Here is a 57004-nt window from a genome sequence, read left to right on the forward strand (position 1 = left end):
GGCAGCAAAGCCACCCGGCTGTATACCGACCTCACCAGCTTGACGCTTAGCAAATTCTGTTTGGCCTGCAAAGAGTTCTATCGAGCGAGTCGCACTCTCTTGTAACTGTTTAAACATGGCGGGGTTATTGGCAAAACTCTGCTGACGATTGACCTGCTCAGAAAAACGACGGACTGCTCTCTGACGTGCGCCTGCATCTTGTAAAAGAGTGCGCAACATGAGCCACTCTTTAAGACTAATGTCTTGATCAGCAGGAATTCTGAGGTACTTAAACTCTTCGGCCGGAGTGTTTCTCACACCCAACATAAACATGAGACTGCCATCTAGCAATAGAGGCTGCATGTAATTGCTGTACTCACGCGCTTGTCCAGCCGCATCTCTAAGTTTGTACTGCACGGATGGACCGACGTTTCGTAGATCTGTGACTTTACTGGTCTTGGCAGCAGAGCCCAAACGATCGCTAAATACTTTTCCAAGGCCTTTATCTGCTGGGGTAGTAGCCACACCCCTAGTGTCATTTTGACCACTCGCATTTGCAATATTTTCGACATTGGTCGGCCTAAAACCACTGAACTCTAGGGTATAAGCTTTGCCATCGGATGAACGTAAACGAGTGCTTTGTCCGACTTCACCATCAACAATAAAGCTTCCTTTTATAGAATGGCCCGCGCCATGCATAGGGTATGCGCGTAACTTTAATTTAGAGCCGCCATCTTCAAAACTAGATTGATAAATGGCAACACCACGATGATAAAAAGGCTCATTCACTTTAATCTGAGCTTCTTTTTGTTCACCAGTATCCGTATCTTGAATGACCACATCACTCACAAAGAGTTTAGGCATACCTGTGCTGTAGTACTCGATGTGGAACTTCTTCAAAAAGATGGTAAAAGGTAGCTCTTGAATGATTGTGCCTGTCGTGGCACTTAAAAGAGCAGTTTGGCTCTTGCCACCCTCAGGCACAAATATATTAGCGCGGTAACTGGGGTTGCTCGCTGCTAATTTATGTTCTTGTGGAATATCGGCAATTAACATACCTTGGGTGCTCTCCGGCAGGACGCTCTTTCCACCGAACCACATTTGTGTACGCACAAATAAATCACCGTCCAATAAACCACCCAAACAAATCAGAACGATAGCGCTATGGGCCAAAATGTAACCCCACTTATTAGCAGCTCCTTTTTTCGCCAGGACTTTTGCGTGATCATGGGCCACCATCGTCTTTACTGCGTAACCATCTTTAGCAAGACGCTCAGCAACTTGTTTTGCAAAAGTAGAGTGATCACTTTGCTTGGCCTCAAAGTCAAAATGATGATGTAAAGCTCTCAGTCCACCCTCATGCACATGATCTTTCCAGGCACGAATATCTTTCAACATCTTTGGCGCATTGCGAGTGACACAAAATGAAACCGATAAAACTAAGAATGCGAGAATCAGCAAAAACCACCAAGCGGTATAGACCGAGAATAAACTCAAACCATTAAAAATTTCAGCCCACATCGGCCCAAATTGATTGACATAATTGGTATAGGGCTCATTTTGTTTAATGACTGTACCAATGATGCTCGCAATTGAGATCACCGTTAAGAGTGCAATTGCAAAACGCATCGAGGCCAAAAGCTCGAAACTATGACGGCCTATTTTCTTGAGAGTTGGTGCTTCGATGACTGACGAGTTCATATCTTTAAAAAAATGAAGCCCACAAACCTAGGTTCGTGGGCTCTTCTTACCGAGAGCTACTAATTAATTAGAATTAACGCAAACCAGCAATGTAGTCTGACACTGCTTTGATTTCTGCGTCAGACATGCGAGAAGCAACCCCAGTCATTTGTACACTATTCTTGCGCTCACCAGAGCGATAAGCAACCAATTGCGCCTCTGTATATTCTGCCCACTGACCTGCTAAACGCGGGTATTGTGCTGGAATACCCACACCATTCGGTGCATGACAGCCTGCACAGGCAGCGACGTTCTTACTAGGAATACCACCACGATAAATTTTTTGACCGAGTTCAATTGAAGCTTTGTTCTTGGCCGTGCCATTACCAGGCGCTTGCTTTTCTAAATACGCTGCCACATTCAACATATCTTCATCGGTGAGCATGCTAGCAAAAGCAGACATCACTGCATTAGGGCGATCCTTGCCTGCTTTATAGTCTTTCAACTGTTTCACAGTGTAGGCAGCATGTTGGCCTGCTAACTTAGGATACGCACCACCACCGCTCACGCCATTGGCGCCGTGACAGCCCATACAAGCAGCGATACCACGCTTTAGGTCACCACTGTTATACAGAGCCTCGCCCTTGGCTAGATCCGGTTTAACAACGTTAGCTGGTTCAGCGGCAAATACGCCTGCTGATAAAAACAAACCAGCGACCAAAGTCATGATTTTTGATTTTGCAGATACTTTTTGATGCATTGTGCTCTCACCCTATGTTTCGCAAAAGTCTTAGGCAATGATGGCAAAGCCGAAAAACCTTTATTTTTGAAAATCTTATATGCAAATAAATGCCTAAATTCCAGCAAAGAATTTTACAATAGGTCCAACCTGAAAACACCTATGTCGACTCTTCATCAAGCCCAATTTCTAGTGACCGTTAACCATTTAGCGGATTTACCTGCCGACCCCCTTCCTGAGGTCGCTTTTGCTGGACGCTCTAACGCGGGTAAATCAACCGCAATTAACGTCCTTTGTCAGCAAAATCGACTTGCTTTTGCCAGTAAAACCCCAGGAAGAACGCAACATATCAACTTTTTTGCAATTTTAACGAAAGATAAGACCAATTTAGCGAATTTAGTCGATTTACCAGGCTATGGCTATGCCCAGGTCGATGAAAAAACCCGGGCTCATTGGCAAGGTTTACTCTCACAATACCTGCAAACCCGTCCCCAATTAAGTGGTTTGATCCTGATTATGGATGCCCGACGAGGAATGACGGCTTTAGACCAGCAAATGGTTGAGTGGTTTTCTGGCACAGGTAAACCAATTCATGTACTACTAACCAAGGCCGATAAGCTCAACCAGTCTGAAGGTCGCATGGCTTTAGAAAAACTTAAAAAAGAGTTGGGCGCGGTCTGCCCACCTGAGCAATGGACGGCGCAGCTTTTTTCCAGCACCAAACGTCTCGGCCTAGCGCAGGCTGATCAAGTCATCAGCACATGGCTTGGCATAGAATCTAGTACGCAACATATTGCTAATGAAAAAGGCAGTTATAAAAAACAAGGTTAAATATGCATTTGACTCATCGCCCCCGCAGAATGCGCCGTGATTCTTGGTCACGCCAACTCGTTCAAGAAAATCATCTACGCGCTAGCGATCTGATTTATCCCGTTTTTCTTTTGGAAGGTGAAAAACGTGAAGAAGCTGTGAAATCCATGCCCGGAGTGTCACGCTACTCTTTGGATTTAATGTACGGCGTTGCCGAGCAATGTGTGAGTTTAGGCATTCCAGTCATGGCTTTATTCCCCGTCATTGATGGCGGTCTCAAAACTCCAAAGGGTGATGAAGCATTTAATCCTAAAGGCTTAATTCCACACGCAGTGAGTGAATTAAAAAAACGTTTCCCACAATTGGGCATCATGACCGACATTGCTTTAGATCCCTATACCAGTCACGGCCAAGATGGTGTGATTGACGAAAAAGGCTATGTGATCAATGATGAAACTATTGAGATTCTAGTAAAACAAGCTCTTGCACATGCAGCTGCCGGTGTTGATATAGTGGCGCCCTCTGACATGATGGATGGCCGCATTGGCGCCATTCGTGAAGCGCTAGAAAACAATGGTCATATTCATACTAAGATCATGGCCTACTCTGCCAAATTTGCGTCTGCTTTTTATGGACCGTTTCGTGATGCAGTCGGTTCAGCAAGCAACTTAGGTAAAGCAGATAAAAAAACCTATCAGATGGATCCTGCTAATTCTGATGAGGCTTTGCGTGAGGTGCATCTTGATATTGAAGAGGGTGCTGATATGGTGATGGTCAAACCCGGCATGCCTTATTTGGACATCGTACGTCGCGTTAAAGATGAATTCGGATACCCCACATTTGCTTATCAAGTCAGCGGTGAATATGCCATGCAAAAAGCAGCGGCAGCCAATGGCTGGATTGATGGTAATGCCGTCATGATGGAGTCGCTTTTGGCATTCAAACGTGCTGGGGCCGATGGCATCTTGACCTATTTTGCGCTAGAAGCAGCTCAACTTCTCAAAGAACAAGCTTAATTTTTTAAGCTATTGAGTCTTTCTCTAAAGCGCTCTGCTTTCATAAAGCCAATGATACGTGCTTGCGTCATCTCGGCGCCCTGTTCATTAAAGAACAAAATGGCAGGTGGCCCAAACAATTGATAACGCTTCAGTATCTTTTGGTGTTCAGCACTATTTTTTGTCACGTCGACTTGGATGAGCTGATAAGTCTTTAACGCAGCGATGACTTTCTCATCGCTAAAGGTTAAAGCTTCCATCTCTTTGCAAGAGATACACCAATCAGCATAAAAATCGAGCAAGACTTTTTGTCCATTGGATTTGGCCTGTGCTAATTGCTGATCCAACTCCATCTGACTCTGTACACGTTTAAATTCTAGGCCAGAGCTTAAGCGATGGATTTCTTGTTGTGTCGGGGCGCTAGTAAAGACTGGCAACACAACCCATACCGCGAGGGCAAGCATGATGACGCCAAAGACCCTTTGCACACCAACCATCCATGCGCCGGCTTTGGGTAATAGACTCTTAGCACCAATCGCTAGCAAGACCAAGGGCAGACCCATACCAAGCGCCATCACGAATAACATCACCCCACCCAAGGGCACTGAACCTGTCTGTGCAACGAAGGTTAAGACACCAGCTAAAGGAGCGGTAACACAGGGACTGGCAATCAAAGTTGAGATTGCGCCCAGAGTCAATGCCCCAACAACGCTACCGCCCTTTTGACGGCCTGCCAAACGATCGACTTGATTGATCCAACTGGCAGGCAAGCGCAGTTCATAAAAACCAAAAAGACTAGCAGCTAAGGCGCATAGCAATAATGCAAAAGCAATGAGAACTACCGGATGCTGGAACCATGCCTGCAAACCAGAACCCAATGCCGCTGTGAGCATACCGGCAATGCTATACATCAATGCCATACCGAGTACATAGGCCATTGCCAGACTAAAGGCCCTGAACTTACTGATTGTTTGACTTTGCGCACCACCAAAAATAACGGCCGACAAAATAGGCAACATGGGTAAGACGCACGGCGTCAGAGACATTGCAATGCCTAAGATGAAAAATGCGATCAGCAAAACCCATGGTGAGATATTGCGCAAGATATCGACTAAAGTCATGACATCGTCACGCGCATCCCAGATATCTTTCCATGAGTGCTGCTTTTCAATTGGCTCTTCATTGATCCGTCCGAGCACTTCTGTACCAGGCGCACTCAAGCGAAACTCGAGCTCCATCGGCGGATAACAAATACCCTTATCTGCACATCCCTGAATCTCTAGAATCAAAATCAATGGGCCTGTACGACCCTCACTCAATTGGCTAGGTAACCATGCTGTTGCAGTAAATGGTCTAGGGTAGGTCTCAAGATGTTTGTCAAAGTTTTCATCAAACTTAACTAGCCCTTTAGGCAATTTGAGGTCAATGACTTGGTCCTGACTCTTTAACTTGAGAGAGTCCCTGTATATGTAATAACCGGGCTCTGGCTGAAACTTGAGCGTTAGCTCTTGCGCATGAGTCCAAGCAGCCTGAACAGGAAATGCTTTTTCTGGATCTAAAAACTGTTGCGCATTCGCTTGGAATACGAAAAAGCTACAAATGATGAGAAAGGCACTTCGTATAGTAGTCAACATATCAGCGCTTCTTTAGTTCTTCATTTAACCAATTGCCGTATTGATTCTCAAGATGATCAATCGCGATGGCGATGATTTGCGGCACATCATAAGGATGATGATTTTTAATGAATTCTTCTAATACCGCCAACTTATCTGCATTCGTTTTTAGATGCACAGGGAATTCTTGATCTTGTTGCACCTTATCATCCCACCAATAAAAAGATTGGCAGGGAGACTGTACTTGAGCACACGCTGCAAAACCACGTTCGACCGCCATCAAAGCTAAATGCTGGGCGCGCTCTTCATCTGGTACGGTGGTGATGACAAGATAAGCGGTTGGCTTCATACAGCTATTATCCGCCAAAATAGCCCTCCTCATTCAAGCGCTTGCTGATGCCTCATTACAAATCAACAGACAATAAAAAAGCCTGGGAAAAACCAGGCTTTTTTGTGCATTTGCTGATTTACTCAGCAGCTGGCGCCTCTTGTGGCTCTGGGCGGTCAACTAACTCAACCAATGCCATTGGAGCGTTATCACCGACTCTGAAGCCAAACTTCAGAATACGCAAATAACCACCTGGACGAGCAGCGTAACGAGGACCTAACTCTGTAAAGAGCTTGGTCACCATTTCGCGATCGCGCAAACGGTCAAATGCCAAACGGCGATTTGCCAAATTATCTTTTTTACCCAAAGTAATGAGTGGCTCAACAACGCGGCGCAACTCTTTTGCTTTTGGCAAAGTGGTTTTAATCACTTCATGCTGCAACAATGAATTAGACATGTTGCGCAACATCGCTAAACGATGTGATGAAGTACGGTTTAATTTACGAAGTCCGTTTCCGTGACGCATGGTGGCGCTTCCTTTCTATTATTTCTCAAGACCTGCGGGTGGCCAGTTGTCTAGCTTCATACCCAAGGTCAAACCGCGAGCGGCCAAAACATCTTTAATTTCATTCAATGACTTGCGACCCAAGTTTGGAGTCTTAAGCAATTCATTTTCAGTACGCTGAATGAGATCGCCGATGTAGTAAATATTTTCTGCTTTCAAGCAGTTTGCTGAACGTACAGTCAACTCTAAATCGTCCACTGGACGCATCAAGACTGGGTCTACTGCAGGTGCACGGCTTGGAGCCAAATCACCAGCAGCTTGTGTACCCTCTAGTTGAGCAAATACGACTAATTGATCAACCAAGATGCTCGCTGATTGACGAATCGCTTCTTCAGGTGTCAATACACCGTTGGTCTCGATAGTCATCACCAAACGGTCCAAGTCTGTACGCTGTTCAACACGAGCAGACTCAACAGCATAGCTCACGCGACGCACAGGGCTGAATGAGGCATCCAATACGATATTACCGATGGCCTTAGAAGACTCATCTTGGTACTTACGCATATTACCTGGCACATAGCCACGGCCTTTTTCAACCTTGATTTGCATATCTAGTTTGCCATTGGCAGACAAGTTAGCAATCACGTGGTCTGGGTTAATGATTTCCACATCGTGTGGCAAATCAATATCTTTCGCAGTGACAACGCCAGCACCTTCTTTACGCAAGCTGAGTGTGACTTCATCACGTTGTTGTAATTTGAAAACAATACCTTTGAGGTTCAACAATAGGTTAACTACGTCTTCTTGTACGCCATCAATCGTAGAGTACTCATGGACCACGCCAGCAATCGTAACTTCTGTTGGCGCACAACCTACCATAGACGACAAAAGCACACGGCGCAATGCGTTACCCAAGGTATGACCATAGCCACGCTCAAATGGCTCCATTACAACTTTCGCTTGGTTATCTGCAAGCGCTTCAACAGAAATAATCTTCGGCTTCAGCAGTGTGTTTTGCATATTTTTTCCTTTAAAAGGTCACGTATTAACGTGAGTAAAGTTCGACGATCAAGCTTTCATTAATGTCACCACCGATATCATCACGGTCTGGGACTTGCTTGAATGTGCCTTCTAACTTACCTGCGTCTACTGACACCCAGCTAGCTGCGCCAGACTGAGCTACGAGACCTAAAGATTCTTGAATACGTGCTTGCTTTTTCGCTTTTTCACGAATCGCAATCACATCACCAGGACGAACTTGCATTGAAGGAATGTTAGCAACATTACCGTTGAGCAAGATAGCCTTGTGAGATACCAATTGACGTGCTTCGGCGCGTGTTGAGCCAAAACCCATGCGGTACACCACGTTATCTAAACGTGATTCCAACAACATCAAGAGGTTTTCACCTGTATTACCTTTACGACGCTCAGCTTCAGCAAAGTAGCGACGGAACTGGCGCTCTAGAACACCATAAATACGCTTTACTTTTTGCTTTTCACGCAACTGATTACCGTAGTCTGATGTACGCGCACCTGAAGTGCGGCCATGTTGACCCGGCTTGCTGTCGAGTTTGCATTTATCGGATAAAGAACGACGAGCGCTCTTTAGAAATAAGTCGGTACCTTCCCGACGAGATAGTTTGGCTTTAGGGCCTAAATAACGTGCCACAGTACTTTCCTTTCTTTGCCGCTAAAACTAGCGGTGAGTCCATCCTCAAACAAGCGATGGACAGTGGTCTTGGTTAAACAATTAAATACGACGACGCTTTGGAGGACGGCAACCGTTGTGTGGAACGGGTGTTACGTCCTGAATTTCCGTGATCTTGATGCCTAAAGCATTCAAGGCACGAACTGCTGATTCACGACCAGGACCTGGGCCCTTGATCTCAACAGCAAGATTCTTAATACCGCATTCTTGAGCTGCACGACCAGCCACCTCAGCCGCTACCTGAGCAGCAAATGGTGTTGACTTACGTGAACCCTTAAAACCCTGACCACCTGAAGTCGCCCAAGACAATGCATTGCCTTGACGATCAGTGATAGTCACGATGGTATTGTTAAATGAAGCATGTACGTGAGCGATACCGTCCGCAATATTCTTTTTAACTTTTTTGCGAGCGCGCGCTGCGTTGTTATTAGCTTGTTGTGGTTTTGCCATGATTAGCTCTTCCTATTATTTCTTGAGTGCAATACCGGCCTTACGTGGGCCCTTACGTGTACGAGCATTCGTACGAGTACGCTGACCACGCATTGGCAAGCCTTTGCGGTGACGCAAGCCACGGTAGCAGCCCAAGTCCATAAGACGCTTAATATTCATCGTGACTTCACGACGTAAGTCACCTTCTACAGCGAACTTACCTACTTCATCACGAAGTTTTTCTAAATCAGCATCTGTCAAATCTTTCACTTTTTTGTCAATAGCAACACCTGCTGCTGCGCAAATCTTGCGAGCGCGTGGTACGCCAATGCCAAAAATAGCGGTTAGACCAATAACTGTGTGTTGATGGTTCGGGATATTTACCCCTGCGATACGTGCCATGTGTAACGTTCCTCTTGTTTGAGACGGCTTCTAATTAACCCTGACGCTGCTTGTGACGAGCGTCTGAAGAACAGATCACTCGCAACACACGCTTGCGCTTAATAATTTTGCAGTTGCGGCAGATAGGCTTTACTGATGCCAACACTTTCATAATTCACCTCTTCTATAAATTGGTACTACTTTGCGCGGAACACAATGCGCGCTTTTGACAAGTCATAGGGAGTTAACTCCACTGTGACCTTGTCCCCAGGCAAAATACGGATGTAGTGCATACGCATCTTGCCCGAGATGTGTCCTAAAACCACATGCCCGTTCTCTAACTTCACTCTGAACATAGCATTTGGCAAGTTTTCAACAATCTCGCCTTGCATTTGAATGACATCATCTTTTGCCATATCGAATGCTTACGAATTACCCATTTTGAAGTTGGCCTTCTTCAATAGTGAATCATATTGCTGCTGCATCACGTAAGACTGGACTTGGGCCATAAAGTCCATTGTCACTACGACAATAATCAGCAAAGAAGTACCGCCAAAATAAAACGGCACGTTCCAACGCAACACCAAAAACTCCGGCAACAAACAAACCAGAACCATGTAGGCCGCACCTGCTAATGTCAGACGCGTCAAAATCTTGTCAATGTAGCGCGCAGTTTGATCACCTGGACGAATACCAGGAACAAAGGCACCACTCTTCTTTAAATTATCTGCAGTCTCACGGCTGTTAAAGACCATCGCTGTGTAGAAAAAGCAGAAGAAAATAATGGCTAAGGCATACATCAAGATATATACCGGCTGACCTGGCGATAAAGTAGCTGCCAAATCTTTAATAAATAAAGTCACAGGATTGCTTGTGTCACCTGCTGTAAACCAACCCGCAATCGTGGCTGGGAACAAAATAATTGAAGAGGCAAAAATCGGCGGAATCACACCAGCCATATTTAATTTCAGTGGCAAGTGTGATGACTGACCGCCATACACCTTGTTACCTACTTGACGCTTCGCGTAGTTCACTAGAACACGGCGCTGACCACGCTCTACGAAAACCACAAAGAATGTCACCAAGGCTACGATCACCACAATGATCATCGCTGACAAGATGCTCATAGAGCCAGTTCTGACTAACTCGAACAAACCACCTAAGGCGCTTGGCAAACCAGCCGCAATACCAGCAAAGATGATGATCGAAATGCCATTACCTAAACCACGCTCTGTAATTTGCTCACCCAACCACATGAGGAACATCGTGCCAGTCACCAAAGTGATCACAGTGTTCATGCGGAAAGCAAAGCTTGGGTCAATCACTAGACCAGGTTGTGCTTCTAGTGCAATCGCGATACCCAAAGCCTGGAAAGTCGCTAGCACTAAAGTGCCATAGCGTGTGTACTGAGTAATCTTTCTTTGACCTGCTTGACCTTCTTTTTTCAGAGTTTCAAGCGTAGGAATCACGATCGTTAACAACTGCATGATGATCGATGCAGAAATATAAGGCATGATTCCTAATGCAAAGACAGTAAAGCGTGACAATGCACCACCCGAGAACAGGTTGAACATACCCAAGATGCCACCGCTTTGGCTATTGAATAGCTGCGCTAACTGATCTGGATCGATACCCGGAACAGGAATATGCGCACCAATGCGATAAACGATCAATGCCAATACCAAAAACACCAAGCGGCGACGTAAGTCACCAAACTTGTTGGTTTTTAGATTTGCAAAGGATCCTGAGTTAGCCACTGCTGCTTACCTTTTTTACCTTAAGCCGCTTCTACAAACTTACCGCCAGCTGCTTCAATAGCAGCTTTAGCAGCAGCAGTTGCGTGTAAACCACGAACTGTCAATGCCATAGCGATATCACCAGTCTTGATGATCTTGACGCTCTTAGTCAAACCAGACACCAATCCGTTTTGCTTCAAAGTCACCAAATCCACTTCAGCTTGGCCGAGCTTTTGCAATGCAGCCAATGTCACTTGGCCATCAAATTGCTTGCTCAATGAAATAAAGCCACGCTTAGGTAAGCGACGATACAAAGGCATCTGACCGCCCTCGAAGCCAACTTTATGGAAACCACCTGAACGTGATTTTTGACCTTTGTGACCACGGCCAGCTGTTTTACCTAAGCCAGAACCAATGCCACGACCGACGCGACGCTTGGCGTGCTTAGCACCCGCTGCTGGTTTAATTTTATTTAGTTGCATAGTAATAATTCCTAAAATTAACTGATCACTTTGACCAGATAGGACACTTTATTAATCATGCCGCGTACGGCTGGCGTATCTTGTAATTCGCTCACGGAGTTCATGCGCTTCAAACCCAAGCCACGTACTGTTGCACGGTGACTCTCACGTGTACCAATTAAGCTACGAACGAGTTGTACTTTTACTGTTGCCATAGTTTTTACTCCTGGGATTAACCGAGGATTTCCTCCACAGTCTTACCACGCTTAGCAGCAATCTCAGAAGGTGTGCTCATCTTGCGCAAACCATCTAAAGTTGCACGAACCATGTTGTAAGGATTGGTAGAACCAATCGACTTCGCAACCACGTTCGTAATACCCATTACATCAAACACTGCACGCATTGGACCGCCTGCAATCACACCAGTACCTTCTTTAGCTGGAGAGATCAACACGCGTGATGCACCATGCTCACCCACAACAGTGTGTTGCAATGTGCCATTGCGTAAAGAAACCTTAAACATCTTGCGACGGGCTTCGTCCATAGCCTTTTGAACAGCTACTGGAACTTCTTTTGACTTACCCTTGCCCATACCGATGCCACCATCACCATCACCAACAACTGTTAGTGCAGCGAAACCGAGAATACGACCACCTTTAACAACTTTGGTGACTCGGTTAACAGCGATCATCTTCTCGCGCAAGCCATCATCACGCTCGTCAGCTTGAACCTTCGTTTGCATTTTTGCCATGTTATTTCCTTGACCCTATGCGATCAGAACTTAAGACCAGCTTCACGCGCTGCATCTGCAAGCGCTTTGACGCGGCCGTGATAACGAAAACCTGAACGATCGAATGCTACTTCTGTAACACCCGCCTTCAACGCACGCTCTGCAATGGCTTTACCCACTTGCGAAGCAGCAGCACTATTGCCACCCTTACCCTCTACAGCTTTTTTAATATCTGCTTCCATGGTTGATGCAGCAGCCAATACTTTGGTACCGCATGGGCTATAGAGTTGCGCAGAAATATGTTGGTTCGAACGATGGACCGACAAGCGATGCGCCAATTGCTCAGCAATCTTGATGCGAGTTTGGCGGGCGCGGCGAACACGTGATTCATTTTTGCTCATATCAATCCCCGATTACTTCTTCTTAGTTTCTTTGAGGCGAACCACTTCATCCACATAACGAACACCCTTGCCCTTATAAGGCTCTGGTGGACGATACGCGCGCACTTCAGCGGCCACTTGACCAACCTGTTGCTTGTTCGCACCTTTGATGATGATCTCTGTTTGAGATGGAGTCTCTGCCTTAATACCTGTAGGCAAGTTGTAAACCACATCATGAGAGAAACCTAATTGCAATTTCAAAGCGTTGCCTTGAACTTGGGCACGGTAACCCACGCCAACCAAGCTCAACTTACGCTCGAAACCGGCTGTAACGCCTTTAACCATGTTGTTTACCAAAGCACGTGTTGTGCCTGATAAAGCATTAGATTCGCTTGATTCGTCTTTACAAACCACTTGCAAAACACCGTCTTGTTGCTGCACACCAACCAATGGGTGCAAAGTATGTGACAAGGTGCCCAAAGGACCTTTAACAGTCAATTGGTTTGCTGCGATTTGCACTTCTGCGCCTTTTGGTAGGGCGATAGGGCTTTTACCGACTCGTGACATCTGTATCCTCCCTATTAAGCGACGTAGCAAATGACTTCGCCACCCACGCCATTAGCGCGAGCTTTACGATCAGTCATCACGCCTTGTGGCGTAGAAATAATGGCAACACCCAAACCGTTCATCACTTGTGGGATGTCATGACGGCCTTTGTAAATACGCAAACCAGGTGTTGATACGCGCTCAATGCGCTCAATCACTGGACGGCCTGCGTAATATTTCAGGCTGATATTTAAAACAGGTTTAGCCGCATCTCCAGCTACTTCAAAACTGTCGATATAACCTTCGTCTTTTAGAACGTTGGCAATAGCAACTTTAAGTTTTGATGATGGCATGGACACTGCTGACTTCTGCACCGCTTGCGCGTTGCGGATTCTAGTCAACATGTCGGCGATTGGATCGCTGATACTCATGAGTTCTCCTAATCTTTCGCCGCTTACCAGCTGGCCTTAGTTACACCAGGGATCTCGCCACGGAAGGCGATTTCACGGATTTTGTTACGGGCCAAGCCGAATTTGCGGAAGGTGCCACGTGGACGACCTGTCAATGCACAGCGGTTACGCTGGCGTGTTGGGCTTGAGTTACGAGGAAGCTCTTGCAACTTCAAACGAGCTTCAAATCTTTCTTCTTCGCTCTTAGAGACGTCTTCGATAATCGCCTTGAGCTCAGCACGCTTGGCAGCATACTTCGCCACGATACGGGCGCGCTTCTTTTCGCGTTCAATCAATGCTAATTTAGCCACGATGACCTCTTAATTGCGGAATGGGAATTTAAAGGCTGCCAACAAAGCTTTTGCTTCGTCGTCAGATTTAGCAGTCGTAGTAATACTGATGTTCAAACCACGCAACGCATCGATCTTGTCATACTCGATCTCTGGGAAAATGATCTGTTCTTTAACACCAATGTTGTAGTTACCACGACCATCAAATGCCTTACCAGAGATACCGCGGAAATCGCGAACACGTGGCAAAGCAACTGTGATGAAACGGTCCAAGAACTCATACATGATCTGACCGCGCAATGTCACCATTGCACCGATCGGATAACCTTGACGAATCTTGAAACCCGCAATCGCTTTACGAGCTTTAGTCACTACAGGTTTTTGACCAGCAATCTTGGTCAAATCACCTACAGCGTGCTCGATAACTTTTTTGTCGTTCACTGCTTCACCCAAACCCATGTTCAAGGTAATTTTGGTGATGCGTGGAACTTCCATAACTGACTTGTAACCGAACTTCTTCATGAGCTCAGCTGCAACTTTTTCTTTGTAGAAGGCTTGTAAACGTGCTGACATATTGATATCTATCCTCTGAATTAGGCGGCCAACTCGGCGCCAGTTGTCTTGAGGTAGCGAACCTTCTTACCGTCAGCAACTTTGATGCCAACACGAGATGGTTTGCCGTTTGCGTCTACCAAAGCCACGTTAGAAACATCGATCGGCATTGTCTTATCAACAACACCGCCTGTAGCACCCGTTGCTGGGTTTGGCTTGGTATGTTTTTTGTAAACGTTTACACCCTCGATTAGCAATTTGCCTTCGAGAACTTGGGTAACCGTACCTTTTTTACCTTTATCACGACCTGTGATTACAACCACTTGGTCACCTTTACGAATCTTGTTCATATCGACCCCTAACCCTTAAATCACTTCTGGCGCGAGTGAAACGATCTTCATGAAACGCTCAGTACGCAACTCACGTGTTACTGGGCCGAAAATACGTGTACCAATCGGCTCTAATTTTGCGTTAAGCAAAACTGCCGCGTTAGTATCAAATTTGATCAATGAACCGTCTGGACGACGAACACCTTTAGCGGTGCGTACGACCACGGCGTTATAAATATCACCTTTTTTTACACGGCCACGAGGTGCTGCGTCTTTCACGCTGACCTTGATGATGTCGCCAATGCTGGCATAACGACGCTTAGAACCACCAAGCACCTTAATACACATCACTTCGCGGGCACCAGTGTTATCGGCGACCTCTAGTCTGCTTTCAGTTTGAATCATTTTTTATTTCCCCAACTTGAGTACCAATTACGGCAATCAGTCTTGGTTCCGTTGAGGGGCCTTGGCTTGATCGACTGAGTCAGATCTCACTTGAGCCCCGGATTAAACTACCGAATCAATCTTTCCACCCAAAGGTGGAAAGCCCTCTACTATAGCAGGCTTGTGAGAATCCCACAAGCCCGTTTTAATCTACTACTTAAACTGCCTTAGCTGCTTCGACCAAACGTGTCACAACCCAAGACTTTGAGCGTGAAATAGGTTTGGACTCAGAAATCTCTACAGTATCGCCCTGCTTGAACTGATTAGTTTCATCATGAGCATGATACTTCTTTGATTTTGCTACATATTTTCCATAGATTGGGTGCTTAACGCGACGCTCAACCAAGACTGTGACAGTCTTTTGCATCTTGTCGCTCACCACACGACCAATCAATGTACGGCGTAATTTAGTCGTTTCAGTCATTATTTGCTCGCTTTCTGGGCCAATACAGTCTTCACGCGCGCTATGTCACGCTTCACTTTGCCCAATTGGCTTGTGTCTTGAAGCTGCTGAGTGCCTTTTTGCATACGCAACTTGAACTGAGCTTTTAACAACTCAGACAATTCTTGGTTTAAAGATGCCACATCTTTAGCTTGTAATTCGGAGGCTTTCATTTTTCCCGTCCCAAATTAAGCGCCGATCTGGCGCACAACAAATGTAGTCTGGATAGGCAACTTAGCGGCGGCCAATCTAAAAGCCTCGCGCGCCAAAGTTTCATCCACACCGTCCATCTCGTATAAAACCTTGCCTGGTTGAATCTCGGCAACGTAGTACTCTGGATTACCTTTACCATTACCCATACGAACTTCTGCAGGCTTCTGAGAAATTGGCTTGTCTGGGAAAATACGAATCCAAATACGACCACCACGCTTAATATGACGTGTCATCGCACGACGTGCGGATTCGATTTGACGTGCAGTCAAGCGACCACGGCCAACAGCTTTCAAGCCAAAGTCACCAAAGGCAACTGTACTACCACGTGTAGCAACACCGGTATTACGACCTTTTTGCTCTTTACGGTACTTACGACGTTTTGGTTGCAACATAATTATTCTCCAGCCTTATCTGCAGCAGGCTTTGTGACCTTACGCACACGCTTAACTGCTGGTTTAGCTTCTGCAGACTTCTCACCGTCTTCTTTAGCTTTGCGCGGAGCGCGGGTAGCTGGACGACGAGCTTTCTTTTCTTGTTCAACTTCTGGTGCAGCAGCAGGTGCAACGGCATTAATATCTGTGCGACCTAATGTGTCACCTTTGTAAACCCATACCTTCACACCGATGATGCCGTATGTAGTTTCTGCTTCTGAAGTTGCGTACTCAATATCAGCCTTCAGTGTATGAAGAGGTACACGACCTTCACGATACCATTCGGTACGCGCAATCTCAGCACCATTCAAACGGCCTGAGCTCATGATCTTGATACCTTGTGCACCCAAACGCATCGCGCTTTGCATCGCACGCTTCATTGCACGACGGAACATAATGCGCTTTTCGAGCTGCTGAGTAATTGAGTCAGCAATCAACTGCGCATCAACTTCAGGCTTACGAATTTCTTCGATATTGACGTGTACAGGTACACCCATGCGCTTTTGCAACTCTTTGCGCAATACTTCAATATCTTCACCTTTTTTACCAATCACAACACCTGGACGTGAGCTATAAATAGTGATCTTGGCGTTCTTTGCAGGACGCTCAATCACTACCTTGCTGACAGATGCATTCTTTAATTTCTTCTTGAGGTAGCTACGAACTTCCGCATCTTCTTGCAACATTTTTGCAAAGTCGTTGCTGTTGGCGTACCAACGTGAAGTCCAGTTACGGCTTACCGAGAGACGAAATCCGGTTGGATGAATTTTCTGACCCATGTCTCTTCCTTAGTTGCTCAAAGTCACAGTAATGTGACAGGTTTGCTTTTCAATACGATTGCCACGGCCCTTCGCACGCGCTGTGAAACGCTTGAGCGATGTTGCCTTGTCAACTGTGACGGCTTTAACTTTGAGCTCATCAATATCAGCGCCCAAGTTATGCTCCGCATTGGCGATAGCAGACTCGACGACTTTCTTCATGATGAACGCAGCCTTTTTAGGGCTAAAAGTCAGAATGTTCAATGCACGTGCAATTGGCAAACCACGGATTTGGTCAGCAACCAAACGTGTCTTTTGCGCAGAAATGTGTGCACCACGGTGAATAGCTTTAGATTCCATCATAGTCCTCTTACTTCTTCGCCTTCTTATCGGCTGCGTGACCCTTGAATGTGCGTGTCAACGCAAATTCACCTAACTTGTGGCCAACCATGTTTTCAGTTACATAAACAGGTACGTGCTGACGACCGTTATGAACTGCAATAGTCAAACCAATGAAGTCAGGCAGAATGGTCGAACGACGTGACCATGTCTTAATAGGCTTCTTGTCTTTGTTGGCCACTGCATTTTCAACCTTCTTAACAAGGCTGGCTTCGCAGAATGGTCCTTTTTTAGCTGAGCGCGTCATATTTATATCCTCAATCGATTAGCGCTTTTGACGACGTTGAGCAATCATGCTCGTCGTACGCTTGTTGCGACGTGTTCTATAACCCTTCGTTGGAGTACCCCATGGTGATACAGGTACACGACCCTCACCAGTACGGCCTTCACCACCACCATGTGGGTGATCGACTGGGTTCATGGCCACACCACGAACTGTTGGACGAATACCACGCCAACGTGTTGCACCAGCTTTACCAATCTGACGCAAGCTGTGCTCTTCATTGCCCACTTCACCGATCGTGGCACGACACTCGATGTGTACACGACGTACTTCACCAGAGCGCAAACGCACCTGACCGTAAACACCTTCACGCGCGAGCAACACTGCAGAAGCGCCGGCAGAACGAACCATCTGCGCACCTTTACCTGGCAACATTTCTACACAGTGAATTGTGCTACCCACTGGAATGTTACGAATCGGTAAGTTGTTACCCACTTTGATCGGAGCCTCAGCACCGTTCATGATTGCTTGACCAACCACTGCGCCTTTAGGAGCAATGATGTAGCGACGCTCACCGTCTGCATAACATAGCAAAGCTAAGTTAGCGCTACGGTTAGGGTCGTATTCCAAGCGCTCAATCTTTGCTGGAATACCGTCTTTGTCGTTACGCTTAAAGTCAACAACACGATAGTGATGCTTATGACCACCACCCTTATGACGGGTTGTGATGTGACCGTTGTTGTTACGACCTGATTTCTGATGTTGTGGCTCTAACAAACCAGCAAAAGGTTTACCTTTATGCAGGTCTGGGTTGACCACTTTCACCATGGAACGACGTCCTGGTGAAGTCGGTTTAGTTTTCATTAGCGGCATGATTACTTAGCCTCCGCTTCAAAATTGATTTCTTGACCTGGCTTCAAAGATACATAAGCCTTCTTCGTGTGGTCACGACGACCTTCAAAACGGCCAAAGCGCTTAGCTTTACCTTTTTGATTCACGACCTGAACAGACTCAACTTCTACTTTGAAGAGAAGTTCAACGGCAGCTTTGATTTCCAATTTGTTGGCATCACGAGCGACTTGGAAAACCACTTGCTCATTCTTTTCAGCAACTTGAGTTGCCTTCTCAGAAATCACTGGGCCTAACAAGACCTGCATCAAGCGATGATCATTTTTACGAGTTGCGATCATTTGAGCATCTCCTCAATCTTTGCAACAGCTGGCTTCATGATCAAAACCTTTTGGAAATGAATCAATGACAAAGGATCAGCATGTTGTGCTTCTACGACAGCAACTTTGTGCAAGTTACGTGAAGCCAAATACAGGTTCTCATCAACCTTATCAGCGATGATGAGTACAGACTCAAGACCCATCGCTTTTACTTTTTCAGCCAAGAGTTTTGTTTTTGGTGCTTCAACAGCGAAATTCTCAACAATGTTCAAACGACCTTCGCGGGCCAATTGAGAGAAGATTGAACGCATACCTGCGCGATACATCTTCTTGTTCACTTTGTGTGAGAAATTTTCTTCTGGAGAGTTCGGGAAGATACGACCACCGCCACGCCACAATGGTGAGGATGACATACCGGCACGAGCACGGCCTGTACCCTTCTGGCGGAATGGCTTAGCAGTTGTATGCTTAACTTGTTGACGATCTTTCTGAGCACGATTACCACTACGAGCATTTGCTTGATAAGCCACCACGATCTGGTGAATCAAGGCCTCGTTGTACTCACGCTCGAAAACCTCTGGAGAGGCATTCACGCCTGCACCTAGTTTTCCGTCAGCTTGTAGGAGCTTTAATTCCATCTGTGCGCTCCTTATTTGCTAGCAGCAGCTTTCACTGCTGGAGTAATAATGACTTTACCGCCACGTGAGCCAGGCACTGCGCCTTTAACGAGCAACAATTTGCGCTCAGCATCTACACGGGCAACCTCGAGATTTTGCACAGTACGTGTCACGTCACCCAAGTGGCCTGTCATGCGCTTACCTGGGAAAACACGACCTGGGTCTTGGGCCATACCAATAGAGCCAGGAACATTATGTGAACGTGAGTTACCGTGAGTCGCACGACCAGAACCGAAGTGGTAACGCTTGATAGTACCTGCGTAACCCTTACCGATTGTCGTACCTTGAATATCTACCTTTTGACCAACGGCAAAAGTATCAACGCCAATAACGTCGCCTACTTTTAATTCGCTAGCTTTAGCAGAATCAATACGGAATTCATTAAGTGCACTACCGGCTAAAACACCAGCCTTGGCAAAGTGCCCAGCTTGTGGTTTTGTAACACGGGTAGCGCGACGAGTACCGAATGCTAACTGAACAGCTGTATAACCGTCCGTTTCATCGGTTTTAATTTGCGCAATGCGGTTATCGCTTACGTCGATAACTGTGACCGGCACGGCATCGCCTTCCTCTGTAAAGAGGCGGGTCATACCTACCTTGCGGCCGATTAAGCCTAGGCTCATATCATTACTCCAGTGCTAACTACGATTGGTTAGCGGAAATTAAAAATATTGCTTTAAAAACAACAAGTTCCAGCTTTTTCAGCTGGAAAGCCCACTATTGTAGCGTCTTTTTAGGACTTCTGCAATAGCAGACGAATTCTCAATGCTTATTGCAACTTGATTTCTACGTCTACGCCCGCTGGTAAATCCAACTTCATGAGGGCATCTACTGTCTTTTCAGTAGGATCAACGATATCCATCAAACGCAAATGTGTACGAATCTCCAACTGGTCACGTGAAGTTTTGTTCACGTGTGGTGAGCGCAAAATGTCAAAACGCTCAATACGAGTTGGCAATGGTACTGGGCCCTTAACAACAGCACCGGTACGCTTAGCTGTATCAACGATTTCAGCAGCCGACTGGTCGATTAAGCGATAGTCAAATGCTTTTAAACGAATACGAATTTTTTGGTTTTGCATGTTTTATCCTAAAGAGCAATGCGATGTTGGCGCGGTATTTCTAAAGAGCGCGGTGGTGTGCAACATTCACACCACCGTGTTTGCAAAAACTAATTAATCCAACACTTTAGCGACCACACCGGCGCCGACTGTACGGCCACCTTCACGGATCGCAAAACGCAGACCTTCTTCCATCGCGATTGGCGCAATCAACTTCACAGTGATCTGCACGTTATCGCCTGGCATGACCATCTCTTTGTCTTTTGGCAACTCAATCGAACCAGTCACGTCTGTTGTACGGAAGTAGAACTGTGGACGATAGTTGTTAAAGAATGGTGTATGACGACCACCTTCATCTTTACTCAACACATACACCTCAGCTGTGAAGTGTGTGTGTGGTGTGATTGAACCTGGCTTAGCCAATACCTGACCACGCTCAACTTCTTCACGCTTCGTACCACGCAACAAAATACCCACGTTGTCACCCGCTTGACCTTGATCCAACAACTTACGGAACATCTCAACGCCCGTACATGTTGTCTTCTGTGTCGCCTTGATACCAACGATCTCAATCTCTTCACCCACCTTAACGATGCCGCGCTCAATACGACCAGTCACCACAGTACCGCGACCAGAAATTGAGAACACATCTTCAACAGGCATCAAGAACGCGCCGTCAATCGCACGCTCAGGTGTTGGAATATATGTATCCAATGCCTCAGCCAACTTCATGATCGCGCCTTCACCCAAGTCACCCTTGTCACCTTCCAAAGCCAACTTAGCAGAACCCTTCACAATCGGTGTGTCATCACCAGGGAAGTCGTACTTAGACAACAACTCACGTACTTCCATCTCAACCAACTCTAACAACTCAGCGTCATCTACCATGTCGCACTTGTTCATGAACACGATGATGTAAGGTACGCCCACCTGACGTGCCAACAAAATGTGCTCACGTGTCTGTGGCATAGGACCGTCTGCAGCTGATACCACCAAAATCGCGCCGTCCATCTGCGCAGCACCAGTAATCATGTTCTTCACATAGTCAGCGTGGCCTGGGCAGTCAACGTGTGCGTAGTGACGTGACTCAGTCTCATACTCAACGTGGGCTGTATTAATCGTAATACCACGTGCCTTCTCTTCAGGTGCCGCATCAATCTGATCGTAAGCCTTCGCTTCACCACCAAACTTGTTCGACAACACAGTCGTAATCGCCGCTGTCAAGGTCGTCTTACCATGGTCCACGTGACCAATTGTGCCTACGTTAACGTGCGGTTTCGTCCGCTCAAATTTCTCTTTTGCCATTTTTATCTACCTCTATCTCTAATATGTTGAAAGGTTATTTTGTCTTTGCTGCAATCACAGCGTCTGCAACGTTCTTAGGTGCTTCAGCATAATGCTTAAACTCCATGGTGTAAGTTGCACGACCTTGTGTTAATGAACGCAAGCCTGTTGAGTAGCCAAACATTTCTGCCAAAGGAACTTCGGCGCGAACAATCTTGCCACCACCAGGAATGTCATCCATACCTTGCAACATACCGCGACGAGATGACAAGTCACCCATCACGTTACCCATGAAATCTTCTGGGGTCTCAACTTCAACCGCCATCATTGGCTCTAGCAAAACGGGGCTTGCTTTACGCATACCGTCTTTAAACGCCATCGAACCAGCCATCTTAAATGCGTTTTCATTCGAGTCCACATCATGGTATGAACCGAAGAACAGGGTGACTTTGATATCAACCACTGGGTAACCGGCCAACACACCATTATTGAGTGTCTCTTGAATACCTTTATCAACTGCAGGAATGTATTCACGTGGAACCACACCGCCTTTGATCGCGTCAACGAATTCGTAACCCTTGCCTGGCTCTTGTGGTTCTAACTTCAAAACCACGTGACCGTATTGACCACGACCACCAGACTGTTTAACGAACTTGCCTTCGATTTCTTCACAAACTTTACGAATCGTTTCACGGTAGGCCACCTGTGGTTTACCAACAGTTGCCTCAACACCGAATTCACGCTTCATACGGTCCACAATAATTTCAAGGTGTAATTCACCCATACCTGAAATAATTGTTTGACCAGATTCTTCGTCTGTCTTGACGCGGAAAGAAGGATCTTCTTGTGCCAAACGGTTCAAAGCCAAGCCCATCTTTTCTTGGTCAGCTTTTGTCTTTGGCTCAACCGCCTGAGAAATCACAGGCTCTGGGAACTCCATGCGCTCCAATACGATGATGCTGTCTGGATCACACAATGTTTCACCGGTTGTCGCTTCTTTCAAGCCCACCGCAGCTGCGATGTCGCCCGCACGAACTTCTTTAATTTCTTCACGTTGGTTCGCATGCATCTGGAGCAAACGACCGATACGCTCTTTCTTACCCTTGATTGGGTTGTAAATCGTATCGCCAGAATTCACCACACCAGAATAGACACGGAAGAAGATGAGCTGACCAACGAATGGGTCTGTCATGATCTTAAATGCCAAGGCAGAGAACTTTTCATCATCGCTGGCTTTACGCTCAGCTTCTGAACCATCTTCCAACTCACCCTTCACAGGAGGAATATCTACTGGAGATGGCATGTACTCAACCACTGCGTCCAACATAGCCTGAACACCTTTGTTCTTAAACGCTGTACCACACATCATCGGCACAATTTCACCGGCGATCGTACGGTTACGCAAGGCTTGCTTAATTTCTTCCTCAGACAAGCCTTCGCCGCCTAAGTATTTATCCATCAATTCCTCAGATGATTCAGCCGCAGCTTCGACCATCTTTTCGCGCCACTCTTCAGCTTGAGCTTGGAGTTCTGCAGGAATATCTTCGTAGGTGAACTTTGTACCTTGTGAAGCGTCATCCCAAAGGATAGCTTTCATCTTCACCAAATCCACAACGCCTTTGAAGTTTTCTTCAGCACCGATAGGAATCTGGATAGGTACTGGATTAGCTTTCAAACGAGTACGCATCTGGTCGTACACTTTGAAGAAGTTGGCACCGGTACGGTCCATCTTGTTCACGAAAGCCAAACGCGGTACACGATATTTGTTAGCCTGACGCCATACTGTCTCTGACTGTGGCTGAACACCACCTACAGCACAGTAAACCATACAAGCACCATCCAAAACACGCATAGAACGCTCAACTTCGATGGTGAAGTCAACGTGTCCTGGTGTATCGATGATGTTGATACGGTGCTCAGGGAAATTGCCGGCCATACCTTTCCAGAAAGCTGTTGTAGCCGCTGAAGTAATAGTAATACCGCGCTCTTGTTCCTGTTCCATCCAGTCCATCGTGGCGGCGCCATCATGCACCTCACCAATCTTATGGTTCACACCGGTGTAGAACAAAATACGTTCGGTTGTTGTAGTCTTACCCGCATCAATATGTGCGGAAATACCAATATTGCGATAACGCTCAATAGGGGTTTTACGTGCCACAGTGTCCTCTTTATCTCTGAGCGGTTAGAAACGGAAATGGGAGAAGGCTTTATTCGCCTCAGCCATACGGTGAACTTCGTCACGTTTTTTCATGGCACCGCCACGACCTTCGGACGCTTCGATCAATTCATTAGCCAAACGCTGGGCCATTGATTTTTCGCTACGCTTTTTAGCTGCTTCACGCAACCAACGCATAGCCAAGGCCAAACGACGTGATGGACGTACCTCTACAGGCACCTGGTAGTTTGCACCACCTACACGACGGCTCTTCACCTCAACGATAGGCTTAACATTACCCATGGCTGTGGCAAACACCTCGAGAGGCTCTTTATTTGCTTTTTTCTCAATGTGCTCAAAGGCACCATAGACGATACGTTCTGCAACGGATTTCTTACCGTCTAACATCAAAACGTTCATGAATTTTGCGACTTCTACGTTCCCAAATTTTGGGTCTGGCAGAATCTCACGCTTCGGTACTTCGCGACGACGCGGCATTGCAACTCCTAATTGTCATTCAGTTGGGGACCATTCCCCGAGTTACTCAACTAACTGGGCTTGACGCCCAGCCGAAGTAACCACTTACTTGGTTAGCCTATATTGGACTAACCCCCATGCTAATTTGGCGATTAAGCCTTCTTAGCGCGCTTCGCACCATACTTGGAGCGAGCTTGTTTACGGTCTTTAACACCTTGAAGGTCCAAAGAACCACGTACGATGTGATAACGCACACCTGGCAAGTCTTTCACACGACCGCCACGGATCAATACCACTGAGTGCTCCTGCAAATTGTGGCCTTCACCACCGATGTAGGAAATCACCTCAAAACCATTCGTCAAGCGTACTTTAGCTACTTTACGAAGCGCTGAGTTTGGCTTCTTAGGAGTAGTTGTATATACGCGAGTACATACGCCACGGCGCTGAGGACAGTTCTCCAGCGCAGGGCTTTTACTTTTAATAATCTCAGAAGTACGAGGCTTTCTGAGTAACTGATTAATTGTTGGCATAACTTACTTTCAAGGCAGAAAATTCTGCAGTTTCCAAAGAACTCGACATTCTAGACTGCCGAGCCCATCTCGTCAAGCAAGATGAACTCGGCTCTATCTGTCCCTTATTCGGCACTCTCTGATGACTCAGAAGCGCTGGTTTCTTCAGCCTTTGCTTCCTCAGCAGCAATCATCTCAGCACGCTCACGGTCCAATTGTTCGCGCACTTTGCGAGCGCGGCGATAGGCCAAACCAGTACCGGCTGGGATGAGGCGACCAATAATGACGTTCTCTTTGAGACCGCGCAGACTGTCGACCTTGCCCATAATCGCGGCTTCGGTAAGAACACGAGTTGTTTCTTGGAAAGACGCCGCAGAGATAAAGCTGTCGGTCGACAAAGAAGCCTTCGTAATACCCAAGAGGATATTGTCATAGAGGGCTGGTCTTTGACCTGCAGCAATCACGCGATCGTTCTCATCTAACAACTCAGATCTTTCAACCTGCTCACCTGTGATGAACTTGGTATCACCCGCATCGGTAATCTGAACACGACGCAACATCTGACGCACAATCACCTCGATGTGCTTGTCGTTGATCTTCACACCCTGCAAACGGTACACGTCCTGAACTTCATCAACGATGTAACGCGCTAGCTCTTCAACACCCTTCAGACGCAAGATGTCATGTGGGTCCGCAGGACCTTCAACGATCATCTCACCCTTATTCACAACTTGACCGTCGTGAACGAGGATTTGCTTTTCCTTCGGAATCAAGAACTCATGTGACTCACCATCCATGTCGGTAATCACCAAACGCTGTTTACCTTTGGTTTCTTTACCGAATGACACAGTACCTGTCACTTTTGCCAAGATCGCTGCGTCTTTTGGTGAACGCGCTTCGAACAATTCGGCCACACGTGGCAAACCGCCTGTAATATCGCGAGTCTTTTGCGCTTCGATTGGAATACGGGCCAAGACTTCACCAACAGCGACTGTTTGACCATCTTTAACAGTAATCAAAGCACCCACTTGCAAACCAATGGTCACTGGATGATCAGTACCGGCAATGCGAACTTCTTCACCAGAGGCATCAAAGAGTTTGATCAAAGGACGGACGCCTTTGCTTGCTGCGCTACGACGTTTACCGTCAATCACAACGAGCGTTGATAAGCCGGTCACTTCGTCTACTTGTTTAGCAACTGTTACGCCTTCTTCAACGTTTTCGAAACGAATCACACCGGCATACTCAGTGATGATTGGGCGAGTCAATGGATCCCATGTCGCTAATGTGGCGCCCGCTTTAACCGTAGCACCTTCTTTGAGCAACAAAGTTGCACCGTATGGAACCTTGTGACGCTCACGCTCACGACCATGATCATCCGTAATCAAAGCTTCACCCGAACGAGAAATCACGACCATCTCATTCTTAGCATTGAGTACAAAACGCATGGTTGGTGTAAAGCGCAAGATACCGTTTGACTTGGCTTCAACGTTATTCGCAACAGCAGCACGCGAAGCCGCACCACCGATGTGGAACGTACGCATTGTCAACTGTGTACCTGGTTCACCGATAGACTGTGCAGCAATCACACCGACAGCCTCACCAGAGTTCACCATCGTGCCACGACCTAAATCACGGCCGTAACACTTCGCACACAAACCGTAGCGAGTAGCACATGACAATGGTGTGCGAACCTTCACCTCATCAATACCTAAAGAATCGATGAGATCTACATCATCTTCGCCCAACATCGTGCCATCTTTAATGACGACTTCCTGGTTATCAGGATTGATGACATCACCCACACAGACACGACCTAAGATTCTGTCGCGCAATGCTTCAATGACTTCACCGCCCTCAACCAAGGCCTTCATCGATACGCCATTAGTTGTACCGCAGTCATCTTCAACCACGACCAAGTCTTGAGTCACATCAACCAAACGACGTGTCAAATAACCTGAGTTCGCTGTTTTCAACGCTGTATCAGCCAAACCTTTACGTGCGCCGTGTGTTGAAATGAAGTACTGCAACACGTTCAAGCCTTCACGGAAGTTCGCTGTAATTGGCGTTTCAATAATGGAGCCGTCTGGTTTAGCCATCAGGCCACGCATACCAGCCAACTGACGAATCTGAGCGGCAGAACCACGGGCACCAGAGTCAGCCATCATGTAAATTGCATTGAAAGACTCTTGCTTAACAGTCTTGCCATTACGGTCAACCACGTCTTCTTGCGATAACTGCTCCATCATCGCCTTACCTACCTGGTCACCGGCTGCGCCCCAAATATCAACCACGTTGTTATAACGCTCTTGATTGGTCACCAAGCCAGACATAAACTGCTTGTCATACTCTTTTACCTTGCCAGCCGCATCAGAAATAATTTTCTCTTTCTGAGCTGGGATCAACATATCGTCAATCGCAATTGAGATACCCGCGCGCGTCGCTAAGCGGAAACCAGATTGCAAAAGCTTATCTGCAAAAATCACGGTTTCTCTTAAGCCACACTTGCGGAATGACAAGTTAATCAAGCGAGAAATTTCTTTCTTCTTGAGAGTCTTGTTGATGCTGTCAAATGGCATGCCCTTTGGCAGAATCTCTGACAACATTGCGCGACCCACTGTCGTATGGCGCAAAGTAGTAATCTTCTTAAAGCGCGCGTCGCCTTCCGCATTCTTATCAACAACTTCGTATTCATTAATACGAACCGCAATACGCGTAGCAAGCTCAACTTGACCGTTTTCATAAGCACGGATCACTTCACCGACATCAGCAAAGACCATACCTTCACCCTTGCCGTTAATCTTTTCACGGGTGGTGTAGTAAAGACCCAAAACGATATCTTGTGAAGGAACAATAGACGGCTCACCGTTAGCAGGGAACAAAATATTGTTCGAAGCCAACATCAAAGTACGAGCTTCCATTTGTGCTTCGAGTGACAAAGGTACGTGTACGGCCATTTGGTCACCGTCAAAGTCAGCGTTGAACGCCGCACAAACGAGAGGGTGCAACTGGATCGCTTTACCTTCGATCAACATCGGCTCAAAAGCCTGAATACCTAAACGGTGCAATGTTGGCGCACGGTTGAGCATCACTGGGTGCTCACGAATCACTTCTTCCAAGATATCCCAAACGATTGGCGTTTGGTTTTCAACCTCTTTCTTGGCAGCCTTGATCGTTGTAGCAATACCCAATGTCTCAAGCTTATTGAAAATAAATGGCTTGAATAATTCCAAAGCCATTAACTTTGGCAAACCGCACTGATGTAGCTTGAGTGTTGGGCCCACCACGATCACTGAACGACCAGAGTAGTCCACGCGCTTACCGAGCAAGTTCTGACGGAAACGACCACCCTTACCTTTGATCATCTCTGCCAATGACTTCAATGGGCGCTTGTTAGCACCTGTCATGGCCTTACCGCGACGACCGTTATCTAAGAGCGAGTCAACCGCTTCTTGCAACATACGCTTTTCGTTACGCACGATGATTTCTGGTGCACGCAACTCCAATAAACGCTTCAAACGATTGTTACGGTTAATAACGCGACGATATAAATCGTTTAAGTCTGAAGTAGCAAAGCGACCGCCATCCAAAGGCACCAATGGGCGCAACTCAGGTGGCAATACTGGCAACACTTCCATGATCATCCAGTCAGGCTTAATCCCTGAACGCTGGAACGCCTCAAGCACTTTTAAGCGCTTAGCGTATTTTTTGATCTTGGCTTCGCTGCCTGTTGCTTTCAAATCAGCGCGCAATACTTCTACTTCACGATCAATATCAATCGTACGCAATAGTTCACGAACACCTTCTGCACCCATAATGGCTGTGAAAGCACCGTCACCAAATTCTTCTAATTTGGCGTAATACTCATCTTCAGACATGATTTGACCGCGACGCATAGCGCCTTCAGGCGTTAAACCTGGATCAACAATCACATATGCTTCAAAGTAAAGAACACGTTCGATATCACGCAAAGTCATATCCAAGACCATGCCCAAACGGGATGGCAATGACTTCAAGAACCAAATGTGTGCTACTGGAGCCGCCAACTCAATATGGCCCATGCGCTCACGACGCACTTTAGCGAGAGTGACTTCAACACCGCACTTCTCACAAATCACGCCGCGATACTTCAGGCGCTTGTACTTGCCGCACAAGCACTCATAGTCCTTAATCGGGCCAAAGATCTTGGCACAAAACAGACCATCACGCTCAGGCTTGAAGGTGCGATAGTTAATCGTTTCAGGTTTACGAACTTCACCATAAGACCATGAACGGATCTTCTCTGGCGAAGCTAAACCAATCTTGATGGCGTCAAACTGCTCTTCGCCATGTGTTTGCTTAAATAGATCGAGCAATGCTTTCATATCAGTTGCGCTCCATATCAATGTCGATACCCAACGAACGGATTTCTTTCACCAGAACGTTGAATGATTCAGGCATACCAGCATCAATGCTGTGTTCACCCTTCACGATGTTTTCATAGACCTTCGTTCTACCGTTCACATCATCGGACTTCACAGTCAACATCTCTTGCAAGACATAAGATGCGCCATACGCTTCGAGAGCCCAAACTTCCATCTCACCAAAACGCTGACCACCGAACTGAGCCTTACCACCCAATGGCTGTTGTGTCACCAATGAGTATGGGCCAGTTGAACGAGCGTGCATCTTGTCATCGACTAAGTGATGGAGCTTCAGAACGTGCATCACACCAACAGTCACAGGACGCTCAAACGCATCGCCTGTACGACCGTCAAACAAAGTTGTTTGCTGACGTGATGGCGTCATACCCAAATCTTTAGCTACATTCTCTGGGTAAGCCATTTCCAACATCTTGCCAATTTCACCCTCAGTCGCACCATCAAACACTGGTGTTGCGAATGGAGCACCGTCACGCAGATTACTTGCCAACTCAAGAACTTGCTCATCACTGAAGCTATCTAAATCTTCTGTGCGACCTGTTTCGTTGTACAACTGCTTCATGAACTTACGTAATTGATCTGCCTTTGCTTGAGCTTTGAGCATTTCATCAATACGCTTACCAATACCTAAAGCAGCCCAACCTAAGTGAACTTCCAAGATCTGACCCACGTTCATACGTGATGGAACGCCCAATGGGTTCAATACGATATCAACAGGTGTGCCGTCAGCCATATATGGCATATCTTCTACAGGAGTAATCTTTGAAACCACACCCTTGTTACCGTGACGACCGGCCATCTTGTCACCAGGCTGTAAACGACGTTTTACAGCGAGGTAGACCTTGACCATCTTGATCACGCCTGGTGGCAATTCGTCACCTTGTGTCAACTTCTTGCGCTTCTCTTCAAAAGCTTGATCAAACTGAGTGCGCTTAGCTTCAATCGCCTCTTTGATCGCTTCTACTTGAGCAGCTACGTCTTCGTCTGCTGGACGAATATCAAACCAATGATATTTGTCGAGATCAGCCAAGTAGTCCTTAGTGATCTTCGTGCCTTTGGCTAACTTCTTAGGTCCACCATTAGCTACCTTGCCAGACAAGAGTTTTTCCAAACGACTAAAGGCATCGCCTTCAACAATACGCAACTGGTCATTCAAGTCTTGACGATAGCGCTTGAGCTCTTCATCAATAATGGACTGTGCACGCGCATCGCGCTCTACACCTTCACGTGTAAAGACCTGGACGTCAATCACCGTACCACTCATACCAGAAGGTACGCGCAAAGAGGTGTCTTTAACGTCAGATGCTTTTTCACCGAAGATGGCGCGCAATAATTTCTCTTCTGGCGTGAGCTGAGTTTCACCCTTCGGTGTTACCTTACCCACTAAGACGTCGCCCGCTTCAACTTCAGCACCAATGTAAGTAATACCGCTTTCGTCTAGACGGCCTAATTGGCTTTCTGCCAAATTAGAAATATCACGTGTAATTTCCTCAGGGCCTAACTTCGTATCACGCGCTACCACAGACAATTCTTCAATATGAATAGATGTGTAACGGTCGTCAGACACTACTTTTTCAGAAATCAAAATGGAGTCTTCGAAGTTGTAACCGTTCCAAGGCATGAATGCGACAACCATGTTCTGACCCAAGGCCAATTCACCTAAGTCAGTCGATGCGCCGTCAGCAATCACGTCACCACGTTGAACCACGTCACCCACCTTAACGATCGGGCGCTGATTAATGTTCGTGTTTTGGTTTGAACGCGTGTACTTAATGAGGTTGTAGATATCTACACCGACCTCGCCAGCCGCTGTTTCGTCATCGTTTACACGAATCACGACACGGTTAGCGTCTGCGTAATCGACAACACCACCACGCGTAGCCATCACCACTGTGCCAGAGTCAATCGCAACCGTACGCTCTAAACCAGTACCTACTAAAGGCTTAGACGCACGCAAACATGGCACCGCTTGACGTTGCATGTTCGCACCCATCAAAGCACGGTTCGCATCATCGTGCTCCAAGAATGGCACGAGTGAGGCGGCAGCAGAAACAATCTGACTTGGTGCCACGTCGATGTACTGAATACGCTCTGGGCTAACCATCATTGTTTCGCCGGCTTCACGTGCAGAGACCAACTCATCAGTTAATTTGCCATTCTTATCAATCGAAGCGTTAGCCTGAGCAATCACGTACTTCGCTTCTTCAATGGCGGATAAGTATTCAACTTGATCAGTCACCTTACCATTCACGACTTTACGATAAGGTGTTTCTAAGAAGCCATGCTCGTTCAAACGTGCGAACAAAGCCAAAGAGTTGATCAAACCAATGTTTGGACCTTCTGGAGTTTCAATCGGACAAACACGACCATAGTGTGTTGGGTGTACGTCACGGACTTCAAAGCCAGCGCGCTCACGCGTCAAACCACCTGGGCCCAATGCTGAAATACGACGCTTGTGCGTGATTTCAGATAATGGGTTAGTTTGGTCCATAAACTGAGACAACTGTGATGAACCGAAGAACTCACGGATCGCAGATGAAATTGGCTTGCTGTTAATCAAGTCGTGCGGCATCAAGTTTTCTGTTTCTGCTTGACCTAAACGCTCTTTAACAGCGCGCTCAACACGTGACAAACCAGCACGGAATTGATTTTCAGCTAACTCACCAACGCAACGTACGCGACGATTGCCTAAGTGGTCGATGTCATCCACTTCACCCTTACCGTTACGCAGCGCAACGAGTAATTTGATCGTATCCAAAATGTCTTCGTTCGATAAAACTATCGAACCTTCCATCTCAACACGACCTAAACGGCTATTGACCTTCATACGACCTACACGAGACAAGTCATATGACTCTTCGCTGTAGAACAGGCGCTGGAAAAGTGCCTCAACAGCATCTTCTGTCGGTGGCTCACCAGGGCGCATCATGCGATAGATTGCAATACGCGCTGCCATCTGGTCAGCGGTTTCATCAATACGCAATGTTTGAGAAATAAATGCACCTTGATCTAAGTCATTGGTGTAAATCGTTTGCAATTCTTTGATGCCAGCTTCTCTTAACTTAGCAATCAATGACTCTGTGATTTCTTCATTGGCCAAAGCAAGAACTTCACCTGTGTCGCCGTCAACGATATTCTTCGCAATGACACGACCCAAGAGATAGTCATCAGGCACGTTAATGCTTGTTGTTTTAGCAGCCTCTAAATCACGTACATGCTTAGAGTTGATACGCTTGTCTTTTGCAACAACAACGTTGCCAGACTTATCGGTGATATCAAAACGAGCCACTTCACCTTTCAAACGATCAGCCACGAATGCCATTTGCGCACCCGCTGCTTGTAATTTGAAAGTATCAAATGCAAAGAAGTTCTCCAAAATCTGCTCGTCGTTCATGCCAATTGCTTTGAGCAAAATGGTCACAGGCATCTTACGGCGACGATCGATACGGAAATAAAGAATATCTTTTGGATCAAATTCGAAATCCAACCATGAACCACGGTAAGGAATGATTCTGGCTGAGAACAACAACTTACCAGAGCTGTGAGTCTTACCTTTATCGTGTTCGAAGAACACGCCAGGTGAACGGTGCAACTGAGACACGATGACACGCTCAGTACCGTTGATCACAAATGAACCTGTATCAGTCATCAATGGGATTTCGCCCATGTAGACTTCTTGCTCTTTAACTTCTTTAACCTTGCTTGGGTTTTCGCGATCATTAATGATCAAACGTACTTTCGCGCGCAAGGCAGAGTGAAATGTCAAACCACGCTGCTGACATTCTTTGACGTCAAACGGTGCTGGTGACAAGTTATATTGAACAAACTCCATACGTGCAAAACCATTGTTTGACACGATAGGGAAAATAGATGTGAATGCAGCCTGCAGGCCCTCAGCTATGCGTGACTGAGCAGGCACATTAGATTGCAGGAATTTTGCGTAAGACTCGATCTGAGTCGTCAACAAGTACGGAACTTGGTGATTATTAGGACGCTTCGCAAAGCTTTTGCGGATACGCTTGCGTTCGGTGAAGCTATAAGCCATGTCATCTCCGAATGTAAGCGACTGAACAGAGATTTGGCGGTTGGCCACTACCAACCCTGGCTGACGGTATGCGTTGCATAACCCGACCAAATTTGCCGACTGCAGTCGTATCAGAAGGCAAACCAGATAACAGTACGCAACTGATATCTGGTTTGGCTTCTGCCAAACCGGGGGCTAAGCCCCCAACCCAAATTACTTGAGTTCGACTTTCGCGCCTGCTTCTTCGAGCTTCTTCTTAGCGTCTTCAGCAGATGCTTTGTCAACACCTTCTTTAATTGGCTTTGGTGCACCATCAACGAGGTCTTTAGCTTCTTTCAAGCCCAAACCTGTGATTTCACGAACAGCCTTAATCACACCAACCTTGTTTGCACCGGCTTCAGCCAACACAACAGTAAAGTCAGTTTTCTCTTCAGCAGCGGCACCACCTGCACCACCTGCACCAGGAGCAGCAACAGCCATTGCAGCTGCTGATACACCAAACTTCTCTTCGAATGCCTTAACGAGCTCATTCAAATCCATTACTGACATATTGCCAACGGCTTCCAAAATGTCTTCTTTAGTCACTGCCATTTTTAAACTCCTAAATTCAAATATCTTTTACGAATCAAGAAAATCTCAGCATTAAGCAGCTGGAGTTTCTTGAGCTTTCTTTTCTGCAACCGCTGCCAATACACGAGCCATACCAGAAACTGGGGCTTGCATAACACCGAGCAACATAGCGATAAGTTCATTACGACCTGGAATAGAAGCGAGGGCTTTCACTGCGCCTGCATCCATCACCTTACCGTTATATGAACCCGCTTTGATCACTAAAGCGTTTTGCTCTTTTGCAAAGTCGTTTAAAACTTTTGCGGGAGCAATTGGGTCTGCGGAAATACCATAAATCAACGGTCCAGCCATTTCGCTTGCCAGTGGCTCGAATGACGTACCTTGTACAGCACGACGCGCCAGGGTGTTCTTCAAAACACGAAGATAAACACCATTTTGACGAGCACGCGCTCTCAAAGTAGTCAGCTCGCCTACCGGAATACCGCGGTATTCAGCGATGACCATAGTCTGAGCTTGTGCCACCTGTGCACTCACTTCAGCTACGACCGCCTTTTTGTCTTCCAAATTTAAAGGCACTGTTTTACTCCTAATATCTCAACCGTTTCCAGTTGAGGGTTGCACACAGGCGAAATCTGTTTAGGTTCTCGCCATCTGCGTTGGCACTTATTACTAAGCATTAAGAAAAGCTCTAACCGCTAACTTTTCACCAACGGTCTTTGATGTCCAAGTGCATATAGCTATGCACTTGACCCAAAGTTCTTTTTTTGACTCTCTTAAAACCGATTTAACAATTCGGGATTAAGCAGCCAAAGAGGCTTGGTCTACACGTACACCAGCACCCATCGTGCTGCTAACGGCAACCTTCCTCAAATACACACCCTTACTTGATGTTGGCTTGGCTTTGTTCAAAGCATCCAATAAAGCCATCAAGTTAGTTTTCAATGCAGCTGGCTCGAATGAACGACGACCAATCGTGGCATGAATAATGCCGGCCTTGTCCACGCGGAACTGCACCTGACCTGCTTTAGCGTTCTTCACAGCACCGGCCACGTCTGGGCTCACTGTGCCGACTTTCGGGTTAGGCATCAAACCTCTTGGGCCCAAAATCTGACCCAATGTACCGACGATACGCATTGCATCTGGAGAAGCAATCAATACATCAAAGTTGATATTGCCACCTTTGATTTGCTCAGCCAAATCTTCCATACCAACGATTTCTGCACCGGCTGCTTTAGCTTGCTCAGCTTTATCACCGCTTGCAAAAACTGCAACGCGCACAGATTTACCAGTACCTGCTGGCAAAACGACTGAGCCGCGCACCACTTGGTCTGATTTTTTAGCATCAATACCCAACTGAACAGCCACATCGATAGACTCGTCAAACTTAGCAGTCGCACACTCTTTAACTAAGTTCAATGCTTCATCGATTGGATAAAATTTGTTACGGTCAACTTTCTCAGCAACCGCCTTCATGCGCTTAGAAACTTTAGCCATGATTAGAGTCCCTCCACTGTAATACCCATTGAACGGGCGCTACCAGCAATCGTACGTACCGCTGCATCCATATCGGCAGCAGTTAAATCAGGCATCTTGACCTTAGCAATTTCCTCAGCTTGTGCACGAGTGATCTTGCCAACTTTGTCTGTATGAGGACGCGCTGAACCTTTATCTAATTTCGCAGCTTTTTTGATCAACACAGTCGCTGGAGGAGTCTTCATCACAAATGTGAAGCTCTTATCAGCGTAAGCAGTAATCACCACAGGAATCGGCAGACCAGGCTCCATTGATTGAGTCTGGGCATTAAATGCCTTACAGAATTCCATGATGTTCAAACCACGCTGACCTAGCGCTGGACCTACGGGTGGCGATGGGTTCGCTTTACCAGCAGGAATTTGTAGCTTAATAAAGCCAACAATCTTCTTTGCCATTTTTATACTCCAAATAAGGTGCGTCTAATAAGACCACCGTTGAGTAAAACGCCTCGTCAAAGCGGCAACCCTGACTCAGCTCCTCATACTCACTTGCTAATCTAACGATGAGCAAGCAAGTAAATCTTTACATCTTCTCTACCTGACCGAACTCCAGCTCAACCGGAGTACCGCGACCAAAGATAGTGACTGAAACACGCAAACGTGATTTCTCATAGTTCACTTCTTCAACGTTACCGTTGAAGTCTGTGAAAGGACCTTCTTTCACGCGAACAATCTCACCCACCTCAAACAATGTTTTTGGTTTTGGCTTATCAACGCCCGCCTGCATCTGATCCATAATTTTTTGCACTTCAGCAGGGGAGATCGGTGATGGCTTATTACGAACACCACCCACGAAACCGGTCACTTTCGGTGTGTTTTTCACCAAATGCCAAGTTTCATCAGTCATTTCCATTTCAATCAAAACATACCCAGGAAAGAAACGTCTTTCTGAAACAGCTTTATGACCGCTTTTTACCTCAACCACTTCTTCTGAAGGGACCAAAATCTTGCCAAACTTTTCAGCCATGCCTGAGCGAGCAATACGCTCAGTCAAGCCTTTCTGAACACTTTTTTCCATGCCTGAATACGCATGAATCACATACCAGCGCATATTCCCGGTTGTTTGTGTATTAACTTGCACTTGTTCAGACATAATGACTCACTTCCAACCTAGGAATATTGAGAAGACAACCCACTCAATTAATTTGTCGGCCAACCACAAGAACAAAGCCATCACCACCACAAATGCGAACACGATCAATGTCATCTGCGTTGATTCTTTACGTGTGGGCCAAACCACTTTTTTGACCTCAGACACAGACTCTTTGGCATAAGCAACAAAGCGCTTACCATCTGCCGATACTGCAGCAATAACCAAAGCAATTGCAAAACCACCCAACAAAGCAGCCAAACGCACAACCATGCCTTTGTCTGCTAGCAGATAGTAAGCAACTAACGCTAGGACGACAATAAGACCAGCCAGGATAATCATCCAGCTAGTCTTATTTTCTTGTTCAACACTCGTTTGCGACATATGCAATCATTCTGTGGCAGGGGCGGAGGGCATCGAACCCCCAACCTTCGGTTTTGGAGACCGACGCTCTGCCAATTGAGCTACACCCCTATACCGATTTAAATTAATCCAACACTTTAGCGACCACACCGGCGCCGACTGTACGGCCACCTTCACGGATCGCAAAACGCAGACCTTCTTCCATCGCGATTGGCGCAATCAACTTCACAGTGATCTGCACGTTATCGCCTGGCATGACCATCTCTTTGTCTTTTGGCAACTCAATCGAACCAGTCACGTCTGTTGTACGGAAGTAGAACTGTGGACGATAGTTGTTAAAGAATGGTGTATGACGACCACCTTCATCTTTACTCAACACATACACCTCAGCTGTGAAGTGTGTGTGTGGTGTGATTGAACCTGGCTTAGCCAATACCTGACCACGCTCAACTTCTTCACGCTTCGTACCACGCAACAAAATACCCACGTTGTCACCCGCTTGACCTTGATCCAACAACTTACGGAACATCTCAACGCCCGTACATGTTGTCTTCTGTGTCGCCTTGATACCAACGATCTCAATCTCTTCACCCACCTTAACGATGCCGCGCTCAATACGACCAGTCACCACAGTACCGCGACCAGAAATTGAGAACACATCTTCAACAGGCATCAAGAACGCGCCGTCAATCGCACGCTCAGGTGTTGGAATATATGTATCCAATGCCTCAGCCAACTTCATGATCGCGCCTTCACCCAAGTCACCCTTGTCACCTTCCAAAGCCAACTTAGCAGAACCCTTCACAATCGGTGTGTCATCACCAGGGAAGTCGTACTTAGACAACAACTCACGTACTTCCATCTCAACCAACTCTAACAACTCAGCGTCATCTACCATGTCGCACTTGTTCATGAACACGATGATGTAAGGTACGCCCACCTGACGTGCCAACAAAATGTGCTCACGTGTCTGTGGCATAGGACCGTCTGCAGCTGATACCACCAAAATCGCGCCGTCCATCTGCGCAGCACCAGTAATCATGTTCTTCACATAGTCAGCGTGGCCTGGGCAGTCAACGTGTGCGTAGTGACGTGACTCAGTCTCATACTCAACGTGGGCTGTATTAATCGTAATACCACGTGCCTTCTCTTCAGGTGCCGCATCAATCTGATCGTAAGCCTTCGCTTCACCACCAAACTTGTTCGACAACACAGTCGTAATCGCCGCTGTCAAGGTCGTCTTACCATGGTCCACGTGACCAATTGTGCCTACGTTAACGTGCGGTTTCGTCCGCTCAAATTTCTCTTTTGCCATTTTTTCAGCCTCAATTAAATGAATACTTAAACCTGGTGCTCATGGGCAGGATCGAACTGCCGACCTCTCCCTTACCAAGGGAGTGCTCTACCACTGAGCCACATGAGCAAAATTAATTGCCATTTTTTGGAGCGGGTGAAGGGAATCGAACCCTCGTCATAAGCTTGGAAGGCTTCTGCACTACCATTGTGCTACACCCGCGCGGCAATTACCTTTACCCACAACAACGTATTACCAACAACTGTTACTCACAACTACAACAAACAACTGGTGGAGAGGGTTGGATTCGAACCAACGTAGGCGTAAGCCAACAGATTTACAGTCTGCCCCCTTTAGCCACTCGGGCACCTCTCCGGGAACCTAATATTATGATTTGAATCAAGGTGTTCTGTCAATTACCTACTTGACTTTTTAATGGGGAGAAAACAACTCACCCAGCTTTACAAACACCTCATTTTTTCCAAAATCACAGAAAGCAAAACGCCCAGATCTTTGGATCTGGGCGTCTTTCATATGGTGCCTGGCAATTACCTACTTTCACACGGGCAATCCGCACTATCATCGGCGTGGAGTCGTTTCACGGTCCTGTTCGGGATGGGAAGGGGTGGTTCCAACTCGCTATTGTCACCAGGCATAGAGGGTAGGTTATTTGTTTTTCAACAAATAACCGAATTCGAGTAAGCAATTGGGAGTGACCGGATCAATCACGGCACTACATATCAGCACCAAATGTGCTGGTTATAGGATCAAGCCTAACGGGCAATTAGTATCAGTTAGCTTAACGCATTACTGCGCTTCCACACCTGACCTATCAACGTCGTGGTCTTCAACGACCCTTTATGGAGGTTGAACCTCCGGGAAATCTAATCTTCAGGCAAGTTTCCCGCTTAGATGCTTTCAGCGGTTATCTCTTCCGTACATAGCTACCCTGCGATGCCTCTGGCGAGACAACAGGTACACCAGCGGTACGTCCACTCCGGTCCTCTCGTACTAGGAGCAGCCCCCGTCAAATTTCCAACGCCCACGGCAGATAGGGACCAAACTGTCTCACGACGTTTTAAACCCAGCTCACGTACCTCTTTAAATGGCGAACAGCCATACCCTTGGGACCGGCTACAGCCCCAGGATGAGATGAGCCGACATCGAGGTGCCAAACACCGCCGTCGATATGAACTCTTGGGCGGTATCAGCCTGTTATCCCCAGAGTACCTTTTATCCGTTGAGCGATGGCCCTTCCATACAGAACCACCGGATCACTATGACCTGCTTTCGCACCTGCTCGACTTGTCGGTCTCGCAGTTAAGCACGCTTTTGCCATTGCACTTTAGGCACGATGTCCGACCGTACCAAGCGTACCTTCGTACTCCTCCGTTACACTTTGGGAGGAGACCGCCCCAGTCAAACTGCCTACCATGCACTGTCCCCGACCCGGATAACGGGACAAGGTTAGAACCTCAAACAAACCAGGGTGGTATTTCAAGGACGGCTCCATCAGAACTAGCATCCTGATATCAACGCCTCCCACCTATCCTACACAGATCGGTTCAAAGTCCAATGCAAAGCTACAGTAAAGGTTCATGGGGTCTTTCCGTCTAGCCGCGGGTAGATTGCATCATCACAAACATTTCAACTTCGCTGAGTCTCAGGAGGAGACAGTGTGGCCATCGTTACGCCATTCGTGCAGGTCGGAACTTACCCGACAAGGAATTTCGCTACCTTAGGACCGTTATAGTTACGGCCGCCGTTTACTGGGACTTCAATCAAGAGCTTGCACCCCATCATTTAATCTTCCAGCACCGGGCAGGCGTCACACCCTATACGTCCACTTTCGTGTTTGCAGAGTGCTGTGTTTTTATTAAACAGTCGCAGCCACCATTTTATTGCAACCCTTTTGCCCTTCCATTGTTCATGGTCAAGCTACTTGGGCGTACCTTATCCCGAAGTTACGGTACCAATTTGCCGAGTTCCTTCTCCTGAGTTCTCTCAAGCGCCTTAGAATACTCATCTCGCCCACCTGTGTCGGTTTGCGGTACGGTCTCGTTAGACTGAAGCTTAGAGGCTTTTCTTGGAACCACTTCCAATTGCTTCGCGAGCAAGCTCGCTCGTCTCACACCCTTGAATTACGCTACCGGATTTGCCTAATAGCCTTCTCCAATGCAAGAACCGGGACATCCAACACCCGGACAACTTTCCGCGATCCGTCCCCCCATCGCATCTAACGACGGTCAAGGAATATTAACCTTGTTCCCATCAGCTACGCATCTCTGCCTCGCCTTAGGGGCCGACTCACCCTACGCCGATGAACGTTGCGTAGGAAACCTTGGGCTTACGGCGAGGGGGCTTTTCACCCCCTTTATCGCTACTCATGTCAGCATTCGCACTTCTGATACCTCCAGCATCCTTTACAAGACACCTTCACAGGCTTACAGAACGCTCTCCTACCATCACTTACGTGATCCGCAGCTTCGGTTATATGCTTAGCCCCGTTACATCTTCCGCGCAGGACGACTCGATCAGTGAGCTATTACGCTTTCTTTAAAGGGTGGCTGCTTCTAAGCCAACCTCCTGACTGTTTTAGCCTTCCCACTTCGTTTCCCACTTAGCATATATTAGGGACCTTAGCTGGCGGTCTGGGTTGTTTCCCTCTTGACGGCGGACGTTAGCACCCGTCGTCTGTCTCCCGTGCTCGCACTCTTCGGTATTCGGAGTTTGCTATGGCGCGGTAATCCGCAATGGACCCCACAACCATGACAGTGCTCTACCCCCGAAGGTGATACACGAGGCACTACCTAAATAGTTTTCGGAGAGAACCAGCTATTTCCAGTTTTGTTTAGCCTTTCACCCCTATCCACAGCTCATCCCCTAACTTTTCAACGTTAGTGGGTTCGGTCCTCCAGTACGTGTTACCGCACCTTCAACCTGGCCATGGATAGATCAACTGGTTTCGGGTCTACACCCAGCAACTAACGCCCTATTCGGACTCGCTTTCGCTACGCCTCCCCTATACGGTTAAGCTTGCTACTGAATGTAAGTCGCTGACCCATTATACAAAAGGTACGCCGTCACCCCTTACGAGGCTCCGACTGTTTGTATGCATGCAGTTTCAGGATCTATTTCACTCCCCTCCCGGGGTTCTTTTCGCCTTTCCCTCACGGTACTTGTTCACTATCGGTCGATTACGAGTATTTAGCCTTGGAGGATGGTCCCCCCATGTTCAGACAGGATTTCACGTGTCCCGCCCTACTTGTCTCTAGCTTAGTTCGATTAATCGGTTTTCCCATACGGGGCTATCACCCTTTATTGCTGGACTTTCCATTCCATTCTGATAACAGATTAATTAATACTAGAAGGCTGTTCCCATTTCGCTCGCCACTACTTTGGGAATCTCGGTTGATGTCTTTTCCTCTGGCTACTTAGATGTTTCAGTTCACCAGGTTCGCTTCACGTAACCTATGTATTCAGTTACGGATACCTCAAAAGAGGTGGGTTTCCCCATTCAGAAATCTACGGATCAAAGCTTATTTGACAACTCCCCGTAGCTTATCGCAGTCTATAACGTCTTTCATCGCCTGTAATCGCCAAGGCATCCACCACATGCACTTATTCACTTGATCCTATAACGAGCACCACTGGTGCAAGTTATAAGTTCGTTCTCTATTACGCTTACTACTTGTTGCGATATGTTTGTGCCGTAATCCAAGTAATGCTAATTACTTGAAGAACTTATGTTGTTGATTCAATCAACTACCCATGTTTGTTGAACTCTCAATTAATTCAACAAACGCATTGCTTACTCAAATTTTTAAAGAACAGCCTCTTAAAGGCAAAGATAAAAATGCATTTGCATGCTTATCTTTACCATCAAGATGAATGGTGGAGGATGACGGGATCGAACCGACGACCCCCTGCTTGCAAAGCAGGTGCTCTCCCAGCTGAGCTAATCCCCCAGCTTTATACCTAATAGCCAGGCCTGTTGCCAAGGACTGGTGGGTCTGGAAGGACTTGAACCTTCGACCCCCGCCTTATCAAGACGGTGCTCTAACCACCTGAGCTACAGACCCGCGGCATCTTCTTTGTCAACCGATAAGTGTGGATACTAGAGAACTTACATCTTTTTCTAGAAAGGAGGTGATCCAGCCGCACCTTCCGATACGGCTACCTTGTTACGACTTCACCCCAGTCATGAACCCTGCCGTGGTCGTCGCCCTCCTTGCGGTTAGGCTAACGGCTTCTGGCAAAGCCCACTCCCATGGTGTGACGGGCGGTGTGTACAAGACCCGGGAACGTATTCACCGCGACATTCTGATCCGCGATTACTAGCGATTCCAGCTTCACGTAGTCGAGTTGCAGACTACGATCCGGACTACGATGCATTTTCTGAGATTAGCTCCCCCTCGCGGGTTGGCAACCCTCTGTATGCACCATTGTATGACGTGTGAAGCCCTACCCATAAGGGCCATGAGGACTTGACGTCATCCCCACCTTCCTCCGGTTTGTCACCGGCAGTCTCTCTAGAGTGCTCTTGCGTAGCAACTAGAGACAAGGGTTGCGCTCGTTGCGGGACTTAACCCAACATCTCACGACACGAGCTGACGACAGCCATGCAGCACCTGTGTCCACTTTCCCTTACGGGCACCTAATGTATCTCTACTTCGTTAGTGGCATGTCAAGGGTAGGTAAGGTTTTTCGCGTTGCATCGAATTAATCCACATCATCCACCGCTTGTGCGGGTCCCCGTCAATTCCTTTGAGTTTTAATCTTGCGACCGTACTCCCCAGGCGGCTGACTTCACGCGTTAGCTACGTTACTCAGGAATAAATTCCCGAACAACTAGTCAGCATCGTTTAGGGCGTGGACTACCAGGGTATCTAATCCTGTTTGCTCCCCACGCTTTCGTGCATGAGCGTCAGTGTTATCCCAGGGGGCTGCCTTCGCCATTGGTATTCCTCCACATCTCTACGCATTTCACTGCTACACGTGGAATTCTACCCCCCTCTGACACACTCTAGCTATGCAGTCACAAGCGCAATTCCCAGGTTAAGCCCGGGGATTTCACGCCTGTCTTACATAACCGCCTGCGCACGCTTTACGCCCAGTAATTCCGATTAACGCTCGCACCCTACGTATTACCGCGGCTGCTGGCACGTAGTTAGCCGGTGCTTATTCTTCAGGTACCGTCATTCGCAAACTGTATTAGAGCTGCTGTTTCTTCCCTGACAAAAGAGCTTTACAACCCGAAGGCCTTCTTCACTCACGCGGCATTGCTGGATCAGGGTTGCCCCCATTGTCCAAAATTCCCCACTGCTGCCTCCCGTAGGAGTCTGGGCCGTGTCTCAGTCCCAGTGTGGCTGATCGTCCTCTCAGACCAGCTACTGATCGTCGCCTTGGTGAGCCTTTACCTCACCAACTAGCTAATCAGATATCGGCCGCTCTAATCGCGCAAGGCCTTACGGTCCCCTGCTTTCCCCCTTAGGGCGTATGCGGTATTAGCGCAACTTTCGCTGCGTTATCCCCCACGATAAGGTACGTTCCGATATATTACTCACCCGTTCGCCACTCGCCACCAGGTGCAAGCACCCGTGCTGCCGTTCGACTTGCATGTGTAAGGCATGCCGCCAGCGTTCAATCTGAGCCAGGATCAAACTCTTCAGTTCAATTCCTGTGATGCATAAATGCATCGTCGCTCACTCATCAGAACTGACCCTAGTACAAGACTAGGACCATTACTGTTTAGTGAGTACTACTTAAATATCTGTCCCGAAGGACTGGATGCTTATTCTTAGTACCCACAATTATCGGTTGACTAATTTTTAAAGAAGGCTGACCGTGATTCGTTTAATTTGATTCGCGTTCAGCAGAGAAACGAGACTATGCACCATCTAAAAAGATATGTCAACACCTCTGTACGAAAAAACCCCAAGATTTTTCAAAAAAGTTTTCTGGCAAACGCCCACCTGACCCCGATTAGGGTTTTTACCCATTAAAAAACAATGGTTTATCAAATAATTAGGGTTTACCCCTATGAATTTCATATTTTTGTTCTAGAATGAGATTGTGCAGTGCAAAAAATATTATGGGCGAACTACTAAACACCTTTAACCCCAAACAAGTTCTTGTCAGAGAGCTTCACGAGGGGCATCGCGCCAAAATTTTGGAACATTTACTCGCTCTAGATGAGACGGATCGCCAATTACGCTTTGGTATGCACGTGAGCGATGAAATGATTAGCGCTTATGTAGAAAAATTAAGCTTTACTGCAGACACTTTGTTTGGTGTTTTTAATCATGACTTGCAACTAGATGGTTTGGCTCATCTTGCATACTCAAAAAACAAAGATCAAACCACTGCTGAATTTGGCGTTTCTGTAAGCGCACGCGCACGCAGTCTCGGCGTAGGTAGCGCCTTATTCAAACGTGCCGCTACACATGCACGCAATGCGAATATCACAACGCTGTATGTGCATTGCTTAGCTAGCAACAAAGTCATGATGCACATTGCCAAGAAGGCTGGCATGGATATTGATTTCGCATATGGTGAAGCAGATGCATTTCTGAAGCTACCTGCAAGCACTAACTCATCTATCGTGAGTGAAGCAGTGCAAGCGCAAATGGCTGACATTGATTACGCCTTAAAGAAAAATTTTCAGCGCTCAAAAACTTTCTTTATGAACACTCTTAGCCTAAAGAGAATTCATTAAAGAGAAATAAAAAAAACGCGGCATAACCGCGTTTTTTGTATAACGAAAGTGTGCTTATTTTTGCCCGTCTAAGCGTCTTTTATCTGCCTCAGAAATGATGTCAAATAATTTTGTAACTTGCTTAACGCCTGGTACTTGACGCGCAATATCCACCGCCTTATTCGCTTCAGCATCTGTCACGATACCCATCAAATAAACCTTGCTCGCCTCTGTAACAATCTTCATTGAATTAGATGGCACCGCTTGATCTGCAACATACAAAGCCTTGATCCGGGTTGTTAAAAAGGTGTCATTGGCTCTTGCAGTTAAGGTGCTGTTCGGTGCCGCAACCAGTTCATTGATGACCTCTGTCACATTCTTCATGGCTTGCACTCTGCGCGCCACATCATTCTTCAATTGATCGGTACGAGCCTCCCCCGTCAACAAGACACGACGATTAAACACGGAGACATTCACATGCACATTGTCGCCATAAGTTTTGATAATCAAACTTTCAGCCTCTAGCTGAATACCACGATCAATAGCCTGTGTTCCAGGGTTTCTGCGGTCTGCAATCACGAGAGCGCCGCCAGCCATACCGCCAGCAACGACCGGAAAGCATCCTTGCAAGAGAGTGCTACTGGCCAAAGCCACAGCCCCCGTTAAAAATACGCGTCTTGCTTTCAATTGCATAAAGACCTCTTAATCTAATATCAAATGATCAATGCCGTCGCATAGACAATGCAACAACACCAAATGTGTTTCTTGTATTCTGGCCGTGCGTTGAGATGGCACACATAAATGTACATCGGTGGACTTAAGTAATGGGCCAATCTTGCCACCATCACGTCCCGTGAAAGCAACCACATGCATGCCTTTTTGATGAGCTGCATGAATCGCTTCAATTACATTTCCAGAATTACCTGAAGTAGAAATCCCTAACAGAATATCGCCAGGTTGACCTAAGGCACGAACCTGCTTACTGAAAATATCTTGGTAGCTGTAATCATTCCCGACCGCAGTCAGGATCGATGAGTCGGTCGTCAGAGCAATGGCGCCCAACTCTTTTCTCTCGCGCTCAAAACGACCCACCAACTCAGCCGCAAAATGTTGCGCATCTGCAGCGGAGCCACCATTACCACATGCCAATATTTTTTTGCCTTGATTTAAGGCATCTGTCATCAAGACTATTGCGTTAACGATAGCCTGATTTAAGACTTTTTCAGCAGCCTGTTTTGTGGCGATACTGTCTTGAAAATGCCCCGTTACGCGAGCACCAAGATTTGCTATTAATTCTTTTTTCATACGTTAATTATGCACTCTGAGAAGCTTTAGGCAAGAGTGTATATCTAGGTAGGCAGCAATCAATTAAGATGCTGCTATGGACTTATTTAAGTACGCACAAGGTCAAAAGCTACCTCTACAAACTCTTTATGTGGTGGCAACACCTATTGGCAATCTAGCAGACATCACTATCCGCGCGCTCTTCACACTCCAGCAGGTCGACGGTATTGCCTGCGAAGACAAGCGTCATTCCAGTCAATTGCTAGGTGCTTATCAAATTAGCAAGCCATTACTGGCTGTTCACGAGCATAACGAAGCCGAATTAAGTCAAACGATTGTGCAAAAACTATCGGAGGGCGAACGCTGGGCTTATATTTCTGATGCGGGTACACCAGGTATTTCTGATCCTGGCAGCCGACTATGTGAGGCGGTGATCCATGCTGGTTTTTCTGTAAGCCCCTTACCGGGTCCGAGCGCATTAATCAGCGCCGCCTCTGTGGCAGGCCCTCTGCTTAACCGCAGCGCTGGGCAATTTCAATTTATAGGCTTTCTTCCTAACAAAGGGGCTGAGCGGCAATTGGCTTTAGAGAAATTTCAAGAGCAAGAAATCACCAGCTTCTTCTATGAGGCGCCCCACCGGTTGGAAAAAACATTGAAAGATTTAATGCTGTGCCTTAACCCTGAGAGACTGATTTTTATTGGCAAAGAACTGAGTAAGCTGCATGAGAATATTTCTATCTGCACCGTGAGTGCTCTTGAAACCTGGTTGGCACAACAAGATAAATTAGTCGGCGAATTTGTGATTGGGATAGGCCCTAGCATGAAGAAAAAAGTCTCTGAAGGCCTAGACTCACAAACACTCAAATGGCTTGATGCTCTTGCGCCCCTCTTGAGCCATAAGGACTTAAGTCAAATTACAAGTAAGGTCACAGGTATTCATAAAAATACAGTTTATGAACTTTTGCTAGACAAAAAAAATGGCCTCTGATGAGGCCACTTTTGTATTGACTGCGAAATTATTTCTTCGCTTCTTCTTTAGGTTTTGGAGCGGCTGGTTCTGCAAACTTGCCACCAACTGAAGCGGCTAAATAAACCACTGCGCGACCTAACTCATAATCAGAAATATCATCTGGGTTAGTGCCTCCACGGGCTGGCATTGCACCCTTACCCTTGACCACAGAAGCTAACAAAGCATCGTAGCCCTTACCAATACGACCACCCCAATCGCCAGCAGCATTCATCTTCGGAGCACCAGCCGCGCCAGAGTTATGACAAGAAGCACAAGCTTGCTTGTAGACTTGCTCGCCAGTTTTGAATTCCTTGGGGCCAGAAGCGTCTTTAAAGTCCAACATCGCGACTGGTTTGATTAAGTTGTTCGCTGCTTCAGCTGCTGCTTCTGCGCTACCACCCGTCTTTTTGCCACTGCCCACATAAACCATTAAAAAGGCGATAACGATCAGAGGGATAAAAAAGCTCGCAAAAACCATGATGATTAGCTGTTTTGGCGATTTAATTAGGTTACCGTGCTCACTCATTTGTATTTAATTCCTCAAAATATCTAGCTCTTGCGCATTATAGCGAGGATAATTCGCAAAATATCCCTTTTTCGCACTTCGCGACCGTAGTTCAATGGATAGAATTAGAGTTTCCGAAGCTCTCGATACAGGTTCGATTCCTGTCGGTCGCACCATGACTTAGCTCAACATAGGGTTATTTAAATCAGTTATTTGTCATAAAAACCCTTTAGAATCACGGTTTCTGTCGTAATTCAGGGTTTTTAGCATGTCAGACCAAACTAGCCAAGAAATCATGACTCCCATCCCAGTTGGGGAGCCTATTCCTCACCGCAAGATCATTCGAGCATGGTTAACTCCACTCACAGAGCGTGTTGTGGCCAAAGCCATTGTGTTGCAACTATTCGACACACTCATTTTGACAGCCGCCATTGTTGCTACGGTTTATTTTGAGTCCGTTTGGCTCAAGTTACTCTTTGCCTTGGTTGCCGGATTTTTGATTGGTCGTATTTTTATTTTGGGTCATGATGCTTGCCATCAGAGCTTTACACCCTACCGTAATCTTAATAAGTGGTTAGGTCGTTTGGCTTTCTTACCCTCACTCACACCCTATAGCCTTTGGGAAGTTGGTCACAACGTCGTTCATCACGGCCAAACCAATCTCAAGGGTTTTGATTTCGTCTGGGCGCCCTTGTCTTTAGAAGAATATCAGCTGCTCTCACCGGCCAGAAAGCGCCTTGAGCACATCTACCGTAGCGGTCTAGGTCCTGCACTCTACTATTTCATTGAAATTTGGTGGAACAAGATGTTCTTCCCCAACAAGAAGAACATGCCAGCTTCTCGTCCTGCCTTCTTGTGGGATAACGTTTTAGTTAGCGTATTTGCAGTGATTTGGAATGCTCTTTTAATCTGGGCTGCAATCGCGACTCAACAATCTATTCTCTTAACTATCGTGATGGGCTTTGTTATTCCATTTATTTTTTGGAATGCGATGATTGGTTTCGTGGTTTATGTACACCATACTCACACTAGCGTATCTTGGTACTCTGATAAGTCTGAGTGGTTAAAAGCACAGCCTTTCGTATCAACCACAGTTCACATGATCTTCCCAGGCAAGTGGGGTGCATGGATGCACCACATCATGGAGCACACCGCGCACCATGTAGACATGAGCGTACCTCTTTACAAACTCAAACAAGCACAAAGTAAATTAGAAGAAATGTTGCCCGGCAGAATTATTGTGCAAAAGTTTTCATGGGCATGGTACTTCCACACAGCCAAACTGTGTAAGCTCTATGACACACAAAAGAAGTGCTGGTTGGACTTCAAAGGCAATATGACTGCACAATCAATGAAGGTGGTTTTGAGCTGATTTTTAGAGGTTTTTATAAAAACCGTTAAAATAGGGGTTGTAATAAAAGATAACGAAAAAGTAAATGACAACCCCTCCAAGCACTACCGAAACAAGTTCCAGAGTCATGAAGTTCTGCTCTTCTTGTAGCCGTGAAAAACCCCTCGAAGGTGGCACTTGGATTCCAACAAGCAATCGTAAACAACGTTGGATTTGTGCAAGCTGCCTCTATAACCGTACACACCGTACCGGTTCAGCAAAAGCCTAATCAGCCTCAGCTCACATACGGATTATTGTGGCGCTCGTAGCCAAACGTGGACGTGGGTCCATGACCAGGCACAAACGCAATGTCATCGCCTAAAGGGAATAGCTTTTCTTGTATCGAGCGAATTAAGTCTGCGTGATTACCGCGAGGGAAATCGGTGCGCCCGATGGAGCCGGCAAACAAAACATCTCCTACGATGGCCACCTTAGCTGACAGATTTACGAATACAACATGTCCCGGGGTGTGGCCGGGGCAGTGTATAACCTGAAATACTTCATGACCGACTTGTACTTGATCGCCATCATTCAACCACTGATCGGGTTCAAATGCATCACTATGCGGAAAGCCAAAACGCTGGCTTTGCATCGGCAATTGATCTAACCAAAATTTTTCATCTATATGGGGCCCAATGATTTTTAGGCCCCCCAAAGCTTTTGCTAGAGCAATAGCCCCAGCACAATGATCAATGTGCCCATGCGTGAGCCAGATGGCCTCTACTTGGACTGCTGCATTCTGGATGGCTTGTACGATGCGCTCGATATCGCCACCTGGATCGGTAACGACCGCGCGCTGTGTTTGATCACATATGAGTATTGAGCAATTTTGCTCAAAGGGAGTTACTGGAACCAGGATTACTTTTAATGCCATGGTTCCAATTATCCAAACAATTTATTGAATCACCAAGTAGATTCGCGATCAGGTGTAGCTGTGATTTTGTGAACACTGAGATCTGCGCCATCAAACTCTTCCTCTTGAGTTAGACGTAAACCAAGCGTTGCCTTTAAGACGCCGTACACCACAAAACCGCCCACTAGGGCGATCGCAATACCTAATAGTGTGCCAATGACTTGCGCCAGGAGACTGACGCCTCCCAAGCCACCTAAAGCCGGCAAACCAAACACACCGGCAGCAATGCCACCAAAGGCGCCGCAAATGCCATGTAATGGCCAAACGCCTAAAACGTCGTCAATCTTCCACTTGTTTTGCACGAGCGTAAACATCACAACAAATAAACCACCTGCAATACCGCCTACTACCAAAGAGCCCATGGGATGCATCAAGTCTGAACCAGCACACACCGCCACCAAACCCGCTAAAGGGCCGTTATAAGTAAAGCCAGGGTCATTTTTGCCCATTAGGCATGCCACCAATGTACCGCCCACCATAGCCATCAATGAGTTCATTGCCACTAAACCACTCATCTTTTCTATGGACTGCGCACTCATGACATTAAAACCAAACCAGCCAATGGTCAGTACCCAAGCACCCAGTGCCAAGAATGGGATATTGGATGGCGGGTGTGCAGAAACACGGCCATCTTTTGTATAACGGCCATATCGAGGCCCAAGTAAAAGAATGGCAGGCAATGCTAACCAACCACCCATGGCATGAACCACGATCGATCCTGCAAAGTCATGAAACTCTTCACCAGTCAACGCTTTTAGCCATGCCTGAAAACCATATTGTTGGTTCCAAACCATGCCTTCAAAAAATGGATAGACAAAACCAACCAAAATAAATGTAGCGATCAACTGTGGGTTGAACTTAGCACGCTCTGCAACACCCCCTGAAATAATGGCGGGAATGGCCGCAGCAAAGGTGAGCAAGAAGAAGAACTTGACAAGCTCAAAGCCATTTTTCTGAGCCAGAACTTCTGCACCAGAAAAGAAGTTAACCCCGTAGGCCAAGCTATAGCCAATGAAAAAGTAGGCGATCGTTGATACAGCAAAATCAACCAAGATTTTGACCAAAGCATTGACCTGATTTTTTTTGCGGACTGTGCCTAACTCTAAAAATGCAAACCCGGAGTGCATTGCTAGCACCATAATGGCGCCTGCTAATACGAATACGGCATCTGCACCTGACTTAAATGGATCCATAATTCACGCCTCAAAATAAGTTGAATTGCGCGCCATTATGAGTGCCTTCAAGGCTTAGAATAGGTGCTTATTGCACTATATTGGTGCAATTTGGGGCATAAAAATATCTTTTGTGAATGTTTTTGCCCTTAGGTACAATCTTCACATCACACGGGAGAGCTCGGTTAACTCCGACGCCGAAGGCGCAAAGCCCAAAAACGCTCAGGCAAAAGGACCGTAGATATCAAAACTCTGGAGAGTTGCATTGAGTTGCACACCGAAGGGGCTAAAGTTATTCAAATGGGTTTGAGTAACTCAATCTCTCAGGTAACAGGACAGGGGGGCTTTTTCCATATAAGGAAGAGATGTCTGTCGCCCCTAGCCAGCTAAAACGCACCATTCTATTTCCAGCTCACGAAGAACTACAAGCTCGCTTGGTAGATTTTGGCGGCTGGGAAATGCCTGTTAACTACGGCTCACAAATTGAAGAGCATCTAGCAACTCGTCAACACTGTGGCATGTTTGATGTTTCTCATATGGCAGCTGTTGATGTGCTTGGAGAAAATGCCAACTCTTTCTTAGAGTACGCGCTCGCTAACAATATAAATAAGCTCGCAGATGGGCAAGCCCTGTATAGCTGCATGCTCAACGAGAGCGGGGGCGTGATTGACGATTTGATTGTTTATCGTTTTGGTAAGAGTTATCGTTTAGTCATCAATGCCTCAACGGCCGCCAATGATCTGATGCATCTTCAGACCGTTGCTAACAAGTTTCCTGGCACGCAGTTGGTTCCACGCAGACCTGACTTACTAGGTGCACAAGACTCTTGCGGGATGATCGCAGTTCAAGGACCTCAAGCACTCGCCCTGATTGGTAAAACAATTCCTGAACTGAATCAGGCCTGCCAGACGCTTAAAGTTTTCTTTGCCGAAAAAGTAAATACCTCTTTTGGCGAAATCATGATTGGTCGTACGGGCTATACCGGCGAAGATGGCGCAGAATTATTAATACCGATTCAATCTACTGTAGCTGTTTGGAATGCTCTATTAAAAGCTGGTGCTCGACCTGCAGGTCTTGGCGCACGTGACACTTTAAGGCTTGAAGCCGGTATGAATTTATATGGCCAAGATATGAACGAACAAACGAGCCCGAAAGACGTTGGCCTGAGCTGGACGCTCGATCTTAAAAGTGCACGTGACTTTATTGGTAAGCATGCTCTCATGAGCTCACCACAACAATATGTTTTCTTAGGCCTCGTGCTGCAAGACAAGGGCGTTTTAAGATCACATCAAGTGGTGAAAACCTCATTAGGCGATGGCGAAATCACGAGTGGCACCTACAGCCCCAGCATGCAGCAATCCATTGCTTTAGCAAAGTTACCGGTTGGCATTCAAGTCAACGACTCAGTCAAAGTTGTGATTAGAGATAAGGAACTTAGCGCTACTGTGGTCAAACCCCCTTTTGTCAGACATGGCAAAGTACTTGTTTAACTTGGAGAAAAAATGAACCTACCTCAAGAACTACGTTATACAGAATCCCACGAGTGGGTACGTGCTGAAGCTGATGGCACCATCACGGTTGGTATTACTGATCACGCCCAGGAAGCGTTGGGCGATATCGTTTTTTTAGAACTGCCTGAAAGCGGTAAAAAACTCGGCGCGGGAGATGCTTGTGCTGTAGTTGAATCTGTCAAAGCCGCTAGTGATATCTATGCACCTGTGGCTGGAGAAATTATTGCTAGTAACAATGATGTCACTAGCACACCCGAACAAGTAAACAGCGATGCCTATGGCAGCTGGCTGTTCAAAATAAAGCCGAATAACCCTGCGGATGTTGAGTCTCTATTGAACGCTGCAGCTTATGGAAAACTAATTGGTGCTTAAGCATGAAACTCTCACTTTCTGAACTTGAAAACAGTCGCGAATTTATTGAGCGACACATTGCCATCTCTAAAGATGATGAAGCTGCACTATGTCAATTCTTAGGCTTTAAAGATCGCACAGCGCTCATTGATGCGGTAGTACCTAGCGGTATTCGTCGTAAAGATACTTTGCCGTTGGAAGGCTTTTCAAGGGCAAAAAGTGAGGTAGATGCTCTTGATTTTTTAAAGGGCGTTGCAAAAAAGAATAAGGTATTTCGTTCATTCATCGGCCAGGGCTACTACGGTACGCACACACCGAAAGTTATATTGCGTAACATTCTAGAAAACCCGGCCTGGTACACCGCTTACACACCTTATCAGCCTGAAATTTCACAAGGGCGCCTTGAGGCGATTATCAATTTCCAGCAAATGTTAATTGACTTAACAGGCATGGATATTGCCAACGCTTCTATGCTAGACGAAGGAACAGCCGCTGCCGAAGCCATGACATTGGCACTTCGCACCTGTAAATCTGAAGCCAAGACATTCTTTGTCGATGAAAATGTGTTTCCACAGACATTAGCTGTAATCAAAACACGCGCAAAGCCACTGGGTATAGAAATCCTGGTTGGCCCTATGGAGCAGGCAAAAGAGTGTGATTGTTTCGCAGCTTTAGTTCAGTACCCCGGTGCTAATGGCAACCTATTTGAGCGAGCCCATTATCAAGCTATTGCCGACGCATTACATGCACGCGGTGCAATCATGATTGCTGCAGCAGATTTATTAGCTCTCACTGTACTCACGCCACCTGGCGAATGGGGTGCCGATGTGGCCGTTGGCAGTGCCCAGCGCTTCGGTGTTCCTATGGGCTTTGGCGGTCCATCAGCCGGCTATCTCGCGACAAAAGATGCGCTAAAACGAAGCATGCCTGGACGCTTAGTGGGCGTCACTATTGATGCACAAGGTAACCCGGCTTATCGTTTAGCGCTGCAAACTCGCGAACAACATATTCGTCGCGAAAAAGCGACATCTAATATTTGTACTGCTCAAGTATTGCTCGCCGTTATGGCAGGCATGTATGCTGCCTATCATGGTCCTGTGGGCTTAAAAAAGATTGCCTTACGGACACATCGCTTAACCAGCATTTTTGCCAAGGCACTCAAAGAACTCAATCTAACTATCGTCAATCAGTCTTGGTTCGATACCCTGACGATTCAAGTGGCGGATGCAGAAAAAATTCATGCTGCAGCAAGAAAATCCGAGCTTAATGTTCGTGCTATCGACCATCACCATGTAGGTGTGTCATTTGACGAAACAACTTCGCGCCATGATTTACAAACTCTCTGGCAAGTATTTGGTGGTAAGGGTACCTTAGATATCGATAGGCTTGATCAGAACTGTGCCTTGTCATTTTCATCCAGCTTAGTTCGTGAATCCGATTATTTGAGCCATCCGACTTTCCACAAATATCATGCCGAGCATGAAATGCTGCGTTATCTCAGACAGCTAGCGGATAAAGATCTGGCTTTAGATCGCACCATGATTCCTTTGGGTTCATGCACAATGAAACTCAATGCCACAAGTGAAATGATTCCTGTCACTTGGCCAGAGTTTTCAAACATTCATCCATTCGCCCCTGAAGAGCAATGGCAAGGATATGCGGAATTAATTTCTCAAACTGAGAAGATGATGTGCGCTGCGACGGGCTATGATGCGATTTCTCTACAGCCTAATGCCGGCTCTCAAGGGGAATACGCAGGACTATTAGTGATTCAGGCGTATCACGAATCTCGTGGTGAAGGCCATCGCAATATCTGCCTGATCCCATCATCAGCACATGGCACCAATCCAGCCTCTGCACAAATGGCTGGTATGCAAGTCGTGGTGGTCAATTGCGATACAGACGGCAACGTTGATTTAGCTGACCTTAAATTGAAAGCCGAAGAGCATTCTAAGAACTTGGCTGCCATCATGATTACTTATCCAAGTACTCATGGTGTTTTTGAATCAGGAGTTCAAGAACTCTGTGAAATCATTCATGCACATGGCGGACAGGTATATATCGATGGTGCCAATATGAATGCTTTAGTTGGCACAGCCGCACCGGGTCATTTTGGCGGTGATGTTAGCCACCTCAATCTTCATAAAACATTCTGTATTCCCCATGGTGGCGGTGGGCCAGGCGTAGGGCCTGTAGCGGTTAAGTCTCATTTGGCGCCCTTCTTGCCATGTTCTTACACTGCAGGCACAGCTGATAAACATCAAGATTTAGATTGGATGCGTATTAGTGCTGCGCCATTTGGCTCAGCCTCCATACTACCGATTTCTTGGATGTATGTGGCAATGATGGGCGCTGAAGGCCTACAAAATGCAACTGAAACAGCGATCTTGAATGCCAACTATATTGCAAAGAAATTAGATGCTTACTATCCAGTTCTTTATAAAGGTAATCAAGGTCTAGTCGCTCACGAATGTATTTTGGATTTACGCGGCATTCAAAAAGCGACTGGTATCTCCAATGAAGATGTGGCTAAGCGACTCATGGACTTCGGTTTCCACGCCCCAACCATGAGCTTCCCTGTACCTGGCACACTCATGATTGAGCCCACCGAAAGTGAATCTAAGTATGAATTAGATCGTTTCATTGAGGCCATGATTACTATCGGTGAAGAGATTAAAAAAGTGGCCAAAGGTGAATTCGACAAGGATGATAATCCACTGAAGAATGCGCCCCATACCGCTGCGGTTGTATTGGCTGATGAGTGGAAACACTCGTATTCCAGAGAGGTTGCGGCCTACCCGGTGTCTCGCTTACGTCGTGTTAAGTATTGGCCACCCGTGGGTCGCGCTGATAACGTATACGGCGACCGCAATTTATTCTGTAGTTGTGTGCCTATTGCGGAGTACGCCGAACAATAAATGTCTATTTAATTTTAGATATGCAAGGGGTCGCGATCGATGTAGTAAGCGACCCCTTTTTTATGGTTCGATTGATTTTGTAAACAAGTATCCAAAATATTTAAGGCCTGCTGCATTGCTGGTCGACTTTTTGCCTCAAGCAATAGCTGTGCTCGCTCTTTGCCTGCGATTTTCATCATGACACGCGGCACCACATCACCCAAAGTCAAATCTCTAGGCCAGGTCCTTTGTTGTTGCGCTTCATGTGCAGCCTCTTGTAACAACTCGGCGGCTCTATCGTAGCTTTTATGCTCCGCATGAATAAGCGCCTGATAACAAGTAGGCGGCAAACCTAAAGCCTGCCTTTCCTCTAATAAATGATTGAGGAAACCTTCTACGTCCAATTGCTGTGCGTACTGATAAACGGTATCTTGCGGAAACTGGCTCACAATCAAAATTTTTGCTTGAGTCCCCAAATTAGTTCTGCCTGCGCGACCCGACACTTGAGCAATTTGAGAAAACAAACGTTCAGGCGCGCGAAAGTCTTGGGTATACAAGGCGGCGTCACAATTTAAAATCAGCACCAGCCCCACTCTTTTAAAGTCATGGCCCTTACTAATCATCTGGGTACCCACAATGATCTCTGCACTACCGTCGTGAACTTTATTAAATAGCTCCTCCGCCGAACCCTTTAATCTGGTGGTGTCCGCATCAATTCTGATGAGCTTGCGGTCCTTAAATACTTCCTCTAAGGTTTCTTCAATTTTTTGCGTACCACTTCCCAGATCTGACAAATCTAAATTGCCACAGTCTGGACATGCTCTCGGTATAGCTTTTTGTAAACCGCAGTGATGGCAACACAAAACATTTCTGTTCTTTAGCTTGTGTATGACCATCTTGGAACTACAAGCATCACAGTTTGAAATCCAAGAACAACTATGGCAAGTCAATACGGGCGCATAGCCCCGACGGTTAATCAGTATCAAAGTCTGTAAGCCTTGATCTAAGGTCTTACGAATTTGTTCTAGCGCATGATCAGGTACAGGATTAGAAATTACTCTTTTTGTCTTTTCTGGTTGAATAATTTCTACATGTGCTTG

General features: G+C 46.7%; 61 protein-coding genes, 7 tRNA genes, 3 rRNA genes and 1 riboswitch (2 of these 72 running past the window's edge). Of the genes, 10 read left to right on the forward strand and 61 right to left on the reverse strand.

Annotation, left to right across the window (positions count from 1 at the left end; all coding sequences use genetic code 11):
• Both ICE94_RS03740 and ICE94_RS03745 read right to left on the reverse strand, forming a co-directional pair.
• Positions 1–1680 carry the 5' portion of a cytochrome c biogenesis protein ResB gene (locus tag ICE94_RS03740; protein WP_216149021.1) on the reverse strand. Its footprint begins 486 nt before the window's first position, so 1680 of the gene's 2166 nt are visible here — the first part of the coding sequence; it begins with the start codon at positions 1678–1680; the stop codon falls past the left edge of the window.
• Positions 1681–1753: 73 nt separating this feature from the next.
• Positions 1754–2419 carry a c-type cytochrome gene (locus ICE94_RS03745; RefSeq protein WP_216149023.1) on the reverse strand — a complete coding sequence of 222 codons (666 nt, stop codon included), beginning with the start codon at positions 2417–2419 and terminating at the stop codon, positions 1754–1756.
• Between the two features lie 141 nt (positions 2420–2560).
• On the opposite strand from ICE94_RS03745, the gene yihA reads away from it, so the two are divergent.
• Positions 2561–3229: a ribosome biogenesis GTP-binding protein YihA/YsxC gene (yihA, locus tag ICE94_RS03750; protein WP_216149025.1), complete on the forward strand. Its 669-nt coding sequence runs from the start codon at positions 2561–2563 to the stop codon at positions 3227–3229.
• A 2-nt stretch (positions 3230–3231) separates the two neighbouring features.
• On the forward strand, positions 3232–4224 hold the full coding sequence (gene hemB, locus ICE94_RS03755) for a porphobilinogen synthase (RefSeq protein WP_216149027.1): 993 nt from the start codon (positions 3232–3234) through the stop codon (positions 4222–4224).
• On the opposite strand, the gene dsbD is transcribed toward hemB, so the two are convergent.
• The 53 genes from dsbD to ICE94_RS04020 form a co-directional block, all read right to left on the reverse strand.
• Positions 4221–5837 carry a protein-disulfide reductase DsbD gene (gene dsbD, locus ICE94_RS03760; protein WP_216149030.1) on the reverse strand — a complete coding sequence of 539 codons (1617 nt, stop codon included), beginning with the start codon at positions 5835–5837 and terminating at the stop codon, positions 4221–4223. The genes hemB and dsbD overlap by 4 nt on opposite strands.
• 1 nt (position 5838) lies before the next feature.
• Positions 5839–6165 (reverse strand): divalent-cation tolerance protein CutA, encoded by a 327-nt coding sequence (cutA, locus tag ICE94_RS03765; protein WP_216149032.1) that lies wholly within the window; start codon positions 6163–6165, stop codon positions 5839–5841.
• A 118-nt stretch (positions 6166–6283) separates the two neighbouring features.
• Positions 6284–6670 (reverse strand): 50S ribosomal protein L17, encoded by a 387-nt coding sequence (gene rplQ, locus ICE94_RS03770; protein WP_216149034.1) that lies wholly within the window; start codon positions 6668–6670, stop codon positions 6284–6286.
• A gap of 18 nt (positions 6671–6688) precedes the next feature.
• Positions 6689–7669, reverse strand: a complete 981-nt coding sequence (gene rpoA, locus ICE94_RS03775; protein WP_216149036.1) for a DNA-directed RNA polymerase subunit alpha — start codon at positions 7667–7669, stop codon at positions 6689–6691.
• Positions 7670–7694: 25 nt separating this feature from the next.
• On the reverse strand, positions 7695–8318 hold the full coding sequence (gene rpsD / locus ICE94_RS03780) for a 30S ribosomal protein S4 (protein WP_216149038.1): 624 nt from the start codon (positions 8316–8318) through the stop codon (positions 7695–7697).
• An 81-nt stretch (positions 8319–8399) separates the two neighbouring features.
• Positions 8400–8807 (reverse strand): 30S ribosomal protein S11, encoded by a 408-nt coding sequence (rpsK, locus tag ICE94_RS03785; protein WP_216149040.1) that lies wholly within the window; start codon positions 8805–8807, stop codon positions 8400–8402.
• Between the two features lie 15 nt (positions 8808–8822).
• Complete coding sequence (gene rpsM, locus ICE94_RS03790; RefSeq protein ID WP_216149042.1) at positions 8823–9188, reverse strand: 30S ribosomal protein S13; 366 nt, start codon at positions 9186–9188, stop codon at positions 8823–8825.
• A 34-nt stretch (positions 9189–9222) separates the two neighbouring features.
• Positions 9223–9339, reverse strand: coding sequence for a 50S ribosomal protein L36 (rpmJ, locus tag ICE94_RS03795; RefSeq protein WP_216149044.1), 117 nt, complete (start codon positions 9337–9339; stop codon positions 9223–9225).
• A gap of 25 nt (positions 9340–9364) precedes the next feature.
• Complete coding sequence (gene infA / locus ICE94_RS03800) at positions 9365–9583, reverse strand: translation initiation factor IF-1 (RefSeq protein ID WP_216149046.1); 219 nt, start codon at positions 9581–9583, stop codon at positions 9365–9367.
• Positions 9584–9592: 9 nt separating this feature from the next.
• Positions 9593–10924, reverse strand: coding sequence for a preprotein translocase subunit SecY (secY, locus tag ICE94_RS03805; RefSeq protein ID WP_216149048.1), 1332 nt, complete (start codon positions 10922–10924; stop codon positions 9593–9595).
• A gap of 20 nt (positions 10925–10944) precedes the next feature.
• The gene (gene rplO, locus ICE94_RS03810; RefSeq protein ID WP_216149050.1) at positions 10945–11385 is read right to left on the reverse strand and encodes a 50S ribosomal protein L15; all 441 of its coding nucleotides are present in this window, start codon (positions 11383–11385) and stop codon (positions 10945–10947) included.
• Positions 11386–11402: 17 nt separating this feature from the next.
• Positions 11403–11579, reverse strand: a complete 177-nt coding sequence (gene rpmD, locus ICE94_RS03815) for a 50S ribosomal protein L30 (protein WP_216149052.1) — start codon at positions 11577–11579, stop codon at positions 11403–11405.
• Positions 11580–11596: 17 nt separating this feature from the next.
• The gene (gene rpsE, locus ICE94_RS03820; RefSeq protein WP_216149054.1) at positions 11597–12115 is read right to left on the reverse strand and encodes a 30S ribosomal protein S5; all 519 of its coding nucleotides are present in this window, start codon (positions 12113–12115) and stop codon (positions 11597–11599) included.
• A gap of 23 nt (positions 12116–12138) precedes the next feature.
• Positions 12139–12495 (reverse strand): 50S ribosomal protein L18, encoded by a 357-nt coding sequence (gene rplR / locus ICE94_RS03825; protein ID WP_216149056.1) that lies wholly within the window; start codon positions 12493–12495, stop codon positions 12139–12141.
• 12 nt (positions 12496–12507) lie between these two features.
• A complete protein-coding gene (gene rplF / locus ICE94_RS03830; RefSeq protein ID WP_216149058.1) occupies positions 12508–13041 on the reverse strand; it encodes a 50S ribosomal protein L6 in 534 nt (177 codons plus the stop codon).
• Positions 13042–13055: 14 nt separating this feature from the next.
• A complete protein-coding gene (gene rpsH / locus ICE94_RS03835; protein ID WP_216149060.1) occupies positions 13056–13451 on the reverse strand; it encodes a 30S ribosomal protein S8 in 396 nt (131 codons plus the stop codon).
• 23 nt (positions 13452–13474) lie between these two features.
• Positions 13475–13780, reverse strand: a complete 306-nt coding sequence (gene rpsN, locus ICE94_RS03840; protein ID WP_216149062.1) for a 30S ribosomal protein S14 — start codon at positions 13778–13780, stop codon at positions 13475–13477.
• Positions 13781–13789: 9 nt separating this feature from the next.
• Positions 13790–14332 (reverse strand): 50S ribosomal protein L5, encoded by a 543-nt coding sequence (gene rplE / locus ICE94_RS03845; RefSeq protein ID WP_216149064.1) that lies wholly within the window; start codon positions 14330–14332, stop codon positions 13790–13792.
• Positions 14333–14352: 20 nt separating this feature from the next.
• Positions 14353–14661, reverse strand: a complete 309-nt coding sequence (rplX, locus tag ICE94_RS03850; protein ID WP_216149066.1) for a 50S ribosomal protein L24 — start codon at positions 14659–14661, stop codon at positions 14353–14355.
• Positions 14662–14676: 15 nt separating this feature from the next.
• A complete protein-coding gene (gene rplN / locus ICE94_RS03855) occupies positions 14677–15045 on the reverse strand; it encodes a 50S ribosomal protein L14 (RefSeq protein WP_216149068.1) in 369 nt (122 codons plus the stop codon).
• 196 nt (positions 15046–15241) lie between these two features.
• A complete protein-coding gene (gene rpsQ / locus ICE94_RS03860) occupies positions 15242–15508 on the reverse strand; it encodes a 30S ribosomal protein S17 (RefSeq protein WP_216149070.1) in 267 nt (88 codons plus the stop codon).
• Positions 15508–15699: a 50S ribosomal protein L29 gene (gene rpmC / locus ICE94_RS03865; protein ID WP_216149072.1), complete on the reverse strand. Its 192-nt coding sequence runs from the start codon at positions 15697–15699 to the stop codon at positions 15508–15510. Before rpmC ends, rpsQ begins: the two co-directional genes overlap by 1 nt.
• Positions 15700–15714: 15 nt before the next feature.
• Entirely contained in the window at positions 15715–16131 is a 417-nt protein-coding gene (gene rplP / locus ICE94_RS03870) for a 50S ribosomal protein L16 (RefSeq protein ID WP_216149074.1), read from the reverse strand.
• 2 nt (positions 16132–16133) lie between these two features.
• Complete coding sequence (gene rpsC, locus ICE94_RS03875) at positions 16134–16949, reverse strand: 30S ribosomal protein S3 (protein ID WP_216149076.1); 816 nt, start codon at positions 16947–16949, stop codon at positions 16134–16136.
• A gap of 9 nt (positions 16950–16958) precedes the next feature.
• The gene (gene rplV, locus ICE94_RS03880) at positions 16959–17288 is read right to left on the reverse strand and encodes a 50S ribosomal protein L22 (protein ID WP_216149078.1); all 330 of its coding nucleotides are present in this window, start codon (positions 17286–17288) and stop codon (positions 16959–16961) included.
• Positions 17289–17298: 10 nt separating this feature from the next.
• On the reverse strand, positions 17299–17574 hold the full coding sequence (rpsS, locus tag ICE94_RS03885; RefSeq protein WP_216149079.1) for a 30S ribosomal protein S19: 276 nt from the start codon (positions 17572–17574) through the stop codon (positions 17299–17301).
• Between the two features lie 18 nt (positions 17575–17592).
• Positions 17593–18423 carry a 50S ribosomal protein L2 gene (gene rplB / locus ICE94_RS03890; protein ID WP_216149081.1) on the reverse strand — a complete coding sequence of 277 codons (831 nt, stop codon included), beginning with the start codon at positions 18421–18423 and terminating at the stop codon, positions 17593–17595.
• 2 nt (positions 18424–18425) lie between these two features.
• A complete protein-coding gene (gene rplW / locus ICE94_RS03895) occupies positions 18426–18740 on the reverse strand; it encodes a 50S ribosomal protein L23 (RefSeq protein ID WP_216149084.1) in 315 nt (104 codons plus the stop codon).
• Positions 18737–19357, reverse strand: coding sequence for a 50S ribosomal protein L4 (rplD, locus tag ICE94_RS03900; RefSeq protein WP_216149085.1), 621 nt, complete (start codon positions 19355–19357; stop codon positions 18737–18739). Before rplD ends, rplW begins: the two co-directional genes overlap by 4 nt.
• 11 nt (positions 19358–19368) lie before the next feature.
• On the reverse strand, positions 19369–20019 hold the full coding sequence (rplC, locus tag ICE94_RS03905; protein WP_216149087.1) for a 50S ribosomal protein L3: 651 nt from the start codon (positions 20017–20019) through the stop codon (positions 19369–19371).
• Positions 20020–20165: 146 nt separating this feature from the next.
• On the reverse strand, positions 20166–20477 hold the full coding sequence (gene rpsJ / locus ICE94_RS03910; protein ID WP_011901899.1) for a 30S ribosomal protein S10: 312 nt from the start codon (positions 20475–20477) through the stop codon (positions 20166–20168).
• A 93-nt stretch (positions 20478–20570) separates the two neighbouring features.
• Positions 20571–21761 carry an elongation factor Tu gene (gene tuf / locus ICE94_RS03915; protein WP_216149089.1) on the reverse strand — a complete coding sequence of 397 codons (1191 nt, stop codon included), beginning with the start codon at positions 21759–21761 and terminating at the stop codon, positions 20571–20573.
• Positions 21762–21795: 34 nt separating this feature from the next.
• On the reverse strand, positions 21796–23898 hold the full coding sequence (gene fusA / locus ICE94_RS03920) for an elongation factor G (RefSeq protein WP_216149091.1): 2103 nt from the start codon (positions 23896–23898) through the stop codon (positions 21796–21798).
• A 24-nt stretch (positions 23899–23922) separates the two neighbouring features.
• Positions 23923–24393, reverse strand: a complete 471-nt coding sequence (gene rpsG, locus ICE94_RS03925; protein WP_216149093.1) for a 30S ribosomal protein S7 — start codon at positions 24391–24393, stop codon at positions 23923–23925.
• A gap of 131 nt (positions 24394–24524) precedes the next feature.
• A complete protein-coding gene (gene rpsL / locus ICE94_RS03930; protein ID WP_216149095.1) occupies positions 24525–24902 on the reverse strand; it encodes a 30S ribosomal protein S12 in 378 nt (125 codons plus the stop codon).
• A gap of 104 nt (positions 24903–25006) precedes the next feature.
• Positions 25007–29245, reverse strand: coding sequence for a DNA-directed RNA polymerase subunit beta' (gene rpoC / locus ICE94_RS03935; protein WP_216149097.1), 4239 nt, complete (start codon positions 29243–29245; stop codon positions 25007–25009).
• A gap of 1 nt (position 29246) precedes the next feature.
• Positions 29247–33347 (reverse strand): DNA-directed RNA polymerase subunit beta, encoded by a 4101-nt coding sequence (gene rpoB, locus ICE94_RS03940; protein ID WP_216149099.1) that lies wholly within the window; start codon positions 33345–33347, stop codon positions 29247–29249.
• A 192-nt stretch (positions 33348–33539) separates the two neighbouring features.
• On the reverse strand, positions 33540–33917 hold the full coding sequence (gene rplL / locus ICE94_RS03945; protein ID WP_216149100.1) for a 50S ribosomal protein L7/L12: 378 nt from the start codon (positions 33915–33917) through the stop codon (positions 33540–33542).
• A gap of 51 nt (positions 33918–33968) precedes the next feature.
• Entirely contained in the window at positions 33969–34472 is a 504-nt protein-coding gene (gene rplJ, locus ICE94_RS03950; protein WP_216149102.1) for a 50S ribosomal protein L10, read from the reverse strand.
• Between the two features lie 222 nt (positions 34473–34694).
• Positions 34695–35390 (reverse strand): 50S ribosomal protein L1, encoded by a 696-nt coding sequence (gene rplA, locus ICE94_RS03955; protein WP_216149104.1) that lies wholly within the window; start codon positions 35388–35390, stop codon positions 34695–34697.
• A gap of 2 nt (positions 35391–35392) precedes the next feature.
• A complete protein-coding gene (gene rplK, locus ICE94_RS03960; RefSeq protein WP_216149106.1) occupies positions 35393–35824 on the reverse strand; it encodes a 50S ribosomal protein L11 in 432 nt (143 codons plus the stop codon).
• Positions 35825–35951: 127 nt separating this feature from the next.
• Positions 35952–36521, reverse strand: coding sequence for a transcription termination/antitermination protein NusG (gene nusG / locus ICE94_RS03965; RefSeq protein WP_216149108.1), 570 nt, complete (start codon positions 36519–36521; stop codon positions 35952–35954).
• Positions 36522–36527: 6 nt separating this feature from the next.
• Positions 36528–36902, reverse strand: a complete 375-nt coding sequence (secE, locus tag ICE94_RS03970) for a preprotein translocase subunit SecE (protein WP_216149110.1) — start codon at positions 36900–36902, stop codon at positions 36528–36530.
• A gap of 14 nt (positions 36903–36916) precedes the next feature.
• Positions 36917–36992: transfer RNA gene (locus ICE94_RS03975), tRNA-Trp, on the reverse strand.
• Positions 36993–37005: 13 nt separating this feature from the next.
• Complete coding sequence (gene tuf / locus ICE94_RS03980; RefSeq protein ID WP_216149089.1) at positions 37006–38196, reverse strand: elongation factor Tu; 1191 nt, start codon at positions 38194–38196, stop codon at positions 37006–37008.
• 33 nt (positions 38197–38229) lie between these two features.
• Positions 38230–38304, reverse strand: a tRNA-Thr gene (locus ICE94_RS03985).
• Between the two features lie 19 nt (positions 38305–38323).
• Positions 38324–38397, reverse strand: a tRNA-Gly gene (locus tag ICE94_RS03990).
• Positions 38398–38464: 67 nt separating this feature from the next.
• A tRNA-Tyr gene (locus tag ICE94_RS03995) sits at positions 38465–38550 on the reverse strand.
• Positions 38551–38714: 164 nt separating this feature from the next.
• Positions 38715–38828 (reverse strand): 5S ribosomal RNA (gene rrf / locus ICE94_RS04000).
• A gap of 110 nt (positions 38829–38938) precedes the next feature.
• A 23S ribosomal RNA gene (locus tag ICE94_RS04005) occupies positions 38939–41810 on the reverse strand.
• Positions 41811–42067: 257 nt separating this feature from the next.
• A tRNA-Ala gene (locus ICE94_RS04010) sits at positions 42068–42143 on the reverse strand.
• A gap of 37 nt (positions 42144–42180) precedes the next feature.
• A tRNA-Ile gene (locus ICE94_RS04015) sits at positions 42181–42257 on the reverse strand.
• Positions 42258–42317: 60 nt separating this feature from the next.
• A 16S ribosomal RNA gene (locus ICE94_RS04020) occupies positions 42318–43850 on the reverse strand.
• Together the 16S, 23S and 5S rRNA genes with 5 tRNA genes alongside form the textbook arrangement of a ribosomal RNA operon.
• Positions 43851–44269: 419 nt before the next feature.
• Between ICE94_RS04020 and ICE94_RS04025 the strand changes: the two genes are divergently transcribed.
• On the forward strand, positions 44270–44893 hold the full coding sequence (locus ICE94_RS04025; RefSeq protein ID WP_216149112.1) for a GNAT family N-acetyltransferase: 624 nt from the start codon (positions 44270–44272) through the stop codon (positions 44891–44893).
• Between the two features lie 54 nt (positions 44894–44947).
• On the opposite strand, the gene ICE94_RS04030 is transcribed toward ICE94_RS04025, so the two are convergent.
• Together ICE94_RS04030 and ICE94_RS04035 are read right to left on the reverse strand one after the other, a co-directional pair.
• Complete coding sequence (locus tag ICE94_RS04030; protein WP_216149114.1) at positions 44948–45565, reverse strand: BON domain-containing protein; 618 nt, start codon at positions 45563–45565, stop codon at positions 44948–44950.
• A gap of 9 nt (positions 45566–45574) precedes the next feature.
• On the reverse strand, positions 45575–46177 hold the full coding sequence (locus tag ICE94_RS04035; protein ID WP_216149116.1) for a phosphoheptose isomerase: 603 nt from the start codon (positions 46175–46177) through the stop codon (positions 45575–45577).
• A 76-nt stretch (positions 46178–46253) separates the two neighbouring features.
• On the opposite strand from ICE94_RS04035, the gene rsmI reads away from it, so the two are divergent.
• On the forward strand, positions 46254–47144 hold the full coding sequence (gene rsmI / locus ICE94_RS04040; RefSeq protein WP_216149118.1) for a 16S rRNA (cytidine(1402)-2'-O)-methyltransferase: 891 nt from the start codon (positions 46254–46256) through the stop codon (positions 47142–47144).
• 28 nt (positions 47145–47172) lie between these two features.
• Here the strand turns inward: rsmI and ICE94_RS04045 are convergent, their stop codons facing one another.
• Entirely contained in the window at positions 47173–47691 is a 519-nt protein-coding gene (locus tag ICE94_RS04045; RefSeq protein ID WP_216149120.1) for a cytochrome c5 family protein, read from the reverse strand.
• A gap of 80 nt (positions 47692–47771) precedes the next feature.
• Here ICE94_RS04045 and ICE94_RS04050 point away from each other — a divergent pair.
• The 3 genes from ICE94_RS04050 to ICE94_RS04060 all read left to right on the forward strand — a co-directional run bounded on the left by ICE94_RS04050 (position 47772) and on the right by ICE94_RS04060 (position 49289).
• Positions 47772–47846: transfer RNA gene (locus ICE94_RS04050), tRNA-Arg, on the forward strand.
• A gap of 92 nt (positions 47847–47938) precedes the next feature.
• Complete coding sequence (locus ICE94_RS04055) at positions 47939–49042, forward strand: fatty acid desaturase (RefSeq protein WP_216149122.1); 1104 nt, start codon at positions 47939–47941, stop codon at positions 49040–49042.
• Positions 49043–49106: 64 nt separating this feature from the next.
• Positions 49107–49289, forward strand: coding sequence for a hypothetical protein (locus tag ICE94_RS04060; protein WP_216149124.1), 183 nt, complete (start codon positions 49107–49109; stop codon positions 49287–49289).
• A 6-nt stretch (positions 49290–49295) separates the two neighbouring features.
• Here the strand turns inward: ICE94_RS04060 and ICE94_RS04065 are convergent, their stop codons facing one another.
• Together ICE94_RS04065 and ICE94_RS04070 are read right to left on the reverse strand one after the other, a co-directional pair.
• Positions 49296–49934, reverse strand: coding sequence for an MBL fold metallo-hydrolase (locus tag ICE94_RS04065; protein WP_216149126.1), 639 nt, complete (start codon positions 49932–49934; stop codon positions 49296–49298).
• A 29-nt stretch (positions 49935–49963) separates the two neighbouring features.
• On the reverse strand, positions 49964–51166 hold the full coding sequence (locus tag ICE94_RS04070; protein WP_216149127.1) for an ammonium transporter: 1203 nt from the start codon (positions 51164–51166) through the stop codon (positions 49964–49966).
• Positions 51167–51307: 141 nt separating this feature from the next.
• Positions 51308–51393, forward strand: a riboswitch (glycine riboswitch).
• 117 nt (positions 51394–51510) lie between these two features.
• On the opposite strand from ICE94_RS04070, the gene gcvT reads away from it, so the two are divergent.
• The 3 genes from gcvT to gcvP are packed head-to-tail and all read left to right on the forward strand — an operon-like array spanning position 51511 to position 55925.
• A complete protein-coding gene (gene gcvT / locus ICE94_RS04075) occupies positions 51511–52635 on the forward strand; it encodes a glycine cleavage system aminomethyltransferase GcvT (RefSeq protein ID WP_216149129.1) in 1125 nt (374 codons plus the stop codon).
• Positions 52636–52647: 12 nt separating this feature from the next.
• Positions 52648–53028, forward strand: a complete 381-nt coding sequence (gene gcvH / locus ICE94_RS04080; protein ID WP_216149131.1) for a glycine cleavage system protein GcvH — start codon at positions 52648–52650, stop codon at positions 53026–53028.
• A gap of 2 nt (positions 53029–53030) precedes the next feature.
• The gene (gene gcvP, locus ICE94_RS04085; RefSeq protein ID WP_216149133.1) at positions 53031–55925 is read left to right on the forward strand and encodes an aminomethyl-transferring glycine dehydrogenase; all 2895 of its coding nucleotides are present in this window, start codon (positions 53031–53033) and stop codon (positions 55923–55925) included.
• A gap of 14 nt (positions 55926–55939) precedes the next feature.
• Here gcvP and priA read toward each other — a convergent pair whose 3' ends face one another.
• Positions 55940–57004, reverse strand: the 3' portion of a protein-coding gene (priA, locus tag ICE94_RS04090) for a primosomal protein N' (protein WP_216149135.1). The gene runs 996 nt beyond the window's last position; 1065 of the gene's 2061 nt are visible here — the last part of the coding sequence; its start codon lies off the right edge, out of view; its stop codon occupies positions 55940–55942.

This window comes from Polynucleobacter sp. MWH-Loch1C5 (assembly GCF_018881775.1).
In the GTDB taxonomy this organism is placed as follows: domain Bacteria; phylum Pseudomonadota; class Gammaproteobacteria; order Burkholderiales; family Burkholderiaceae; genus Polynucleobacter.

What these genes read in the sequence shown, in the direction of transcription:
- rpsJ (WP_011901899.1), bottom strand. Translation starts at nt 20,477, where the DNA reads ATGCAAAACCAAAAAATTCGTATTCGTTTAAAAGCATTTGACTATCGC.
- rplK (WP_216149106.1), bottom strand. Translation starts at nt 35,824, where the DNA reads ATGGCAAAGAAGATTGTTGGCTTTATTAAGCTACAAATTCCTGCTGGT.
- rplO (WP_216149050.1), bottom strand. Translation starts at nt 11,385, where the DNA reads ATGCAACTAAATAAAATTAAACCAGCAGCGGGTGCTAAGCACGCCAAG.
- tuf (WP_216149089.1), bottom strand. Translation starts at nt 38,196, where the DNA reads ATGGCAAAAGAGAAATTTGAGCGGACGAAACCGCACGTTAACGTAGGC.
- tuf (WP_216149089.1), bottom strand. Translation starts at nt 21,761, where the DNA reads ATGGCAAAAGAGAAATTTGAGCGGACGAAACCGCACGTTAACGTAGGC.
- rplV (WP_216149078.1), bottom strand. Translation starts at nt 17,288, where the DNA reads ATGGAATCTAAAGCTATTCACCGTGGTGCACACATTTCTGCGCAAAAG.
- rpsL (WP_216149095.1), bottom strand. Translation starts at nt 24,902, where the DNA reads ATGCCAACAATTAATCAGTTACTCAGAAAGCCTCGTACTTCTGAGATT.
- rplD (WP_216149085.1), bottom strand. Translation starts at nt 19,357, where the DNA reads ATGGAATTAAAGCTCCTACAAGCTGACGGAAAACTAGGTGCAGGCGTG.
- rplB (WP_216149081.1), bottom strand. Translation starts at nt 18,423, where the DNA reads ATGCCGCTAATGAAAACTAAACCGACTTCACCAGGACGTCGTTCCATG.
- rpsC (WP_216149076.1), bottom strand. Translation starts at nt 16,949, where the DNA reads ATGGGTCAGAAAATTCATCCAACCGGATTTCGTCTCTCGGTAAGCCGT.
- rpsK (WP_216149040.1), bottom strand. Translation starts at nt 8,807, where the DNA reads ATGGCAAAACCACAACAAGCTAATAACAACGCAGCGCGCGCTCGCAAA.
- secE (WP_216149110.1), bottom strand. Translation starts at nt 36,902, where the DNA reads ATGTCGCAAACGAGTGTTGAACAAGAAAATAAGACTAGCTGGATGATT.
- ICE94_RS03745 (WP_216149023.1), bottom strand. Translation starts at nt 2,419, where the DNA reads ATGCATCAAAAAGTATCTGCAAAATCAAAAATCATGACTTTGGTCGCT.
- gcvT (WP_216149129.1), top strand. Translation starts at nt 51,511, where the DNA reads ATGTCTGTCGCCCCTAGCCAGCTAAAACGCACCATTCTATTTCCAGCT.
- gcvH (WP_216149131.1), top strand. Translation starts at nt 52,648, where the DNA reads ATGAACCTACCTCAAGAACTACGTTATACAGAATCCCACGAGTGGGTA.
- rsmI (WP_216149118.1), top strand. Translation starts at nt 46,254, where the DNA reads ATGGACTTATTTAAGTACGCACAAGGTCAAAAGCTACCTCTACAAACT.
- rplF (WP_216149058.1), bottom strand. Translation starts at nt 13,041, where the DNA reads ATGTCACGAGTCGGTAAAAGCCCTATCGCCCTACCAAAAGGCGCAGAA.
- rpoA (WP_216149036.1), bottom strand. Translation starts at nt 7,669, where the DNA reads ATGCAAAACACACTGCTGAAGCCGAAGATTATTTCTGTTGAAGCGCTT.
- nusG (WP_216149108.1), bottom strand. Translation starts at nt 36,521, where the DNA reads ATGTCTGAACAAGTGCAAGTTAATACACAAACAACCGGGAATATGCGC.
- rplR (WP_216149056.1), bottom strand. Translation starts at nt 12,495, where the DNA reads ATGAGCAAAAATGAATCACGTGTTCGCCGCGCCCGCCAAACTCGCATC.
- rplW (WP_216149084.1), bottom strand. Translation starts at nt 18,740, where the DNA reads ATGATCGCAACTCGTAAAAATGATCATCGCTTGATGCAGGTCTTGTTA.
- rplA (WP_216149104.1), bottom strand. Translation starts at nt 35,390, where the DNA reads ATGGCTAAAGTTTCTAAGCGCATGAAGGCGGTTGCTGAGAAAGTTGAC.
- ICE94_RS04060 (WP_216149124.1), top strand. Translation starts at nt 49,107, where the DNA reads ATGACAACCCCTCCAAGCACTACCGAAACAAGTTCCAGAGTCATGAAG.
- ICE94_RS04025 (WP_216149112.1), top strand. Translation starts at nt 44,270, where the DNA reads ATGGGCGAACTACTAAACACCTTTAACCCCAAACAAGTTCTTGTCAGA.
- ICE94_RS04055 (WP_216149122.1), top strand. Translation starts at nt 47,939, where the DNA reads ATGTCAGACCAAACTAGCCAAGAAATCATGACTCCCATCCCAGTTGGG.
- dsbD (WP_216149030.1), bottom strand. Translation starts at nt 5,837, where the DNA reads ATGTTGACTACTATACGAAGTGCCTTTCTCATCATTTGTAGCTTTTTC.
- cutA (WP_216149032.1), bottom strand. Translation starts at nt 6,165, where the DNA reads ATGAAGCCAACCGCTTATCTTGTCATCACCACCGTACCAGATGAAGAG.
- yihA (WP_216149025.1), top strand. Translation starts at nt 2,561, where the DNA reads ATGTCGACTCTTCATCAAGCCCAATTTCTAGTGACCGTTAACCATTTA.
- rplE (WP_216149064.1), bottom strand. Translation starts at nt 14,332, where the DNA reads ATGTCAGCACGTTTACAAGCCTTCTACAAAGAAAAAGTTGCAGCTGAG.
- rpsG (WP_216149093.1), bottom strand. Translation starts at nt 24,393, where the DNA reads ATGCCGCGTCGTCGCGAAGTACCGAAGCGTGAGATTCTGCCAGACCCA.
- rplL (WP_216149100.1), bottom strand. Translation starts at nt 33,917, where the DNA reads ATGGCAGTGACTAAAGAAGACATTTTGGAAGCCGTTGGCAATATGTCA.
- rpsM (WP_216149042.1), bottom strand. Translation starts at nt 9,188, where the DNA reads ATGGCACGTATCGCAGGGGTAAATATCCCGAACCATCAACACACAGTT.
- rpmD (WP_216149052.1), bottom strand. Translation starts at nt 11,579, where the DNA reads ATGGCAACAGTAAAAGTACAACTCGTTCGTAGCTTAATTGGTACACGT.
- ICE94_RS04045 (WP_216149120.1), bottom strand. Translation starts at nt 47,691, where the DNA reads ATGAGTGAGCACGGTAACCTAATTAAATCGCCAAAACAGCTAATCATC.
- hemB (WP_216149027.1), top strand. Translation starts at nt 3,232, where the DNA reads ATGCATTTGACTCATCGCCCCCGCAGAATGCGCCGTGATTCTTGGTCA.
- ICE94_RS04030 (WP_216149114.1), bottom strand. Translation starts at nt 45,565, where the DNA reads ATGCAATTGAAAGCAAGACGCGTATTTTTAACGGGGGCTGTGGCTTTG.
- rplX (WP_216149066.1), bottom strand. Translation starts at nt 14,661, where the DNA reads ATGAACAAGATTCGTAAAGGTGACCAAGTGGTTGTAATCACAGGTCGT.
- ICE94_RS04035 (WP_216149116.1), bottom strand. Translation starts at nt 46,177, where the DNA reads ATGAAAAAAGAATTAATAGCAAATCTTGGTGCTCGCGTAACGGGGCAT.
- rpsS (WP_216149079.1), bottom strand. Translation starts at nt 17,574, where the DNA reads ATGACGCGCTCAGCTAAAAAAGGACCATTCTGCGAAGCCAGCCTTGTT.
- gcvP (WP_216149133.1), top strand. Translation starts at nt 53,031, where the DNA reads ATGAAACTCTCACTTTCTGAACTTGAAAACAGTCGCGAATTTATTGAG.
- rpoB (WP_216149099.1), bottom strand. Translation starts at nt 33,347, where the DNA reads ATGGCTTATAGCTTCACCGAACGCAAGCGTATCCGCAAAAGCTTTGCG.
- rplP (WP_216149074.1), bottom strand. Translation starts at nt 16,131, where the DNA reads ATGTTGCAACCAAAACGTCGTAAGTACCGTAAAGAGCAAAAAGGTCGT.
- rplC (WP_216149087.1), bottom strand. Translation starts at nt 20,019, where the DNA reads ATGAGCCTAGGCTTAATCGGCCGCAAGGTAGGTATGACCCGCCTCTTT.
- ICE94_RS04070 (WP_216149127.1), bottom strand. Translation starts at nt 51,166, where the DNA reads ATGGATCCATTTAAGTCAGGTGCAGATGCCGTATTCGTATTAGCAGGC.
- rplN (WP_216149068.1), bottom strand. Translation starts at nt 15,045, where the DNA reads ATGATTCAAACTGAAAGCAGACTAGAGGTCGCCGATAACACTGGTGCC.
- rpsQ (WP_216149070.1), bottom strand. Translation starts at nt 15,508, where the DNA reads ATGACTGAAACGACTAAATTACGCCGTACATTGATTGGTCGTGTGGTG.
- rpsE (WP_216149054.1), bottom strand. Translation starts at nt 12,115, where the DNA reads ATGGCAAAAATGCAAACGAAGGTTCAAGCTGACGAGCGTGATGATGGC.
- ICE94_RS04065 (WP_216149126.1), bottom strand. Translation starts at nt 49,934, where the DNA reads ATGGCATTAAAAGTAATCCTGGTTCCAGTAACTCCCTTTGAGCAAAAT.
- rplQ (WP_216149034.1), bottom strand. Translation starts at nt 6,670, where the DNA reads ATGCGTCACGGAAACGGACTTCGTAAATTAAACCGTACTTCATCACAT.
- infA (WP_216149046.1), bottom strand. Translation starts at nt 9,583, where the DNA reads ATGGCAAAAGATGATGTCATTCAAATGCAAGGCGAGATTGTTGAAAAC.
- rpmJ (WP_216149044.1), bottom strand. Translation starts at nt 9,339, where the DNA reads ATGAAAGTGTTGGCATCAGTAAAGCCTATCTGCCGCAACTGCAAAATT.
- rpoC (WP_216149097.1), bottom strand. Translation starts at nt 29,245, where the DNA reads ATGAAAGCATTGCTCGATCTATTTAAGCAAACACATGGCGAAGAGCAG.
- rpsH (WP_216149060.1), bottom strand. Translation starts at nt 13,451, where the DNA reads ATGAGTATCAGCGATCCAATCGCCGACATGTTGACTAGAATCCGCAAC.
- rpmC (WP_216149072.1), bottom strand. Translation starts at nt 15,699, where the DNA reads ATGAAAGCCTCCGAATTACAAGCTAAAGATGTGGCATCTTTAAACCAA.